Origin of the sequence: Mesorhizobium sp. B2-3-4 (genome assembly GCF_006442315.1) — a bacterium.
Lineage (GTDB): Bacteria > Pseudomonadota > Alphaproteobacteria > Rhizobiales > Rhizobiaceae > Mesorhizobium.
The window spans coordinates 1-55,377 of record NZ_VFVY01000010.1; the positions used below are offsets into that span (position 1 = coordinate 1).

Sequence of the window (55,377 nt, forward strand, 5' to 3'; positions counted from 1 at the left end):
TACAGGAACCAGCCCTTAAATCTACCAGCTCAATGAACCGTCCAACTTTCGGGGGTCAGTTCATCGAGCGGGCTTTTCTGGTTCTGACGGAGCTAGTTCTTTCTCGGCAGTTGCGGCACCAGGCTGCGCTTGCCGCCGTCCTTGCCCTTGGGCTCCGGCTTCTGCGCCACGGCCTTCTTTGCCGCGGGCTTCTTCGCCACGGCCTTGGGCTTAGGCGCGTCTTCCGGCTCTTCCTTCTTCGGCTGCACCGGCGCCTCGTCGGCGAGCGATTCGAGCTTCAGGCCGGTCTCGCCGGTTTCCTTCTTCTCGACGGTGACGCGCACCGTGCCGCCCTTCTTGAGCTTGCCGAACAGCACCTCGTCGGCCAGCGGCTTCTTGATGTGCTCCTGGATGACGCGGCCGAGCGGCCGTGCGCCCATGCGCTCGTCATAGCCCTTGTCAGCAAGCCAGGCGATCGCGTCCGGCGACAGGTCGAAGGTAACGCCACGCTCGGAAAGCTGGGCTTCCAGCTGCATGACGAACTTCTGCACCACCTGATGGATCACCGGCACCGGCAGCGAGCCGAACGGGATGATCGCGTCGAGACGGTTGCGGAACTCCGGCGTGAACAGACGGTTGATCGCCTCGACATCGTCGCCTTCGCGCTTGGTCGAACCGAAACCGATCGCCGCGCGCTGCGCATCGGATGCGCCCGCATTGGTGGTCATGATCAGGATGACATTGCGGAAATCGATCTGCTTGCCGTTGTGGTCGGTCAGCTTGCCGTGGTCCATCACCTGCAACAGGATGTTGAACAGGTCCGGATGCGCCTTCTCGACTTCGTCCAGCAACAGCACGCAATGCGGATGCTGATCGACGCCATCGGTCAAAAGGCCGCCCTGGTCGAAACCGACATAGCCGGGAGGCGCGCCGATCAGCCGCGATACGGTGTGGCGCTCCATGTATTCCGACATGTCGAAGCGGATCAGTTCGACGCCGAGCGAGGCCGCCAACTGCTTGGCCACTTCGGTCTTGCCGACGCCGGTCGGACCCGAGAACAGGTAGGAGCCGATCGGCTTTTCCGGTTCGCGCAGGCCGGCGCGTGCCAGCTTGATCGCAGAGGTCAGCGCGGTGATGGCCGTATCCTGGCCATAGACGACGCGCTTCAGCTCGACATCCAGACCCTGCAGCACCTTCTCGTCATCGGCCGAAACCGTCTTCGGCGGGATGCGGGCCATGGTGGCGATCGTGGCTTCGATCTCCTTGATGCCGATCGTCTTCTTCCGCTTGGCTTCCGGCACCAGCATCTGCGAGGCGCCGGTTTCGTCGATCACGTCGATCGCCTTGTCCGGCAGCTTGCGGTCGTTGATGTAGCGGGCCGACAGCTCCACCGAGGCCTTGATCGCCTCGTTGGTGAACTTCACCTTGTGGAATTCCTCATAATAGGGCTTGAGGCCCTTCATGATTTCGATGGCGTCCTCGATGGTCGGCTCGTTGACGTCGATCTTCTGGAAGCGCCGCACCAGCGCGCGGTCCTTCTCGAAGAACTGGCGGAACTCCTTGTAGGTGGTCGAGCCGATGCAGCGGATCGCGCCCGACGACAGAGCCGGCTTCAACAGGTTCGACGCGTCCATCGCACCGCCCGACGTCGCGCCGGCGCCGATCACCGTATGGATCTCGTCGATGAACAGCACGGCGCCCGGATAGTCCTCGAGTTCCTTGACGACCTGCTTCAGCCGTTCCTCGAAGTCGCCGCGATAGCGCGTGCCGGCCAGAAGCGTGCCCATGTCGAGCGCGAAGATGGTGGCATTCTGCAGCACTTCCGGCACGTCGCCCTCGACGATGCGCTTGGCCAGCCCCTCGGCGATCGCCGTCTTGCCGACGCCGGGATCACCGACATAGAGCGGATTGTTCTTGGAGCGGCGGCACAGCACCTGGATGGTGCGGTTGATTTCCGACTCACGGCCGATCAGCGGATCGATCTTGCCGGCCTTGGCCTTGTTGTTGAGGTTGACGCAGTAAGCCGTCAGCGCATCCTGCTGCTGCTTCTTCTTGCCGCCTTCCTCTTGCGGCTCGGCGCCGTTCTGGCCGTTCTGCTCGTCGTCGGCGCCGCGCGGGGTGCGGCTCTCCGACGCGCCGGGACGCTTGGCGATGCCGTGCGAGATGTAGTTGACCGCGTCGTAGCGGGTCATCTGCTGTTCCTGCAGGAAATAGGCGGCATGGCTCTCGCGCTCGGCGAAGATGGCGACGAGCACGTTGGCCCCCGACACTTCCTCGCGGCCGGACGACTGCACATGGATCACCGCGCGCTGGATGACGCGCTGGAAGCCGGCGGTCGGCTTGGAATCCTCGTCATAGCCGGTGACCAGATTGTCGAGCTCGGTGTCGATATAGGTCAGAACAGTGTGCTTCAGCTCGTCGAGATCGACATTGCAGGCGCGCATGACGGCGGCCGCCTCGGTGTCGTCGATGAGGGCGAGCAGCAGGTGTTCAAGGGTTGCGTATTCATGGTGCCGCTCATTGGCGAGCGTCAGCGCTTGGTGAAGCGCCTTTTCCAGGCCTTGGGAGAAAGCCGGCATGTTACCTCACTTCTTCTCCATCACGCATTGCAGCGGATGCTGATTCTGTCGGGCGAAATCCATGACCTGGGACACTTTGGTCTCGGCCACCTCGAATGTATAGACCCCGCACTCGCCCACTCCATGATTGTGAACATGAAGCATGATGCGTGTGGCGGCTTCGCGGTCCTTCTGGAAAAAACGCTCCAGCACGTGAACCACGAACTCCATCGGAGTGTAGTCGTCGTTGAGGATGAGGACCCTGTAGAGGCTGGGCTTCTTGGTCTTGGTTTTGGTGCGCGTGATGACGGCCGTCCCGCGGCCGGCTTCATTGCCGTCGCCGCCGCCGTTCTGCATCCGCACCACGCATCTCGTGGCAGTCAAACCTGAAGTCACGTAATCCTGCCTCTTCGAATCCTCATGCGAGTTCGACATGTAGGTGTTCGATGGACGATTTTAAGCCCTTCTGGTTAGCTGACAATATGGCTAGGTGACCAACTTCGCTGATTTTCTTGGCGGATTTTCGCAATCGTGAAGCGCTATGCGGAAGCGGATCTGAAATCGGCATAAAAAAACCCGGTCGCGTTTCCGCGACCGGGTTTTGTTCCGCGCCCAACGGGCCGGATCTGAAAATTGTCAGGCGAAAATCACTTCGCCTTGGCAACGATCGATTCGAACGGCTTGTAGGCCTCCTTGGCGAGCTCGGCATAGAGGTCGCTGATCTTGGTGGCCTCGGCGACGAACGCCTCGTAGGACTGCTTAGCATAGTCGGACTGAATCTCGATCGCCTTGTCCAGCGACTTGGCCGAGAACAGCTTCTCGAACGCGGCGCTGCCGGCTTCGAGGCTCTTCTTGGTGTACTCGCCGGCCTCGGTGGCGATCGCCTGCGCGCCCTTGGACAAAGAGGCGAAGCTCTTCAATCCGGTGTCGGCGAACTCCTTGCCGTATTTCGAGAAGTCCTCATAGGTCTGGGTCATTTCGTACTCTCCCTGGACGTTGAAGCGCCCGGTTGGAGCGCCCTTGTGCAATGCACGAAATATATTGTGCGCCGCACAAAAGTCAAGAATTCCCTGGCCTGCGGCGCCGCCGCCACCGGCAATGTCTAAAATTCGAATAAAGGAAGGCTCAAACCGCCAGAAAATGGTGAACGCGGTGGTTACCATAAACGGATTGGTAACGCTGCCCCGCTAGCTTGGCCAGACGTGAGGCAGGATCCCTTTGCCGCCTCCAACGCAACGAGAAATCCAAAGGAACTACCAGTGCGTCAGGCGTTGTCGGGCATCGTTTCCAAATCTGCGTCCCCTCTCAAAACGATCATGATCATCGCCATGGCGATGACGTTCGTCGTTGCGGACGCCGCCTCGTCGCTCGCGGCGAAATCGGCAGCCATCGTGGTCGACGCCAAGACCGGCAAGGTGCTGTATTCGGCTAACGCCGATGGCCGGCGTTATCCCGCATCGCTGACCAAGATGATGACGCTCTATCTGACCTTCGAAGCGATGGCGAAGGGCAAGATCAGCAGAAATTCGCCAGTCGTGTTTTCGGCCCACGCATCCGCCGAGGCGCCGACCAAGCTCGGTGTGAAGCCAGGCGGGTCGGTGACGGTCGAGACCGCGATCCTGTCGATCGTCACCAAGTCGGCCAACGATTCGGCGACGGCGCTCGGTGAAATGATCGGCGGCAACGAAACCAACTTCGCCCGCATGATGACGGCCAAGGCGCGGCAGCTCGGCATGAACGGCACCGTCTTCCGCAACGCCAACGGCCTGCCGGATCCGGGACAGTTCACCACCGCGCGCGACATGGCCACGCTCGGCATCGCGCTGCGGGAGCATTATCCGCAGTACTACGGTTATTTCTCGCAGCGGTCCTTTCTCTATGGTCGCCAGCGCATCAACGGCCACAACCGCCTGCTCGGGCGCATCAAGGGCGTCGACGGCATCAAGACCGGCTATACCCGCGCTTCCGGCTTCAATCTCGTTTCGTCCGTGAACGATGGCAATCGCCGCCTCGTCGCCGTCGTCATGGGCGGCACGTCGGGCGGCAGCCGCGACAACCAGATGGCTGGCCTGATCAATACCTACATGCCGAGGGCCTCGACCCGCGGCGGCGGCGACCTGGTCGCCAAGGCCGACAGCAATCCCATCAAGGCACTTGCGAAGGTTCTCCTGCCCAAGCATGACGCGCCGACCCCCGACGAAAAGCCGGTCACCGTGGCCGAGGACGATACGGCCGTTGCCGACGACGCGACCGTTGCCCAGGGCGACAGCGACGACGAGGACACGGCTGAGGCCGAAACGCCGAAACTGGTTGTCCCGGCAAAGAAAGTGAAGACGGTCATCGTCGCCGCCCCCAAGGTCGCCACCGCGCAGGTCGTGGCCGCCTATGCCGAGCCAACCCCGGCCGTCGATCCGGTCAACACGGCGTCGGTTCCCTCGGGCTGGGCGATCCAGGTCGCCTCCTCGCCCAAGCAGTCCGAGGCCCAGGCGTTCCTCGACAAGACCGTCAAGCAGGCTCCGAAGGTACTGGCCGACGCCTCCGGCTTCACCGTCGCCTTCGACAAGGACGGCGTCACCTACTACCGCGCGCGCTTCGGCGGGTTCGGTTCGAAGACCGCGGCCTGGAAGGCCTGCACCGCTTTGAAGAAGAAGAGCATCGAGTGCTACGCCGTCCAGCAATAGGGACAGCGTGGATCAAATCTCCCGGAAAAATACTGCGTCGAAGGAGACTAGTTGTGATTGGAGAGCAAGACGTCCTTGGCTTCGTTAATCCGCGCCGCCAGGAAAGACGTGCCGCCGATATCGGGGTGCAGGCGCTGCATCAGGCGGCGGTGCGCCTTGCGGACATCCGCCGCGGCGGCCCCCGCTTCAAGACCAAGGACCTTGTAGGCCTCCTCCTTAGTCATGGTGCCCGGACCTGGCGTAACACCCAGCCCTTCGCCACCGTTCGTCTCAGCGTGTTTGCGCCAGACGGGAAATCTGCCGTCAAGATACGTCTCTAGCAATTGCCGGCTCTCCGGATCACCGGAGAGCTCGCGGTAGAGATGCTGCAATTCGGCAAGCGTCATCGAGCCGAGCATCTTGCCATCGTGGCGGCCAGCCAGAACCAGCCCTTCGAGGCCGCCCGTATTGTGATCGAGTTCCATCTCGAGTGCTGCTGTCCGCACGGTTGAGCGTTTTCCCGGAGCCGGCCCGGTGTTCGGCCGGCTGGGACGCGTGGCGGCGTACCAGGCGATTGCCGCGAACAGCATGATGCCGCCGATGCCTTGACGCCCGACCAGAAGCACGGCGCCGCCCGCCAGCGCCAGCAGGACCGGCCCCAATTTTCTCGTCCCGCCCGCCAGTTGCGCCGGATCCGCGCGAACAAAGGCCGTGGCTACCCCCAGGAGCACCAGCAGCAACGCGACCACAGCGATAATTGCGCCTAACATATCCTATCACCCCGCAGATACCCTGCCCGCCCGGACAGCCGCGTGATGCCCTTCAACACCTGTTCTGCGCCGGAATGATGGCCTTCGCCGCGACAGAAGGGACAGGCACGCAAGCCGGTTCGGCCAGCGTCACCGCTTCCGTCACTTGGGCAGCTCTTCATCGCGCATGATTTCAAGATGTGGCGTTGTCGTGCCGCTTGCAAGTCCAGTGCGAAGCAAGATGCAGGGCCAGAAAGAGCCTGGCACCGAAATCGGCAGCGCGTCGGCGCGAAAGCCTAGAGCAACCCCAGATCGGCAAGCTCGCGCCTGAGTTTGGGCGGCATCTCGACCAGCCCGGCCTTGCCCTTGCCGAGATCGAGCGGCGCGTCGGCCGGCTTCAGATAACGCCAGCCCTGGAAGGCACGGCGTGGTTGCCAGTCGGTGCGCACCACCTCCGGATCGAGCATCAGATGGCAGCGGCCGATGCCATCATCATCGGTGAACGGCCGAATTTCCGTGATCAACTGGCGGCATTGCACGCTGCCCTTGATCACCCAGTAGAGCGAGCCGCCATCCGTGACCTCGTCGCCACGTGTCGGCACCATGCGCGTGGTGTGCCAGTGTTCGGCCGGTTCGCCGGCACGGCGCCGCTCATCGAGGCGGAACTCGATCCATTCTTCGAGATCCTCGACGCTGTCGCAGCCGACGCAAAGCTTTAGGAGGTTGAGAGCCATGCACTAAGGTTTAGTCCGGAGTGCCGGCACGTCAACGGCCTGAACGAGTTCTCCACAGTGCCAGAGAGGCGCCGGAGGCTCACCCATCAACACTCCACGACATTGACCGCCAGGCCGCCGAGGCTGGTTTCCTTGTACTTCTCGTTCATGTCGAGGCCGGTCTGGCGCATGGTCTCGATCGCCGCGTCGAGTGGCACGAAATGGACGCCGTCGCCCTTGATGGCCAATGACGCGGCCGTCACCGCCTTGACCGCACCCAGCGCGTTGCGCTCGATGCAAGGCACCTGCACCAGCCCGCCGACCGGGTCGCAGGTCATGCCGAGATGATGTTCGAGCGCGATCTCGGCGGCATTCTCGACCTGTTCGGGCGTGCCGCCCATGACGGCGCACAGGCCTGCCGCGGCCATCGCCGAGGCCGAACCTACCTCGCCCTGGCAGCCGACCTCGGCGCCGGAAATGGACGCATTGGACTTGATGATGCCGCCGACGGCCGCCGCCGTCAGCAGGAAGTCGCGAATACTAGGCTGGTCGGCCTCGGGATGGAAATGCAGCCAATAGCGCAGCACCGCCGGCAGCGTGCCGGCCGCGCCATTGGTCGGCGCGGTGACCACGCGCCCACCCGCCGCATTCTCCTCGTTGACGGCCATGGCGTAAATCGACAGCCAGTCATTGGCGAGCAGCGGATTGGGGCGGTTCTGCTGCCACTGTTCCTGCAACTTGTCGTGCAACTGCCGGGCTCGGCGGCGCACTTTCAAGCCGCCCGGCATGATGCCGTCCTGCGACAGGCCGCGGTCGATGCAGCCTTTCATGGCGCCCCAGATGGCGTCGAGGCCGGCGTCGAGCTCTTCGCGCGACATCTGGGTTTCCTCGTTGGTGCGCTTCATCTCGGCGATGGAAAGGCCGCTCCTGGCCGCCATCTTCAGCATCTCGACCGCGTTCTTGAAGGGATACGGCACTCGTCTGCCCTCGGTCGTGACCGAGCCCTTGGCCTTCATCCGCTGTAGTTCCTCTTCCGAAACGACAAAGCCGCCGCCGATCGAATAATAGATCCGCTTGAGCAGCAGCCGGCCGCCGGCGTCATAGGCATAGAACGCCATGCCGTTGGCGTGACCGCTGAGCGGCGTCTTGCGGTCGAGCACCAGATCTGCGGCCGGGTCGAAATGGTAGGATGGATGACCGGGCGGAGAGATCTGCTTGTCCGCGGCAATGCGAGCAACGATGGCATCGGCCTGGTCGGGGTCGACCGTCTGGGGCGTCTGACCGGCAAGGCCGAGGATGACGGCGCGGTCGCTGCCGTGGCCGATGCCGGTATAGGCGAGCGAGCCATGCAGGCTGGCGCCGATACGGGCGACCTTGGCGCCGGGCGGACGCGGCCAGTCATCGCCCGCTATCTCGTCGAGGAACCGCCGCGCAGCCGTCATCGGGCCCATCGTGTGCGAGCTCGAAGGACCGATGCCGATCTTGAACAGGTCGAAAACCGAAAGGAACACGTTGTCTCCTGGGTCGTGCGTCGAGGACTACATATAGGAATTCCCGCGATGTTTCCGCTCTTTTGATAATCCCGGCGCAACGCCTGCCGACCTTGTTTGCTCCCGCAGCGACATTGGTTGCCCGGCCATCGGGGCACCGCTATTCTGCCGACACGCACAAGGGGGACACCATGCCAGTCTTGAATGCCAGGCCGCAGCCGGTGGCCATCGACGCCGCCCGGACAGCCATGGTCGTCGTCGATATGCAGAACGCCTTTGCCTCGATGGGTGGCATGTTCGATTTGGCGGGGATCGACATTTCAGGCGCGACCCCGGCGATAGAAGCCAACAAGCGACTTCTTGCGGCCGCGCGCAAGAGCGGGGTGACGGTAGTCTATCTGCAGATGTCGTATCGGGCCGACCTCAGCGATGGCGGAGACACCTCCTCCCCGAACCATCACAAGGAACTGGGGCTGGTTATGATGCGCGAGCGTCCCGAACTCCGCGGCAAGCTGCTGATCGACGGCAGCTGGGACTGGCAGATCGTCGACGCGTTGAAACCGGCGCCAGGCGATCATGTCATTCGCAAGTCGCGTTATAGCGGCTTTTGCAATACCGGCCTGGAAGCGTTTTTGCGCGCCCGAAGCATCCGTCATCTCCTGTTCACCGGCGTGGCGACGAACATCTGCGTCGACGCGACCGCGCGGGACGCCTATTCGCGAGAGTTTTGGCCGATCCTCGTCGAGGATGCGATGAACCATTCGGGTCCGGACTTCAACCGCCAGTCGACATTGTGGAATTTCGAGAACGCCTTGGGATGGGTCACCAGCACGGACATGGTCGTGGACGCGTTGCGGATCGAGGTCGCCGAAACCTTGCCAACATAGCCGGATAGAAACAAAGCATGGGCGATTCCTCCTATCTGTCGGCGGCCGATATCGCGGCGCTGGGCTTTTTCCTGCTGGCATGGGTGCTGCACACCCTCGCCTCCGACGGCAGGCTGATCAGCCGCATCTCGTTGACGACCGCGATGAATGCGCAGCGTGAAGCCTGGATGCGCACCATGGCCGAGCGCGAGATCCGCATCGTCGACACCGCCATCATGAGCGGCCTGCAGCAGGGAACCGCCTTTTTCGCCTCCAGTTCACTCATTGCGCTGGGCGGCTGCTTCGCCCTGCTCGGCGCGTCCGACCGTGTCATCGAAGTGCTGAGCGACCTGCCGCTCGGCGGTGTGCCGTCACGCTCGGCCTTTCAGATCAAGGTGCTGGGGCTGGTGCTGATCCTCGCCTTTTCCTTCTTCAAGTTCGGCTGGGCCTATCGGCTGTTCAACTATTGCACGATCCTGATCGGGGCGGTTCCGATCCCGCATGGCGAAGCCTCGCGCAATCCGGTCTCCGAGACGGCGGTCTGGCGCGCGACGCAGATGAACATGCTGGCCGGCAAGCATTTCAACTCGGGCCTGCGCGGCGTGTTCTTCTCCATCGGCTATCTCGGCTGGTTCGTCGACCCGGTGGTGTTCGTGCTGTCGACGCTCCTGCTGCTGGCCGTGCTGGTGCGGCGCCAGTTCTTCTCGGCGGCGCGGCGCGCCGTCATCGGTCAGCCGCCCGGCGCCGGAAACGGCCGATCGATCCGGCCGGAAAGCCAATAGGCGAAAAGCCCGATCCACTCACGGATCGCCATCGTCGTGTTCTGCATCGAATCAGCGGCGTTGTCGCGAAACAGGCCGACACCCTCCTTGCCCGAGGTGCGATAGTCGACCGGCCATGCGACGGTTGGAAACCCGGCCTTGTCGAACAGCGCCTTGGCGCGCGGCATGTGGAAGGCCGATGTCACCAGGAGCCAGGTCTCACCCGGCTTCGGCTTGACGAGTTCGTGGCTGAAGACGGCATTCTCGTAGGTGTTTCGGGACTTGTCCTCGAGGACGAGACGATCGGCCGAAACGCCCAGCGCGCCGAGCAGGCGGGGCGCTGTATCGGCGTCGCCCTCGCCGTCGAGGAAAAGCGAGCCATTGCCGCCCGACACGACGACCTTGGCCAGTGGGAAGCGCCGGGCCAGGATTGCGGTCTCGACCATGCGATCGCCGCTGCTGTTCAATTCATAGCCGCCGCGCGCCAAATTGATGGCGCCCTCGAAGCCGCCACCGAGCACGACGATACCGTCGACCTTTTCGGGCAATGCCGGCTTGGGAAAGCGTTCCTCCAGCGGAGTGAGCATCATCGCGCCGAGCGAGGTCCAGGCCGATAGCGCAAGGATGAGGAAAGCCAGAGTGCTGCCCGTGACGGCAAGTCGCCGCCGGCCGACCATACCCGCGATCAGCCCCGCCAGAAGCAGGAAGATCGTCAGGTTGAGCGGTTGGATGAAGAACCAGAAGATCTTGGAAAGATAGTAGAACATCGCTTCCTCACTACAGCGCCGCCAGGACGCTGCAATGCCTTGGTTTTGCGCATGGCCCCGAAAATCGCGAGCGATTTTCGGGGCCATGCGTCAGACGGGCGACATCCTTACCACCACTTTTCCGGCTGAAATGTGCCGGCCGCCTGTTCGATCACGGCGGCGGTCTGGAAAAGCGTTTCTTCCTCGAACGGCCTGCCGATCAGCTGCAGTCCAAGCGGCAATCCCTTGGGGTCGAGACCGGCGGGCACGGCGATGCCCGGCAGCCCGGCCATGTTCACGGTGACCGTGAAAATGTCGTTGAGGTACATCTTGACCGGATCGGCGGCCATGTCCTCGTCAGCGATGCCGAAGGCGGCCGACGGTGTCGCCGGTGTCAGGATGACGTCGACGCCGGCGGCGAAGACATTTTCGAAGTCGCGTTTGATCAGATTGCGCACCTTCTGCGCCTGCAGATAATAGGCGTCGTAATAGCCGGCGGACAGCACATAGGTGCCGATCATGATCCGGCGCTTGACCTCGCGGCCGAAGCCGGCGGCACGGGTCTTCTCGTACATCTCGACAATGTCCTTGCCCGGAACGCGCAGGCCGTAACGGACGCCGTCATAGCGCGCGAGGTTGGACGAAGCTTCCGCCGGCGCCACGATGTAATAGGCCGGCAGCGCGTATTTGGTGTGCGGCAGCGAGATGTCGACGATTTCGGCGCCCGCGTCCTTCAGCCAGGCTATGCCCTTCTGCCACAGCGCCTCGATTTCTTCCGGCATGCCCTCGACGCGGTATTCCTTGGGAATGCCGACCTTCATGCCCTTGATCGGCTTGCCGATCGCCGCCTCGTAATCCGGCACCGGCCGGTCGACCGAGGTGGTGTCTTTCGGATCGACCGATGCCATGGATTTGAGCAGGATCGCGGCGTCGCGCACGTCGCGTGCGATCGGCCCGGCCTGGTCGAGCGACGAGGCGAAGGCGACGATGCCCCAGCGCGAGCAGCGCCCATAGGTCGGCTTGATGCCGACCGTGCCGGTGAAGGCGGCCGGCTGGCGGATCGAGCCGCCGGTGTCGGTCGCCGTCGCGCCGGCGCACAGGAAGGCGGAGACGGCGGTCGCCGAGCCGCCGGAAGAACCGCCGGGCACCAGTTGCGCATTGTCCAGGCTACGCTGCGTCTTGGTGCCGCCGGCCGAGACGAAACCGCCGTCGCCCTGATGCGTCGTCGGCATCACCACCGTGTCGAGGCGCGAACGCCGCCAGGGGTTGATGACCGGGCCGTAATAGGATGTTTCGTTGGACGAACCCATGGCGAATTCGTCCATGTTGAGCTTGCCAAGCATGACGGCGCCGTCGGCCCACAGATTGGATGTGACGGTCGATTCATAGCGCGGCTTGAAGCCGTCGAGCACGTGGCTGCAGGCCTGGGTATGGACACCTTCGGTGCCGAACAGGTCCTTGATGCCAAGCGGAATGCCTTCCAGCGCACCGCCCTCGCCCTTGACCAGCCTGGCGTCCGATATCTTGGCCATGTCGCGCGCCTTGTCGCCGGTGACCGCGACATAGGCATTGAGCGCGGGATTGGCGCGATCGATCGCCGAGAGATAGGCCTCGGTGATCTCGGTGGCGGTGATTTCCTTGCCGTGCAGCTTGGCGCGGGCCTGCGAAATCGTCAGTCGGGTCAGGTCGCTCATCAAAGGCTCTTTTCGTAAAACACCGACCACTCGGAATCGGGATAATCCAGCACCGGGCCGCAGCGCGAGAACCCGGCGCGTTCATAGACGGTCCAGGCCGCGGGATGGCGGTCGCCGGTTTCCAGCACCAGCCGCTTCAACCCTTCATCGCGCGCCAGCGCCTCGACCCGCTCGACGATCCCGGCACCGATCTTGCGGCCCCGATGCGTGGGCCGCGTATACATGCGCTTGACTTCGCCGATCCCGGCACCGTGGCGCTTCAGCGCCCCACAGCCGATGGCGATGCCATTGTCACGGGCGATGAAAACGGTGGTGTCCTGGCCCGCCATCTGCTCGACCGTGAGGTGATAGCAATGCTCCGGCGGCGTCAGTTCCAGCAAGGTCGCGTTGAGTTCCTCGACCAGGCCGCGCACATCGTCCTGCAGCGGCGTCTCGATGGCGATCTCGATTGCCATTGGCGTGCTACTCCACGACCTTCGGCACGAGGAAGAAGTTCTCGTCGGTCGCCGGCGCATTGGCGACGATGTCGGCCGCCTTGTTGCCGTCGGTGACGACGTCAATGCGCTTCTTCATCTCCATCGGCGTCACCGACGTCATCGGCTCGACGCCGGAAACATCGACTTCGTTCAACTGCTCGACGAAGCCCAGAATGGCATTCAATTCGCCGGTCATGCGCTCGGCATCGTCCTCGCTCACCGCTATGCGGGCGAGATGCGCGACGCGCTTTACTGTCTTGACATCAACGGACATGTATTTGCCTCGGGGAAAACCAGTTCGGGCTATAGCGGCGCCGCGCGCGCCGCGCAACATGCATCGTGCGCAGCCTAGGCGGAGGCGCCGACCCGGTCCTTGGGACGGCGCAAGGGATTGGGCAATTCGAAAAAGCGCTGCGTTGCCGGGCACATGCCGCAGGCATCCTCGTCCTCCAGCGCCGCGAATGCCCTCAGCTCGGCATCGGAGCACCCCGGCTCGAGCGGCTGGTAGGCAAGATAAGGGTCCCATTTCTCGGACAGCCGGTATTTTGCCTTCTGCATCGGCAGGTAAGCCAGCGGCGCGCATTTCCAGATCTGACCGTCATGAAGTTGCTTGCAATGGCGAGCCGGGCATATTTTCCAACTGGCACGGGGATCGCCATCCTCGAACGGCACCATGGCGCTGCCGAACCCTTCGTAGCGACGGGTCCAGTTCTTGTCCGACGGACGAAGTTCGATCAGGACCTTGTGGGCCTGCCGCCATTCATCCAGCAAGACGAACACCGGCTTCAATCTTTCCCGGTACTCCTCGGAATCGTGATGGACCGAGACGATCAATCGCGCGTCGGGATCGGCGGCAAGAACAGAAGGCAGGGTCGGATGGCGGTGCAGGAAGAAGCCGTTGCTGACGATCTCCAGGCTGGCGCGCGGCCAGTGACGCCGCACCAGCCCGACAAAGCCAGGCAGTTGCGGGTGAATGCTGGGCTCGCCTCCCAGCAACGTGAACCGCTTGACTGACACGCGATGGCTCCACAGCCCCATCCAGCGGTCCGCCTCTTCGAGCGAGACCGTGCCGGCATGGCCATGGTTGGAATAGTGCGAGCAGCTTTCGCACGACAGATTGCAGCCATGCGCCACATGCAGTTCCAGCCGCCTGAGAGCGGGCCGGTCACCGCGAAGAAGCGACTTGACGCGGTTCAGCATCGTCATGGCAGGGCCATGCCCTCGCACAGATAGTAGCTGCCGCTGTTGCCGCTCGCCTCGCTTTCATCGTCGATCGGCCGAACCGATACGAGATCGATCTGCGTCGGGTTCATCTGCGTCACTGATAGGACATCGGGAAAGACATAGCCCGGCTCCTGGCAGATGGCCGTCACCGCCCAACTCGGCGAGCGTGTCGCCTTGCTGACCTGCACGAACTCGCAATTATACTCCACGCCTTGCAGGCCGTCCTTCGAAAGGACGATGTTGCCGGCATCGATCAACGTCTGCAGCGTATCCTTTTTGGCCTGCGCGCAGAGTTCCTCCGACTGGAGGTAAACGCCTTCAATGAAGTCATCCGCGGCGATAGCGGGCGACGCCGCGACAAACATCGAAACACAAAGAGATCGCCCCAACGCCATGGATTTGTTCCGCTTTATCTGTTTCTAGATGGTAATCGTTCGACCGATATCAGGCAATGCGACCTTGACGCCGGATCCCTCCATGCCGGCTTCGAACTTCTCGGGCGTCGCATCGATCATCGGAAACGTGCCGAAGTGGCAAGGAACGACGGTGTCGAATTTGAAGAAGCGGCGGCAGGCAAGGGCCGCCACGGCGCCGCCCATGGTGAAACGATCGCCGATCGGCACGATGCCGATCTTCGGCTCGTGCAATTCATTGATCAGGGCCATGTCGGAGAAGATGTCGGTATCGCCCATATGATAGAGCGTCCTGTCCTCCGGGAAATGCAGGACCAATCCGCCCGGATTGCCGAGATAGACATTCCTGCCGCCCTCTTCGCCAAACGAGGAGGAGTGCTGCGCCTGGACGAAGGTGGTGGTGAAGCCGCCGCAATCGACGGTACCGCCGATGTTGCCGGGGTTGATCTTGTCGCCGCTGACACCCTTGCCAACCAGATACATGCAGATCTCGAAATTGGCGACCAGTTGGGCGCCGCTCTTGCCGAGCACTTCCAGCGCGCCGCTGATGTGGTCGCTATGCCCATGCGTCAAGAGAACATGCGTGATCCCTTCGGCCGGCCCTTCCCAGCCATCCGTCCAGGATGGGTTGCCAATCAGATAGGGGTCGATGAGGATCTTCGCGGCACCGGTTTCGATGCGGAAGGCCGAATGGCCGTACCAGGTCAGTTTCATGAATGCATTTCCTCGATTTTTGCCTTGCCGCAGGATAGAACGCCGACAGCCCAGAGATCAAAGGTTACAGTGTTCGCCACGCATCCGGAAGAACGCTCGCCGCTGAAAAAGGCAAGGGAAAACCGTTGGCTATCATCACGATTGAGCAATTGCCCGAACGTCTCGCCGAAGGCAGGACGCTGGCGGGGCTCGATCTCGGCGACAAGACGATCGGCGTCGCCGTTTCCGACCGCGGTTTTTCCTTTGCTCACCCCCGGCCGGTCATTCTTAGAAAGAAATTCTCGCTCGACGCCGCCGCCCTCTTGGCGATGCTGGCGAAGGAGAACGTCGGTGCGGTGGCAATCGGGCTGCCGATCAACATGGACGGGTCCGAAGGCCCGCGCGCACAGAAATCGCGGGCTTTCGTACGCAATATGGCGCCGTTGAGCGACCTGCCCTTCGTGTTCTGGGATGAGCGGCTGTCGACGGTCGCCGCCGAACGGACACTGATCGAAATGGACTTCTCGCGCGCCAAACGCGCCGGCAAGATCGATTCGGCGGCGGCCGCCTTTATTCTGCAGGGAGTTTTGGATCGGCTTCAGTCGCTCGATGCAGCCGCTCGAACGGAATCGGGCCCGTCCACCGCTGCCTGACCCAGCCCGCAATCTCGCGACGCCGGCGAAACGCCCATATCGCCACGAGCAGCAAGCCGTCGAACACGCATGCCTTCGCCACCATGCCCGGAATGGTTGCCGGGTCGATACCGAGCATCTGTCCATAGAGCTGGAAGACAAAATCGTGCAGTTGCCGGCTGAGCATCACATAGCCGAAATTCATGTCGTTGAGCGACAGGTAGAACCAGCCCCAGAACAAGGCCATCGGGGCGGCCCACAATGCGAAGATGTAGCGCATCAGCGGCCTCCCTTGCCGCTTGGGCCGGGCCGGCCCGATATCAGGGAGAGCAATGAACTGTGCGCCGCGGCCTTGGCCATGCTGTGTGCCGTGGCGCGGAAGTCGCTCTCGTCCGATGCGGCCACTGAGCGCCGTTCGGCGAGCATCGCGACATAGGAGGCCAGCAGTGCGGCCAATTGCACCGCCACCACCATGAACAGGCCATTGATACCCTGCGCCGCGCCGCCGATCAGGATCATCGACAAGACACCGGAGGCGCTGATGAAGGCGATGCGAACCACGCTGTCGGCGCCGGGATTGGACCCGTCGTTCATCAGCGTGTCGACAAAAGCCCAGAAAAACAACACCGCCACCACCAGCAATGCGGTCGCCAACGGAGCGACCACGGCAATGCTATCGAGGTTGGCGACGCGCGCGCTCTCAACGGTCACGCCCAGCACACCAAGTGCCGCCGCCACGCCGCGATTTCCGTCGATGCAGATCAGCGCGAGAAGAGCGAAGACGATCGCCCAGTGCACGGACAAAAACGAGGTCAATACGTGTCGCATCGTGATTCCTGCTTCGACAGGAATGACAGTGGGCTTTGCGGTTCGTCGCCGCAATGGAAACCATTTGTTAAGGTTAACGGCGCTGATCGAGCCGGTGAATATCCCGGCAACGCTGCTTGAAATGAATGGCAATGCCCGTCAGTTCACCGGCGGATAAAGCGTATCGATGATCATGCGCGCGTCGTGACGGGCATCGAGCATACCATAGGTATTGCGCCATTGGCCCGCGAGCCGCGTTTCGACGAAGGCATCGGCGATCCGCCCTGCCCCCAGCCTGCGCAACTCGGCGGCCGCGGCCGACAGAGCCAGTTGCTCGGTGAGCAGCCGCGCAGAGCCCTCGTCCGTCGAAGCCACCTGCATGGCCGCCTTCAGAACGCCGATCGTGCCGCGTCCGCCGGCGCCAAGATCACGGTCAATGCCGGCCAGCACCTCTTCGAAGAGGCCCGGCGCGCGGCCAAGCACGCGCAGCACATCGAGCGCCATGACGTTGCCGGATCCCTCCCAGATCGCGTTGACGGGCGCTTCGCGGTAATAACGCGCAAGCGGCGCTTCCTCGACATAGCCATTGCCGCCGAGGCACTCCATCGCCTCGTAAAGCAGCGGCGGCGCGATCTTGCACACCCAGTACTTCACCACCGGCGTCATGGCGCGGGCGAAGGCCGCCTCGCCGCGGTCGCTGGCCGCTTCGTCGAAGGAACGGGCCAACCGGAACGACAGCGCGGTTGCCGCGGCGACATCGAGCGCCATGTCAGCCAGCACGCGCTGCATCAAAGGTTGCTCGATCAGGTTGGTCCCGAACACCTGGCGGTGGCGGGCATGATGGATCGCTTCGGCGAGCCCCGCCCGCATGATCGCCGAGGACGCCACCGCGCAGTCGAGTCGGGTCAAGGTCACCATGTCCATGATCGTCTTCACGCCGGCGCCGGGCTCGCCGACCATCTCGCCGATGGCATTGACGAACTCGACCTCGGAAGAGGCGTTGGAACGGTTGCCCAGCTTGTCCTTCAGCCGCTGGAAGCGGAAGCCATTGCCCGACCCGTCGCCAAGCACGCGCGGCACCAGGAAACAGGACAATCCCTCCGGCGCTTGCGCCAGAACCAGGAACGCGTCGGACATCGGCGCCGACATGAACCATTTGTGCCCCGTCAGCCGATAGAACCCGCTGCCGGCGCGCTCCGCCTTTGTGACATTGGCCCGCACATCGGTGCCGCCTTGCTTCTCGGTCATGCCCATGCCGAGCGTCAGTCCGGTCTTTTCGACCGGCGGCTTCTGGCTCTGGTCGTATTTGCGGGTAGTCACCCGCGGCGCCCATTCGCGGAACAGCTTTGGGCTGGCCATCAGTGCCGCCAGCGAGGCGCTGGTCATGGTGATGGGACAAAGGTGCCCGGTCTCGAGCTCGGCGGTCAAATAGAAGCGCGCGGCCCGCACCTGGTGGCGGCGGCCGATTTCGGCTTCGCCATTTTCCCAGACCGAAGAGTGCAGCCCATTGGCCACCGAACGGCGCATCAGGGCGTGGTAGGCAGGATGGAATTCGACCAGATCGATACGCCGTCCCTGGCGATCATGCGTCCTGAGCTTCGGCGTCTCGACATTTGAAAGGCGCGCCAGTTCCTGCGCTTCCTGGGTGAGCACGAAACGGCCAAGACCGTCGAGATCCTTGCGCACCGGATCCGAAAAGCGCTCGGCAAGCTGGATCAGCAACGGATCGCCTCGCCAGGCGTTGCCGCCCGTCAGCGGCGGCGGCTGGTTCGTTACGTCGTCGGTCACGCCCAATCCTTCTGTCGGTAGAAAGGCCTTATCGTCCGAAAGCCACGAATCCGAGGCCGTCGGCTAGATATAGCCAAGCGTTGCCGCGCGCGCGATCAAAATACCGGCCGATTTGATCGACTGTCTCCACGAAAAAAATGAGGAGAACGGCCCCAATCCAAAGCAGGCGCTTGCGGGCGCAAAATCCGCACCCTATAGCAGCCCCTTGAGATGACCGACGCTTCGTCCCTGCCACTCTACCCTCACCGCCATCTTCTGGGCATCAGCGACCTTTCGCCTGCCGACATCGAGCTGTTGCTCGACCGGGCGGACCGGGCGGTCGCGATCTCGCGGCAGTCCGAGAAAAAAACCTCGACGCTGCGCGGACGCACGCAGATCAACCTCTTCTACGAAGCCTCGACCCGCACGCAATCCTCGTTCGAGCTGGCCGGAAAGCGGCTCGGCGCCGATGTCATGAACATGTCGGTGGCGAGTTCATCGGTAAAGAAGGGCGAGACGCTCATCGATACGGCCATGACGCTCAACGCCATGCGGCCCGATATCTTGATTATCCGGCATCAGTCGGCGGGAGCGGCAGCCCTGCTGGCGCAGAAGGTCGGCTGCTCGGTCGTCAATGCCGGCGACGGCGCGCACGAACATCCCACACAGGCGCTGCTCGACGCGCTCACCATCCGCCGTGCCAAGGGTCCGCTGTCGAAGCTGATCGTGGCGATCTGCGGCGATATCCTGCATTCGCGCGTGGCGCGCTCCAACATCATGCTGCTCAATGCGCTCGGCGCACAAATACGGGTCGTCGCGCCCTCGACGCTTTTGCCTTCGGGCATCGACAGGATGGGCGTGATCGTCTGCCGCACGATGGCGGAAGGCCTGAAGGACGCGGATGTGGTGATGATGCTGCGCCTGCAGCGCGAGCGCATGGAAGGCGCCTTCGTGCCGTCGGTTCGCGAATATTTCCGCTATTTCGGCCTCGATGCCGAGAAGCTGAAGGCGGCCAAGGACGATGCGCTGGTGATGCATCCCGGCCCGATGAACCGGGGCGTCGAGATCGCCTCCGAAATCGCCGACGGGCCGCAAAGCGTCATCCAGGAACAGGTGGAAATGGGCGTCGCCGTGCGCATGGCGGTGATGGAAGCGCTGCTGGATCCGCGTCGTAATCAAGAGGGTCGCGGCGCATGAGCATCACGGTCTTCGAACGCGCCCGCATCGTCGACCCTTCGCGCGGCATCGACGAAGTCGGCTCCGTCATCGTCGATGGCAAGAAAATCGTTGCCGCCGGCAAGGCGGCGCTGAACCAGGGCGTCCCCGACGGGGCCACGGCAATCGACTGCGCCGGCAAGGCGGTCGTGCCAGGTCTGATCGATGGCCGCGTCTTTATCGGCGAGCCGGGCGGCGAGCATCGCGAGACCATCGCTTCGGCCAGCATCGCCGCGGCGGCCGGCGGGGTGACGTCGATCGTCATGATGCCCGACACCGATCCGGTGATCGACAATGTGGCGCTTGTCGAGTTCGTGCTGCGCACCGCCAAGGACACGGCTGTCGTCAACATTTTTCCGGCCGCCGCCATCACCAAGGGCCTCCACGGGCGCGAGATGACGGAGTTCGGTCTGCTGCGCGAGGCAGGTGCGGTCGCCTTCACCGATGGCCGGCACACCATAGCCAGCGCCCTGGTGATGCGTCGCGCCCTGACCTATGCGCGCGATTTCGGCGCCACCATCGTCCATGAGACGCAGGATGCCGACCTTGGATCGTCGGGCGTGATGAATGAAGGCCTGTACGCCAGTTGGCTTGGCCTTTCCGGTATTCCGCGCGAAGCCGAATCCATTCCGCTCGAGCGTGACCTCGCGCTGGCGCGGCTGACGCGCGGCTCCTATCACGCGGCGAAAATCTCGACCGCCATGGCGACAAGCGCCGTGGCGCGCGCGAAGGCCGACGGCGCGGCGGTGACGTCGGGCGTCTCGATCCACAATCTGTCGCTCAACGAAAACGACGTCGGAGAATACCGCACCTTCTTCCGCCTGACGCCGCCGCTGCGCGCCGAGGAAGACCGGCTGGCGATGATCGAAGCCGTGAAGGACGGAACCATCGATGTCATCGTCTCCTCGCACGACCCGCAGGATGTCGATACCAAGCGCCTGCCTTTCGCCGATTCCGCGGCCGGTGCGATCGGTCTCGAAACCTTGCTGGGCGCGGCCTTGCGGCTCTACCATAATGGCGACGTGCCTTTGCCCAGGCTGATCGAAACCCTGTCCACGGCTCCGGCGAGGCTGTTTGGATTGCCTGGCGGCACGCTGAAGCCGGGGGCGGTGGCCGATCTCGCGCTTGTCGATCTCGACGAACCCTGGATCGTCAGCGAAAGCGGCATTCGCTCGCGTTCGAAAAACACCTGCTTCGAAGGCGCGCGGCTGCAGGGCAAGGTCTTGCAAACGCTGGTGGCGGGCCGCAGAGTGTTTTCCGCCTGAGCCGGCATAGGCATAACCATGCGACATAAAGCATGGTCAGGGGAAATGCGGGGGAAACAATGACTTATGGCCTGATCCTGGCGCTGGTGTTCGGCTATCTCCTGGGTTCAATTCCGTTCGGCCTGCTGCTCACCCGCGCGGCTGGCCTTGGCGACGTGCGCAAAATCGGCTCCGGCAATATCGGCGCCACCAATGTGCTGCGTACCGGCAACAAGGGGCTTGCCGCCGCGACACTGCTGCTCGATGCGCTGAAAGGCACGGCAGCCGTGCTGATAGCAGGCCATTTCGCGCCTGAAACTGCGGTCTGGGCCGGCCTCGGCGCCTTTCTTGGCCATTTGTTCCCGGCATGGCTGGGGTTCAAAGGAGGCAAGGGCGTCGCGACCTATCTCGGTGTGCTGATCGGCCTCGCCTGGCAGGTGGCGCTGATCTTCGCCGTCGTCTGGCTGGTGATGGCTTTTGTGTTTCGCTTCTCCTCGCTGGCGGCGCTGACGGCGGCCGTCATTGTCCCGATTGCCCTCTATTTCATGAGCACGCCGCAGATCGCGGTGCTGTTCGTGGTGATGAGCATCATCGTCTTCATCAAGCATAGGGCCAATATTTCGCGGCTGATGGCCGGTACGGAAGGCAAAATCGGAGCCAAGGGGTGAGCGAACACGCCGCCGCGGCGAGCGAACCGGCCGCCGGGCCGCGTCTCAGCGATCGCCAGCGGCTGAGCTGGCTGCGGCTGATCCGCACCCAGAATGTCGGACCTGCCTCCTTCCGTGACTTGATCAACCGCTTCGGCTCGGCCGAGGTCGCGCTGGAAATGCTGCCGGAGCTGATGATTTCCGGCGGCGCCAACCGGATCGTGCGCATCCCGTCCCTTGCCGAAGCAGAGGCCGAGATGGAGGCCGCCCGACGGCTTGGCGCGCGTTTTGTCGGCATTGGCGAGGCGGATTACCCACCGCTGTTGCGCAGCATGGACAATCCGCCGCCGCTGCTGGCGCTCAGGGGCAATGCCGCGGTGTTCCGCTTGCCGGGGGTCGCGATCGTCGGCGCCCGCAACGCATCGCTCGCCGGCATCAAGATGGCGCGCATGCTGGCGACGGAACTTGGCGGTGAAGGTTACGGCATCATTTCCGGCCTGGCACGCGGCATCGACACGGCAGCGCATCGGGGCAGTCTCCTGACCGGCACGGTAGGCGTTCTCGCCGGCGGCCTCGACCTGCCCTATCCGCCCGAAAATGCCGGCCTCTGCGACGAGATTGCCGAACGCGGCGCAGTCATCTCCGAAATGCCATTCGGCTGGCAACCGCGTGCCCAGGATTTCCCGCGCCGCAACCGCCTTGTCGCGGGCGCAGCCCTCGGATTGGTGGTGGTGGAGGCAGCGCAGCGCTCAGGCTCGCTGATCAGCGCCAGGCTTGCCGGCGAGATGGGACGGCTGGTCTTTGCCGTGCCCGGCTCCCCGCTCGATCCGCGCGCCGCCGGCACCAATGGGCTCCTCAAGGACGGCGCCACGCTGGTCACCGAAGCTTCCGACATTTCCAGGGCCATCCTTCCGCTGACCGGCATGCGGGCGCCGGATCTTCCGCCGTTTGAGGATCCTCCTGATTTTTCGGCCACACCGCCGCCAGGCGAGAGCGACCGAGCCAGGGTGATCGAGGCGCTCGGCCCGACGCCGGTGCCGATCGACGAGATCATCCGCCACACCGGACTGCACCCGGCCCAGGTCTTCATGGTGTTGCTGGAACTGGATCTGGCCGGCCGCCTCGAGCGTCACCCCGCCGGCAATGTTTCGCTGGTTTTCGGGGAAGGCTGACCCGCCATCAGTGGCGGCTGGCCATTTTATCCCCGGTCTGCGCATAGTCCTGCGTGTTGGCGCCAAACAGGTTCTTTTCGACAATCTGGCGCCAGATATCGTCTGCGTCCCGCGGGCGTAACGATGCCAAGTCCGGCTCACTCTCATTGGAATCATGGACCGACCGCCGGCACAGCCAACTGGGCATGATCTCCTGGACGAGGCTGGTGAATTGGGTCATCGCCGGCTCCTTCGCTTCATCGGGGGACCAAAGCTGCCGGCCCGGCCCCATTGCGCTCGCTCACCGTACCCAGCCACGCCAAGACTTCGCCAACGCCGGCAAGCGCATGGCGCGCCGTGGTCGGCCCGCGCGGTTTGATGCGGATCGAGACGCCCTCCATCTCATTGACGGCGTCAAAACCGTTTTCATCCGAAGTATCGTCTCCCAGGAAAACCGGTCTGCGGCCTGCGAAAGCCGGTTGCTGCATGAAACGGCGTATGGCCGCACCCTTAACGGCGTCCAGCGGCATCAGTTCGACGCCGGCATTGCCGGCCAGCACCCGATACCCCGTGGGCAACCTGCTCAGCGCCTGTTCGACGAGTTGCGTCGCGCGCTTGAGCAAATGGGGCGCCGCACGCGTATGGATGGCCAGGATCGGACCCTTGCGCTCGATATAGACGTCGGCACTGGCCAGTTCCGCTTCGATTTCCCCGGCAAGCGCGGCGATGTCGGCCGGCTCGTCCGCCGCCTCGACCCGACCATCGCGTGTGAGCCTGTGCTCAAGACCATAGAGCCCGGCAGCGCGCAGCCTGAGAGGCTGGAAGAGATGGTCAACGGCCGCGATCGAGCGTCCCGTGATGAATGCCAGAGCTCCGTCCAATTGAAGGTCCAGCCCCGCCAACAGGGTGCGCAACTCGTCGCCGACGACCACCGCATCGGGATGTGCCGCATGTTCGAGAAGCGTGCCGTCAATGTCCAGGAACAACGCCCAAGGCGCTTGCGGGGTCTGGGGCTCGGGCAAGTTTGACAATGTCGACATCACAGCGCCGCCACCCGTTTGCGGTCGAGCAGCGATATGACATTGCCCGGAGCCGCCGGGGCGGCGCTGACCGCGCGATCGACCGCGTCGCGTTTGCGCAGGCGCGCCGCATCGAACAGCATGCTGCCGGCCCATCGATAGACATTGTTTTCACGCACGACCTCGCGCATGCGCCGCATGCGCTGACGTTGTTCTTCCGCCGACATGGTCAGCGCCTGCAGCAAGGCGTCGCCCATCATCGCCGCGTCGTAGGGATTGACGATCAGCGCCTCGAGCAGCTCTTTCGACGCGCCGGCGAACATGCTGAGCAGCAGCACGCCTTGTTCGTCCTCGCGCGCCGCGACAAACTCCTTTGCAACCAGGTTCATGCCATCGTGAAGGCTGGTGACCATGCAGACGTCGGCGGCCCGATAGATCTCATAGACCTGCGCTTGCGAGTGGTGCTCTGTCACCAGCACGACGGGGGTATAGCCTTCACGCCCGTGGCGGCGGTTGATATCCTCGGCGTGGGAAAGGCACTCCTCGTACAATTGCTGATAGGCAGGCAAGGTGCCGCGACTGGGGGCGGCTACCTGCAGGAACGAAACCTTGCCGATCCATTCCGGATGCAGTTGCAGCAGTTCGTCCAGTGCATTGAGGCGATCGACGATACCCTTGGTGTAGTCGAGGCGTTCGACGCCCACGCACAGCTTGACGTTTTCCGACAGGCCGAATTTCTCGCGAACAAGTCGACGGCATTCGGCAACGGCTGGCAGCTTGCTCAGATGCGGCGGCTCCCATTCGATTGAAATCGGATAAGCGTGGACAAGGCTGATCTGGCCGCCATAGGAGATGGCGGAGTCCTCGCGCTCGATCCTGCTCTCCAGGAAGCGGTCGACGCTGTCGATGAAATTGTTGCAGTGGAACTGGGTGTGGAAGCCGACGATTGAACTGCCCAGCAATCCCTCCAGAATCCTCTCGCGCCATGGGCAGATGCTGAACACCTCGGAATTCGGCCACGGAATATGCCAGAAGGTGATGATGATCGCTTCCGGCAGGCGCTCGCGGATCATCCGCGGCAACAGCGCGAAATGATAGTCCTGGACCAGCACGATCGGCCGCTCGTTGCGGGCCTCGGCGACGACGGTGTCGGCGAATTTCCGATTGACCGCCTCGTAAGCTTCCCAGTCCGAGGCGCGAAAAATCGGCCGGGTAAAGGCTATGTGGCACAGTGGCCAGAGCCCTTCATTGGCAAAGCCGAGATAATAGCCCTGCTGTTCTTCCTCGCTCAGCCAGACGCGGCGCAACGTGTAGGACGGATTTTCCGGAGGCACCTCGACGCGGCCGTTCTCGTCGACCACCAGGTCATCGGCCGAACCGCCGCCATAGGCGATCCATGTGCCCGCGCAGGCACGCGTAATCGGCTCAAGCGCGGAGACCAGCCCGCTGGCCGGCACGACCAGTTGAATATCGTCGCCCTTGCGGTTGTGGATGTAGGGTTCGCGATTCGAAACCACGATCACCTGCGCGTCGGGAAGTTCGTTGGCCAATATGTGACGCAACGTTTCCGGCGACCATTGAACAAGCGCGGCCGTCGCGGACTGCCCGTTCTTTTCAAACTCCGGCAACGGACCGCGAGCGGGTTGCGGTTCGGCACTGGCCGGCATCGCGGTTCTGCCCCGATATGCCCGCGACAGCATTACCGCGAGCGCCATGCATGAGATACCAAGGGCTACGACGAGGATAAACCACAACGCGGCCGAGGGAACGACCAGGTACGAACTGTTGTCGGGCATTTTGGAATTGATTACCTTTCAATGGGATAGCGCGGCAGGCCCACCGACCGAACCTCCGGCACCCATGGCGTGATGGTCCAACGCGTCCCACGCTCGATGGTTCCGACTTTTCAACTCCTGACCACGAGCGGCACGAGCCCCTCATGCGCATCCGCCAGGAAGGCACCGACACGATCCCCGACGCGCTGAAACGTCAGATCCACCGCCACATGTCCCACCGAGAGATGGCGTAAGACGAGATTGTCGATACCGATAGGCAGGCGCGGCCGGGTCACGTGAATCTCGTTCGTCCAGCCGTCGATCTGGAGGCCGAGACAGGCTTGCATCAGCATGAAGGCGGAGCCGGCCGACCAGGCCTGCGGCAGGCAGGCCACCGGATAGGCGATCGGCGCTTCGCCGGCCGCACGCGTGAACCCGCAGAACAATTCGGGCAACCGCATGTTGAAATGAACCGCGGATTCGAAGGTTCCGCTCATCAGCCGCACCACGCTGTCGCGAATGCCGTATCGCGCCAGCCCGGCGGCGCAGATCGCGGTGTCGTGCGGCCAGATGGACCCATTGTGATAGGACATCGGATTGAAGAAGATCGCGTCGTCCGCCAGCGTTCTCAGCCCCCAGCCCGACTGGAACGAAGCCGACAAAAGCTGGTCGGCGACCATGCGTGCACGATCCGGTTCGGGAAGGCCGACATAGAGCAAATGACCGGCATTGGACGTGCGCACCTTGCACGGCTTCCCGTCGCCATCGATCGCCAGCGCGTAGTAACCAAGCTCCTCGACCCAGAAGCGGTGTTCCACCTGCTGGCGAATGGTATCGGCGCGCAATTCCCAACCTTCTGCCCGTTCAGTCTCGCCGCGCAGCCGTGCCAGTTTCGCCAATCCCTGGAACGCGGCAAAGACATAGCCCTGCACCTCGACCAGCGCGATCGGCCCCTTCGGAATGCGGCCGTCGGCATGGAAGACGGAATCGAAACTGTCCTTCCATCCCTGGTTGGCAAGACCGGACTCGGCGGCGCGCTGGTAGGTGAGGAATCCCGTGGACCGGCTCGCTGTTTCGATCCATTCGGCGGCGGCGCACAGCGACGGCCACAGGCCATCGATGAAAGCCGTGTCTCCCGTGCGGTCCGCATAGGCGCAGGCGAGGTGGATATAGAGCGGCGTCGTATCGACACCGCCATAGTAGCGCCCGAACGGCAACTCGCTGAGCGCCGCCATTTCGCCCTTGCGCGTCTCGTGCATGATCTTGCCGGGTTCGGAATCGCTGAAGGGAGAGGTCTCGGTTGCCTGGTGCTGGGCGAGAAACGCTAGAACGCCTCGCGCCAGGCCGGGATTGAGCCAAAGCATCTGCAAGGCCGAAATCACGCCATCCCGGCCAAAGGCCGTGGAGAACCAGGGAATGCCGGCATAGGGGTAAGGACCGGTTGCCAGTTCCGTCGTAAGCAACGCGACATCGGCGCGGGCACGCTCCATCCAATCGTTGAAGACGCGGCCCGAACTGTGCAGCGTCGCGCCATGCCGGCGCTTGGCGCGCATGCCGAAACGGGCGCGGGCGGCAGCGGCTCGAAACCGGCTGCTTTCGGGGCGGTCGGTCGTTTCGCCGCCCACTTCCACATAAAGCGTCTGGCTGCTGCGCTTGGTGATCGCCACGGAGAAATCCGCCCGCTCGGCGGTCAATTGATCGGGCGTCTGCGAAAACGATATCGCCGACGTGCGCACCACCTTGTCCAGGCCTTCGTAACGCAGCACGACCGCGTTGCGGTCAATCTCGGCCGTATGGGCAATTCCGCGCCTGGGGCGTGTCGAGCCCCTCACCTCGAACATGTCGCGGAAATCCACCCCGAAGCGCAGCGACAAGAGGATGGTCGAATGCTCCCGGCTGTAGTTGGAGAGCGTTATGCGTTCATAGAGCCTTTCCTGCCACAAAAGCCTGACGCGCTCGATATGAATGGCACCTTGCGGAATCTGGCGGCCGGCGGCGCTCTCGATCGGCAGATTGGTCAGATTGCTCGTGAACAGGACGTTGTCCTGGCTGAGCGAGGCGCCGAGCAATGAGGTGGAGCGCCCGCCCACGGTCAGGCGGAATTCGGACAGCACACGCGTGTCGTCGCGGAAGAAACCGTCCCCCACGCCACGTATGTCGCCATAGCCGTCGGCGACAGCAAAGCAGTCGCCGTGCTTGAGGGCGAAAAGCCGGTGCGGCTCCCTTGGAGCGGTGTCGTCGAGCGACGCCAGCGCAATGGCCGGGTCGAGTTTGCGTTCATCAAGTGGGCTGATGGTCAATGGGCATGTCCCTGTTATTGCGCAAGGCAGCTCTGCTACGAGGCTTTGACGTGGCCGTCGCTGTCGACCAGTTCAGAATAGGCGGCGACGTAATCCTGAGCCATTCTGCGCGCTGAAAAGCGCCGCTCGAAAACCGCCCGAACCCCGCGCCTGTCGAGTTGCAGCAGCGCCGGGATCGAGGCAACCGCATCCTCCATGGTTTCGACGACGAAACCGGTCACGCCGTGCTCGATGATCTCCGGCATGGCGCCGCAACTCCAGGCCATGACGGGTGTCCCGCAGGCCATGGCCTCGATCACGGCAAGGCCGAACGGCTCGGGCCAGTCGATCGGGAAAAGCAGCGCGGCGGCGTTTCCCAGAAACGATGCCTTTTGTTGTTCGTTGATTTCGCCGACATATTCGACCTGTTCGCCATCGATCATCGGCTCGACGACTTCCTCGAAATAGGCGCGATCGCCATCGCCGATCTTGGCGGCGAGCTTGAGTTTCAGGCCGGTGCGGCGCGCGATTTCGATCGCCCGGTCCGGTCGCTTGTCGCGCGACATCCTGCCGAGGAAAGCAAGATAGCCGTGATCCGCGTCCGTCTCGAAATCGGGTTCATAGAGCTCTGTCGGCAGCCCGTGATGGATCGTTGCCAGCCAGTTCGCCGAGGCAAACCGCGCCCGCTGGCTGCGGGATATGGAAATCAGGGGAAAGCGCGGGAACCGGTCGTAGGCCTGTGCGAGGTCCGCGTAGTCCAGCCTGCCATGCGGCGTCGTCACCGTCCGCAGCGGCATGTGCTGGAAAAACGGGAAATGCAGGAAATGGCTGAGATGGAAATGAATGAGGTCGAAATCGTCGGCCCGCTTCCTGACCTCGTCGAGCATAGACAAATGCGCCGCGATCTCGGACTTCAGCGGCCGAGGGTCGAGACGAAGCGCGCGTTCGCGGCAAGGCACGAGGCTGGCGGAGGTCTTGGCATCACCGCTGGCGAACAAGGTCACTTCGTGACCAAGGCCGACCAGGGCTTCGGTAAGGTAGGAGATGATACGCTCGGTTCCGCCATAGAGCCGGGGCGGCACGGATTCGTAAAGCGGCGCGACATGGGCAATTTTCATCGCCCGGCATTCCCTCAACAAGCTGGTCATGGAGCGAGAATGCATCAGCGGCGGGATCGTTCCTGCCTTATTGGCGGATGCGGCGAAAAGGTCGATGCCCCCCGGTTTGATGTTCCATCAGGCCGCCCTATTTCCTCTGCTGCCGCCATTCGCACTGACGACGGCGCGAGGAGATTCCATTGCAAGAACCGAAGGACGTTGCGGCCCGGCGTCTGAGCATGATCATCGAACAATATGTCGAGGCCAGAAAACACCGCTTTGGCTTTGTGTCGACGGACCAGGCCGCGCGAGTGATCCGCAGAACCCTGAAACCCGGCCCTTCGGAGCCAGCGCTTTCCGATCACGACCTCGACGACATGGTCGCCGCCCTCGCCGTCAAGAACGGTCTCGCCGTCATCTTCGACCGTGGCGTGCGAGGACCGGCCGACAGCGCCGAGGCCGACCTGAACAGAAAGGAGGCGACCATGCGAGCACCGACGGAGACCCCGGACGTTGCCAGGGCGGTGGATACGATTCTCGGCGGCCAGACTGCCCTGCGTCCCCAGACTGCGCAGATGTCAATGAGCGCGGTGATTTCGCTGCTGCGCGAACGGACCGGCACCAAGCGATCCGACGCGGATCTGGAAGGCTTGATCGCCAAGAAAGCCGCCGTCCTGAACGTGCATTTGTCATAGAACGGCTGAATGCCGGCTGTCTTACGCCGTCAGGCTTCCTGGACAACGGGATGCGCCTGGCAGACAATTCGACAATGGTGAGCGCAACAGCGTCGGCGCCAGTTCCGGCGTAATGATATCGGGGCCGCTCTTCAAGCCGGCCGGTACGGTTTGCCGCTGCGGGAGAGCCGCTCACCCGGCCACAGCGAAAACAACCGGCTCATCATTAACACGGCTTCAGTGTTACCGCTGCCGATAGCGCAATCCCAAAGGGTCCGGGAGCATCCCCCTGCCTATTTCCGCCTCCATATAATATTCATGCGAAAATAATAAAATACTCACCGACTATCAAAGCCATTTATATTTATCAAAATCATAGTACGCGAACACCGGCCTCGTATGCAGACCGCACAGTGCATCAAACATGCTTCCGAGATCGATTGCGATGGCCCCATGCTGCTTTGCAACATGGCAGTATATCTTGCCAAATAATCCCGCGCCTACCAAAACCACGCAACCAGACAAGTCTGTCGAGAGCTGGTTACAAACCTCATTGAATCTCGTCGCGTAGTGTGTTTGTTCGAAGTCATCAGGCCTATAGCCCTGAACTGGTACGTCGATGAATGCACTAAGTCGACCTCCTAACCGACTCGCAAATCCTTCGCGCAGCTCACTTCGCCCGGTGATGATGATTGTGCTTTTGCCGAGCGCAAGCAGGTCGTCGAGCCGGCTGATAATGTCCAGATGAATCCACGCTGACGTTATTATTTTTTGACACAATGCCTTTGCTCGCAATCTTCCAACAAAATATTCACGGGAGTATATCAGACCTAACGCGGCATATGTGTCTCCGTTGGCGATGGATCGGTCAATGAATTCATTTTCATCAAAACGAAAGCATCTCACGCCAATCATATCAGCGTCATCAAGGGCATCTATAATTTTTTTGCAAAAATTAATTCCAGATACCTCATCAATAATATGATAATTCTGACTACCGAATTCCGCGCAGAATGTCTCATATATAGATTTATGCGTTAATGGCTTAGTCATGCCAAAAGCATTTCCCTCGCCATTTCCTATCCTGACAAGGGAGAAGGATTTATTATCAGAGATCTTTTTCTCAACTATCGATATTAGACTATCAACTGAAAGAGGGGGATCATAAAGCAAGCCTCCAGAGGTGTGCTCGGCAAGTTTTCGTAATTCGGGGTTCGTTATAAATTCTTTCTTATGCTCCGAAACGCAGAACGCAAACGTGTCTCGATCCATTTCATTTCCACTCAGGAGCAGTTTTAACCACTGAGTTTAACGGCTCAGAGGCATCATCTCAACGCTGTTTTGGCAGTTTGTCGCGATGTGGTGAGCGCGATGGGATTCGAACCCATGACCTACTGATTAAAAGTCAGTTGCTCTACCGGCTGAGCTACGCGCTCCCGCGGGCTTGAAAGGGCCGCCCTCGAAATTGCGCGGAACATAGGGAGAGTGCTTCCGCCGGTCAACCGGAAAACGTGCCGGCATTCCAGACTTTTCAAGCCTGCCGCCGTGCCTGACAAACCACATCGATCAAGGGAGGTTCGCATCTGACGAAATGATGTTTCGTCCTCCGATCGAGATTCCTGACAGGGTGGAGACGTTACAAATCAGTAACTTGGTGGTTCATGAGGAACCATAGGCATGATCGCTCGTTACCTCGCCACAAGGGACGTCAATCACCCTTTCCAAGGAGAAGACCATGAACAAGATCACAACGGGTATACTGGCGGCCACCCTGTCAGTTTCGTTCGCGGCGGCGGCCGCCATGCCGGCCAATGCGGCCCAGATGTTCGTGCCACAAGCGTCGGCCAATTCGTCGGACATCGTGAATGTCGAGTCTCGTGGCAATGAGTGGCGCCATGGCAATCGCCACTTCAATCGCAACTTCGGCAATCGCCACTTCGGCAACCGTAATTTTGCGCGAAACTATGATGGCGGAAGCTACTGGAACGGTCATCGCGGCTATCGCGAATACCATCGCGGCTATCGCCGCCACGGCGACTATTGGTTCCCGCTGGCCGCTTTCGCGACTGGCGCGCTGATCACCGGCGCGATCGTCAACAGTGGGAACAATCGTGTCTATGAAGGCAATTCGCACGTCCAGTGGTGCTACGATCGATACAAGAGCTACCGTGCGTCGGACAACACCTTCCAGCCCTACAATGGGCCGCGCCAGGAGTGCCGTTCGCCCTATTGATTGAGCACAGGTAACTTAGAGCATACCCGAGACAGAATCTGGCTCGGGTATGCTCAACGATTCATCGAGCATGATTGGCTAGCCAGCCTCAGCTTGGCCATCCGATGGTCTTGACGATATAATAACGAGCATTGCCGCCTCCATCCGGCGAGCGATACGCTCCAAGGGCGTTGCAAAGTCGGACCGCCACGGCGGTCAGTTCCCAACCAAGCACTTCGGGGTCATTGTCTTCATCCAACACATAAGACTGGGCCAGTTCATCGATGTTGTTCGTCTCGCCGAAGGACCGGACCAACTTTGCGTCGATCATGACGTCGTCTGGCCAATTTGCATTTACCCAAGCCCAGAACCACCCTGTGACTTGGCGCTCGTATAGCCGGCAATCTGGACCTCCGCCGTCACTTTAATTTCTCCGTCTTCGGAAAACAGAAGCCGTCTCGTGTCTACGTCATAGTCGTAGCGAGACCAGTGACCGACCCGAAAGTCTTTCTCCAAGCGGTCATTCTTGACGTTCAGCTGCCTGATGGCTTCGTCGCGCCAAGCATTATACCAGTCCGGCCTCATTTCGCTCTTCCCCCCCGAACCTTGATAATTTGATTATTGCACGCTCAACGTCCTGCGCACAGCGTCGCGCCAGCCTGCGAGCTTGATCGACCGTGTCGAGCTGTCCATCTCCGGCTTGAAACGCCGCTCCAACGCCCAGCTCTTGGCGAATTCCTTCGCCTTTGGCCATACGCCCGCTTTCGAACCGGCGAGCCAGGCCGCACCCAGCGCGGTCGTCTCAAGAATGGTCGGGCGGTCGACCGGTGCGTCCAGAATGTCGGCAAGTCGCTGCATGGTCCAATCCGACGCCACCATGCCGCCATCGACTCTCAGCACGGTCTTCGCCGAGGCGCCCTTCCAGTCCTTGCGCATGGCATCGAGCAGATCGCGGGTTTGATAGGCGACGGATTCCAGAGCAGCACGCGCGAACTCCGCCGGGCCGGAATTGCGGGTCAGGCCGAAAATCGCCCCCCTCGCCTCGGCGTCCCAGTGCGGCGCGCCGAGGCCGACGAAGGCCGGCACCAGATAGACGTTCTGCGTCGGATCGGCTTCAGCGGCCAGCTTGCCGCTCTGCTCGGCCTTGCCGATCACCTTGATGCCGTCGCGGAGCCATTGCACGGCGGCGCCCGCAATGAAGATCGAGCCCTCCAGCGCGTACGTAGTCTTGCCGTTCAATCGATAGGCGATGGTCGTCAGAAGCCGGTTCTTCGAACGCACCAGATCGGTGCCGGTGTTGAGCAGCGCAAAACAGCCGGTGCCGTATGTCGACTTCATCATCCCCGGCTCAAAACAGGCCTGGCCGATGGTCGCGGCATGCTGGTCGCCGGCCACGCCGAGAATCCTGACCTCGGCGCCGAACAGATTTTTCTCCGTCGTTCCATAGTCATCGGCACAATCCTTCACTTCAGGCAGCATCACCGCCGGAATGCGCAGGATGGACAGCAACTCGTCGTCCCAACTATTCTCGGCGATGTTATAGACCAGCGTACGCGAGGCGTTGGTGGCGTCCGTGGCATGCACCTTGCCGCCCGTCAGTCGCCAGATCAGGAAACTGTCTATGGTCCCGGCGAGCAATTCGCCTTTTTCGGCGCGCTTCCTGGCCCCCTTCACCTTGTCCAGCATCCAGGCGATCTTGGTGCCCGAGAAATAGGGATCAAGCAGCAGGCCGGTCTTGCGCGTGAATTTCTTTTCCAGCCCCAGCTTCTTCAGCTTCTGGCACAGCGGCGCGGTGCGGCGATCCTGCCAGACAATGGCGTTGTGGATCGGCTTGCCGGTCGCCTTGTCCCAGATGACGACGGTTTCGCGCTGGTTGGTGATGCCGATGGCAGCGATTTCGGAGGCGGTGCGGCCGGCTTTTTTCAGAGCTGCCTTCACTGTCGCCACGACGCTTGCCCAGATTTCTTCCGGGTCGTGTTCGACCCAGCCCGAGGCCGGATAGCGCTGGGTGAATTCCTTCTGCCCGCTGCCGACCACCTTCATCCGGCCGTCAAACAGGATCGCCCGGGTCGATGTCGTGCCCTGGTCGATCGCCAGCACAAAACCGCTCATTCCCTTCCTCCGCCTTGATACAAAGAGGGAGACGGCAGCGCGCCGTCTCCCTCAATTTCACACGGGCGCGAGCGCCCGCATAGACAGTCTTACTTCTGCCAGCTCTTGACCAGTTCGTCGTAGTTGATGGTCTGCGGCTTTTCCTTCTCGTTCTCGATCTTCAGCTGCGGAGCGAGATTGCCGGCCTTGACCGCGTCGGCGTTCCAGTAGGCGAGATCATGCTCTTCCGCCAGCTTCGGCCCGATGTCGCCCTGGACACCGGACTTCTCGATGCGGCCCATAACCTTCTCTTGCTCGGCGCACAGCGAATCCATGGCCTCCTGTGCCGACTTGGCGCCGGAAGAAGCGTCGCCGATCGCCTGCCACCAGAGCTGTGCGAGCTTCGGATAGTCAGGCACGTTGGTGCCCGTCGGCGACCACTGCACGCGAGCCGGCGAGCGGTAGAACTCGATCAGGCCGCCAAGCTTCGGCGCACGGTCGGTGAAGCTCTTGTCGTGGATGGTGGAGTCGCGGATGAAGGTGAGGCCGACATGGCTCTTCTTCACGTCGACCGTCTTCGAGGTGACGAACTGCGCGTAGAGCCAGGCCGCCTTGGCGCGGTCCTCGGGCGTCGACTTCATCAGCGTCCAGGAACCGACGTCCTGGTAGCCGAGCTTCATGCCGTCCTTCCAGTAGACGCCATGCGGCGACGGGGCCATGCGCCACTTCGGCGTGCCGTCGTCGTTCATGACCGGCAGGCCGGGCTTGACCATGTCGGCGGTAAAGGCAGTGTACCAGAAGATCTGCTGGGCGATGTTGCCCTGCGCCGGCACCGGACCCGATTCAGAGAAAGTCATGCCCTGCGCTTCCTGCGGAGCATAGGCCTTCAGCCAGTCGAGGTATTTCTGGATCGAATAGACCGCCGCCGGGCCATTGGTATCGCCGCCGCGCGCCGTGCAGGAGCCGACCGGCTGCGACTTTTCATTGACCTTGATGCCCCATTCGTCGACCGGCAGGCCGTTCGGGATGCCCTTGTCGCCATTGCCGGCCATCGACAGCCAGGCGTCGGTGAAGCGCCAGCCGAGCGACGGATCCTTCTTGCCGTAGTCCATGTGGCCATAGACCTTCTTGCCGTCGACATCGCGGCCGGTGAAGAACTCGGCGATGTCCTCATAGGCCGACCAGTTGACCGGAACGCCGAGGTCGTAGCCGTATTTGGCCTTGAAGTCGGCCTTGTTCTTCTCGTCGTTGAACCAGTCGTAGCGGAACCAGTAGAGGTTGGCGAACTGCTGGTCGGGAAGCTGGTAGAGCTTCTTGTCCGGCGCCGTGGTGAAGGAGGAACCGATGAAGTCCTTCAGGTCGAGGCCCGGATTGGTGACGTCCTTGCCTTCATTGGCCATCCAGTCGGTGAGGTTGCGCACCTGCTGGTAGCGCCAATGGGTGCCGATCAGGTCGGAATCGTTGACCCAGCCGTCATAGAGGTTCTGCCCGGTCTGCATCTGGGTCTGGATTTTCTCGACGACGTCGCCTTCCTGGATGACGTCATGCGTGACCTTGATGCCGGTGATGGCGGTAAAGGCCGGTGCCAGTGTCTGGGACTCGTACTGGTGCGTGGTCAGGGTTTCCGAGACCACCTTGATCTCCATGCCGGCAAACGGCTTGGCGGCGTCGATAAACCACTGCATCTCTTTTTCTTGATCGGCGCGTGATAGGGTCGAAAGGTCACCTATCTCCTTGTCCAGAAAGGCTTTTGCCTCGTCCATGCCAGCATAGGCATGTCCCGCCCCAAGCAATAGTACGAGGGCGGTGGTTGATGTTAGAAGTTGCCGTCGCATTAGTTTCCTCCACAGTTTAAGGTTTCAAGTGCGATCTGGAGCGGTCGCCGGCACGCGGCCGCTCCAACAGTTTCCCCCTCTATACGTAGCGGAACACGCCGATGGCGTAGACCACGGAGAGAGCGAGAGCCCACCAGAGGTTGGATCCGACAAGACCCAGCCAAGCGAGATGGATGAAGGCGCTGCCAAGCAGCGAAACGAAGAGACGGTCGCCGCGCGTCGTCTCGAAGCGCAGCACGCCGACGCGCGGATTGCCGCCCGGCGAGGCATATTCCCAGACGCCCATGCCGAACAGGAGCAGCGCGATCACGGTGAAGAAGGCGGCCGTCGGCCAGGTCCACGCCATCCAGGAGAAGTCGAGGTTCATGGATCAAACCCTTCCCAGGGCGAAGCCCTTGGCGATGTAGTTTCTGACGAACCAGATTACGAGCGCGCCGGGGATCAGCGTCAGCACGCCGGCGGCGGCGAGCAGCCCCCAGTCCATGCCCGACGCCGAAACGGTGCGGGTCATGGTCGCGGCGATCGGTTTGGCGTCCGTCGTGGTCAGCGTGCGCGCGATCAGGAGTTCGACCCACGAGAACATGAAGCAGAAGAAGCAGGCGACGCCGATGCCGCTTGCGATCAATGGCATGAAGATCTTGATGAAGAAGCGCGGGAACGAATAGCCGTCGATATAGGCGGTCTCGTCGATTTCCTTCGGCACGCCCGACATGAACCCTTCGAGAATCCACACCGCCAGCGGCACGTTGAACAGGCAATGCGCCAGCGCCACCGCTATGTGCGTGTCGATGAGGCCGAATGCCGAGTAAAGCTGGAAGAACGGCAGGGCGAATACCGCCGGCGGCGCCATGCGGTTGGTCAACAGCCAAAAGAACAGATGCTTGTCGCCAAGGAAGCGATAGCGCGAGAAAGCGTAAGCCGCCGGCAGCGCCACCGATACCGAAATCACCATGTTCATAACCACATAGGTGATCGAGTTGATGTAACCGGAATACCAGGCCGACTGCGTGAAGATCGTATAGTAATTGTGCAGCGTCGGCGCATGCGGGTAGAGCGTCAGCGAGTTGACGATCTCGGCATTGGTCTTGAAGCTCATGTTGATGAGCCAGTAGATCGGCAGCAACAGCACGAAGATGTAGAGCGTCGGCACGATCCACCACCAGCGCGATTCCTCGCCTCGGCGCCGCATACGCCTGTCGAGCTCGCTGTGCGACAGCGAACTGGCGAGCGCCCCCGAGGCGGCGGTACCGTTCATGGCGTTGCGCTCAGTGCGTTCATTGGCGCCGGCCATCTCAACGCTCCGCGTCGTAATTGGTCATCACGGTGTAGAACACCCACGACAACAACAGGACAATCAGGAAGTAGACCAGCGACATTGCAGCCGCCGGTCCAAGGTCGAACTGGCCGAGCGCCGTCTTGACGAGATCGATCGACAGGAAGGTCGTCGAATTGCCCGGTCCGCCGCCGGTGACGACGAAGGGCTCGGTGTAGATCATGAACGAGTCCATGAAGCGCAGCAGCACGGCGATCAGAAGCACGCGCTGCATCTTCGGCAGCTGGATGTAGCGGAAGACAGCCCAGCGCGAGGCGCCGTCGATCTTGGCCGCCTGGTAGAAGGCGTCGGGGATCGAGACCAGCCCGGCATAGCAGAGCAGCACGACAAGGCTGGTCCAGTGCCAGACATCCATGACGATGATCGTGACCCAGGCGTCGAACGGGTCCTGCACATAGTTGTAGTCGATGCCGACCGCGTTGACGTAGTAGCCGAGCAGGCCGATGTCGTTGCGCCCGAACACCTGCCAGATGGTGCCCACGACGTTCCACGGGATCAGCAGCGGCAGCGCCATCAGCACCAGGCAGACCGGCACGCCCCAGCCCTTCTTCGGCATGTTCAGCGCTATGAAGATGCCGAGCGGCACCTCGATGGCCAGGATGATGAAGGAGAAGATCAGGTTGCGGGTCATCGCCTCCCAGAAGCGGTCGGAATGCAGCAGTTCCTCGAACCATTCCGTTCCGGCCCAGAAGAAGACGTTGTTGCCGAACGTGTCCTGCACCGAATAGTTGACGACGGTCATCAGCGGAATGACCGCCGAAAACGCCACCAGCACCAGCACTGGCAGCACCAGGAACCAGGCCTTGTTATTCCAGGTCTTTTCCATCTAGGCCCCCATCTCGACGCGCGCCATCTCAACCAGCCAGGAATCGGCATAGATGTTGATGCCGGCCGGATCGAACCGCACCTTCGGCTCGGCCGGAACAGCCTCGTCCTCGCCGATGACGGCTGCGATGTCGCGGCCTTCGAGCTTGGCACGCACCACCTTGTGGCGGCCGAGATCCTCCACTTTGCTGACCTGTACGGTCATGCCGTCGCGGCCCAGCCGGACATATTCAGGCCGAATGCCGAGTTCGATCGCGCCGCTGCCAGCCTTGGGCGCGCCCGGCAACTCGATGCGTTGCGAGCCGAGCGTCGCGGTTTTGCCGTCGATCGCCACCGGCATGACGTTCATGCCGGGCGAGCCGATGAAATAGCCGACGAAGGTGTGACGGGGCCGCTCGAACAATTCCGCCGGCGTGCCGATCTGGACGATGCCGCCATCATACATGACCACCACCTGATCGGCGAAGGTCAGCGCCTCGGTCTGGTCGTGCGTGACATAGACCATGGTGTAGCCGAAGCGGCGGTGAAGCTGCTTCAATTGCGAGCGCAGCACCCACTTCATGTGCGGGTCGATGACCGTCAGCGGTTCGTCGAACAGGATGGCGTTGACGTCGGAGCGGACCAGCCCGCGGCCGAGCGATATCTTCTGTTTCTGGTCGGCGGTCAGGCCCCTCGCCTTCTTCTTCGCCCACGACGCCAGGTCGATCATGTCGAGCGTCTCGCGCACCTTGCGGTCGACGTCGGCCTCCGGCACGCCGCGATTGCGCAGCGGAAAAGCCAGATTGTCGTAGACGGTCATGGTGTCGTAGATGACCGGGAACTGGAACACCTGCGCGATGTTGCGTTCCTGCGTCGACAGATTGGTGACGTCCCTGCCGTTGAACAGCAGCTGGCCGTGAGAGGGATGCAGCAGCCCCGAAATGATGTTGAGCAGCGTGGTCTTGCCGCAGCCGGAAGGCCCAAGCAGCGCATAGGCGCCGCCATCCTCGAATGTGTGGTGCACCTCCCTGAGCGCGAAATCGGCATCCTTCTGCGGGTTCGGCAGGTAGGAATGCCTGACATGGTTGACGTCGATGCGTGCCATATCGCCCTCCTCAAGCCGCCAGCTTCGCCGCGGTCACGGCGCGGCCGTGCTCGTCGAAGACCATGATGTGACGCGGATCGATGAAGACATCGACCACCTGATCGGTCTCGAAATCCCTGATGCCGTGGGTCAGCATGACCCAACGCGCATCCGCGAAATCGAGATGGACGAAGCTCTCGGACCCGGTGATTTCGGTGATAGTGACCTTGGCCCGCACCGGCACGGCCAAGTCATTGGGCCGCTCGAGCGACAAATGGTGCGGCTGGAAGCCGATCGTGTAATTGCCATCGGCGATGGAGACGAGCTCCGCCGGCACCGGCAGCTTGACGCCGCCTTCGAGCAGGAAGTCCGGGCCCTTCTTGGCGAGCACGATGGTGTTGAGAGGCGGATCGGCGAAGGTCCTTGCCGTCACCAGGTCGACCGGCTTGCGGAACACGTCGATGGTCGGGCCGAACTGGGTGATGCGGCCTTCCGACAGTGTCGCCGTGTTGCCGCCGAGCAGCAGCGCCTCGTGCGGTTCGGTGGTGGCGTAGACGAAGATGGTGCCGGCGGCGGCGAAGATCCTCGGCAGTTCGGCACGCAACTCCTCGCGCAATTTGTAGTCGAGATTGGCCAGCGGCTCGTCGAGCAGCACCAGGCTGGCATTCTTGACGATGGCGCGCGCCAGCGCGGTGCGCTGCTGCTGGCCGCCTGACAGATTGAGCGGCGTGCGGTCGAGATAGGGCGTCAGCTTGAGCAGTGCCGCCGCTTCACGCACCTGGCTGTCGATCTTGGCCTGCTCGACACCGGCCACGCGCAAGGGCGAGGCGATGTTCTCATAGACGGTCATCGCCGGATAGTTGATGAACTGCTGGTAGACCATGGCGATCTTGCGCTTCTGCACCGGCGTGCCGGTGACGTCATGGCCGTCGAACCAGACCGAACCGGAGGTCGGCACGTCGAGACCCGCCATCAGCCGCATCAGGCTGGTCTTGCCGGAAAGGGTCGGTCCGAGCAGGACGTTGAGCGATCCATGCTGCAGCGTCAGCGATACGTCGCGGATGTGCTCGACCGCGCCGACCGCCTTGGTGACGTTCCTCAATTCCAGCATGACGCCTCCTCCCAGGCTTTCCGCATCAGCTCGAGCCCCTCTTCATTCCGCGGCCGCGACATGCTGGCGGCTGATGCCGCGCATGAATTCATCGAGTGCCGCGACCTGCTCGCGGCTGAGATGCAAGCCGCGCTTGGTCCGCCGCCACAGCACGTCTTCGGCCGTGACCGCCCATTCGTGTTCGGCGAGATAGCGCACCTCGGCCTCGTGGAGATCGCCACCAAAATTGCGGCCTAGGTCGCCGATCGACTTGGCAAGACCGAGCAGCACCTGGGCGCGCGTCCCGTAAAGCCGCGTCAGCCGGCGAGCCAGGCGCTGGTCAAGGAAGGGGTAGACACCCTTGAGTTTGGCGACCTGCGCATCGAAACCGGTGGCCGGAAAATCGCCGCCAGGCAGCGGCGCATTGGATGTCCACGGCTTGCCACGCTTGCCAAGGAAACCCTCGATCTTCTCCAGCATCGATTCGGACAACCGGCGATAGGTGGTGATCTTGCCGCCGAAGGCATTGACGATCGGCGCCCCACCCTCGCCGCCATCGGCCTTCAGCACGTAGTCGCGGGTTGCTTCCTGCGCCTTCGAAGCGCCGTCATCATAGAGCGGGCGCACGGCCGAATAGGTCCAGACGATGTCCGAACGCTTGACGGGAACCGCGAAATATTCGCTGGCCGCGGCGCAGAGATAATCGATCTCGGTCTCGCTGATCTTCACGTCATGCGGATCGCCGGGATAATCCTGATCCGTGGTGCCGATCAGCGTGAACTCGTCCTCGTAGGGAATGGCGAAGATGATGCGGCCATCCCTGTTCTGGAAGAAATAGGCGCGCGGGTCGTCGAATTTCTTGGCGATGACGATATGGCTGCCCTGCACCAGGCGCACATTGTGCACGTCGTTGAGCCCGACGACGCCGGACAGCACATGGTCGACCCATGGTCCGGCGGCATTGACCAGCAGCCGCGCCTTGACCTCCTCGGTCTCGCCGGTCCGCACGTCTTCGATCTTGATTGTCCAGAGGCCGTTTTCGCGGCGGGCGCCGACCACCTTGGTACGGGTGCGGATGGTTGCGCCGCGGTCGGCGGCATCGCGCGCGTTGAGCGCCACCAGCCGCGCGTCATTGACCCAGCCATCGGAATATTCGAAGGCCTTTTTGAACAAGGGTTTCAGAGGCTTGCCGGCCGGATCGCGCGTCATGTCGAGCGTCCTGGTCGCCGGCAGCAATTTGCGGCCGCCAATGTGATCGTAGAGGAACAGGCCGAGCCGGATCAGCCAGGCCGGGCGCAGACCCTTGGCATAGGGCAGCACGAAGCGCATCGGCCAGATGATGTGCGGCGCGTTCTGCCACAGCACCTCACGTTCCATCAGCGCCTCGCGCACCAGGCGGAACTCGTAGAATTCGAGATAGCGCAGGCCGCCATGGATGAGCTTGGTCGAGCCCGACGATGTCCCGCTGGCGAGATCATTCATCTCAGCCAGGAAAACCGAAAACCCGCGGCCGACGGCGTCGCGGGCAATGCCGCAGCCGTTGATGCCACCGCCTATGACGAAAATGTCACGGATCGAAGATGCGTCCACCAGTTCCTCCACGATTTCGCATTGCACCATTTTGGGTCTTTTGCGAAACCGTGGCGGAATTATTTCGAACTGATAACGAATGTCAAACGAAATATCACAAGCCCGTGAAACGGCCGTGAATGCCTTAGCCGAGCGACGTTTCGATGAGTTGAACCTCGGCTTCCTGGCAGATCCTGCGCACCGAGGGGATGTCGCAACGGTCGGTGATGAAGGTGTTGACCTGCGACAGATGGCCGATCCGCACCGGCGCGGTACGCTCGAATTTGGTCTGGTCGGACACCAGGATGACATGCCTTGCATTGGCAATGATCGCTTGCGCCACCTTCACCTCGCGAAAATCGAAATCGAGCAGCGCCCCGTCATGGTCGATGGCGGAGGCTCCGATGACGGCATAGTCGACCTTGAACTGCTTGATGAAATCGACCGCCGCCTCACCGACGACGCCGCCGTCGGAGCCGCGCACCACGCCGCCCGCGATCACCACTTCGATCGAGGGATAGATGCGCATCCTGTTGGCAACATTGATGTTATTGGTGATGACCATGAGGCCGCTGTGATCGAGCAAAGCCTTGCTGACCGCTTCCGTCGTGGTGCCGATGTTGATGAACAGCGAAGCGTTGTCCGGGATAAGCCTGGCCGCCGCGCTGCCGATCGCCTCTTTCTCCTCGGCCGCGATCTTGCGCCTTGCCTCATACTCCATGTTCTCGATGCCGGATGGGAACAAGGCGCCGCCATGGATGCGCGAAAGCAGGCGCTGGTCGCACAGATCGTTGAGATCCTTGCGGATGGTCTGCGGCGTCACGTTGAAATGTGTCGCCAGATCGTCGACCAGCACCCGACCATTATCCTTGGCCATCTGGATGATTTCGGCATGGCGCGGCGACAGATACATTTCACAACCTCCCCTTTTCGTTTTTCTTGATTATAAACGAAAACGAAAATGATGAAAGGGTGTAAGCCGGCTAATGGAAATCAGATGATTGCAAAGGCAAACTTGGGCATAACTCCATGAGCCACGTTCAGGTCAGGCCGCGCGCGATTTCGGTGATGACGGCAAAGGCCGAATCGACATCGGCGGCGGTTGCCTCGAACTGGCCGACCTGGAAGCGGATGGCGACACGCCCGTTCACCCCTGTCTGCGTCAGGTAGATGCGGCCGTCATCATTGATGGCGTTGACCAGTCGAAGATTGTGCTTGTCGGTCTCCGTACCGGCCGGCGCGGCATGCCGGAATGAAAACAGCGACAGCATCGGCTCGGTGACGATCTCGAAATCCGGCTCGCCGGCCAGGCGCGCGGCAAGACCCTCGCTCCAGGCGACATGATTGCGGATCATCGTGCGCAGGCCTTCCAGCCCGTGCGCCCGCAGCAGGAACCACAGCTTCAGCGCACGGAAGCGCCGGCCGAGCGGCACCGACCATTCGGAATAGTTGACGACACCGTCATGGCCGTGGGTCTTGAGGTAGTCGGGCTTGATGGCCAGTGTCCTGACATGACTCGAGGGATCGCGCAGGAACTGGATCGAACAGTCGAATTGCGCCCCCAGCCATTTGTGCGGGTTGAAGACGATCGAATCCGCGCCTTCGACGCCCACCCAGAAGTGACGATATTCCGGGCAGATCATCGCCGAGCCGGCCCAGGCGGCATCGACATGCAGATAGAGCCCGTGCCGCCTGGCAATCTCGGCAACCGCCGCGATGTCGTCCGTGCCGCCCGTACTGGTACCGCCGACGCAGGCGATGATGCCCGCCGGCAGCATGCCGGCCTTCCTGTCGGCAACGATCGCGGCCTCCAGGGCTGCCGTATCCATGGCGCGAAAGCGTCCGGCGACCGGGATGCGCACGAGATTGTCCTCGCCGATACCCGATACCCAGATCGCCCGGTCGATCGACGTGTGCACCTGGTCGGAGGAATAGATGCGAAGCCGGGCCTGCCCGGCCAGGCCTTGTCTGTTGCCTTGCCAGTCGAGCGCGCGCTCACGCATGGTCAGAACCGCGTTCAATGTCGCCGACGAGGCCGAATCCTGGATCACGCCGGCAAAGCCTTCCGGCAGGCCAAGCGCCTGGCGCATCCAGTCGACGGTGCGGGTCTCGAGTTCTGTTGCCGCTGGCGATGTCTGCCAGAGCATGCACTGCGCGGCCATTGCCGACACCAGATACTCTGCCACGACAGAAACCGGCGCGGCATTTGCCGGGAAATAGGCGAAGAAGCGTGGATGCTGCCAATGCGTCATTCCAGGCACGATCTTGGCCTCGAAATCGGCGAAGATCCGGTCCATCGGTTCCGCTTGCTCGGGCGGCGATGTTTCGATGCTTCTGAAGATTTCGCCGGGGGCAACCGCCGGACGAACCGGCAGATCACGCAGCGTGGCGCGGTAATCCGCGCCCCAGTCGGCGGCGCGCCGCGACCAGTCCCGAAACTCGTCGTTGTTCATACATCCTCCCGGACCGCGCATGGCATTGCGGTCAAAATAGCGTTGTCATTTCATTAACACGTTAATTATATCGCGACAACAGCCATGTCCGACGGACGAGCCACCCTACCCCGGAAAGTCCGGCAGGCTGGCAAAGGCAGTCTTCAATGCGTTCGACCAGCCCTCGGAAATGGCGCGGTAATAGGCGTCGTCCTGCCCGATCCGTTTCCTCAGCCCGACCTGGAAAGCATCCTGCTCCAGGAAGAGCAGGTCGAGCGGCAGGCCGACCGACAGGTTGGATTTCAGCGTGGAATCGAACGACACAAGCAGCAGCTTCACTGTCTCGGCGAGACTCATCGTGCGCTCATAGGCGCGGATGATGATCGGCTTGCCATATTTGGTCTCGCCGATCTGGAAGAACGGCGTGTCATCGGTCGATTCGATGAAATTGCCTTCGGGATAGATCATGAACAGGCGGGGCGCGCTGCCCTTGATCTGCCCGCCCAGGATGAAGGAGGCGTTGAAATAGGAATCAGCCTTTTCACCGGCGGGCGACGATTGCGCGATCACCTCTTTCACAGTGTCGCCGACCAGCCGCACCGTCTGGTACATGGATGGCGTTTCGAGCAGCTTCTCGTGGCGATCGGTCACCGCCTTGGTGCGCTCGTCGAGCAGGCTGACCACGGCCTGCGTCGTCGCCAGATTGCCGGCCGACATCAAGACGATGACGCGTTCGCCGGGCTGTTCCCAGACGTGCATCTTCTTGAATGTCGAGATCGAATCCATGCCGGCATTGGTGCGAGTGTCCGACATGAAGACGAGCCCGCGATCGATCTTGAGCCCGACGCAATAAGTCATGATTGCCTTTCCGGCGGTGAGATTCGGATTTCAGGTCTGTTCGACCGGAAATCAACCGGCACTGGCCGATTACTGCTCGACCCTGACCGTCACCGCAAGCTTCTCCTGCGCTTGCCCGAGCAGAATTCCCGAAACGGGCGACGCGTCGCGATAATCGCGCCCGATCGCTATTTTCACGTAGCGCTCGTCGGGAGAGATACCGTTGGCGGGATCGAAGGCAACCCAGCCGAGGCCCGGAACATGGGCTTCAGCCCAGGCATGGCTCGCCGCCTGCTCGACGGCGGCATCCATCATCAGATAGCCGCTGACATAGCGAGCCGGAAAACCCATGGCGCGCGCGGCGGCGGCGAAGATGTGGCTATGGTCCTGGCAGACACCTGACTTGAGCGCCAGGGCCTCTTCAGCCGGCGTCGCCGCACTGGTGGTGCCGGGCGTATAGGCGACACGCTCGCCGATGACCGCCATGAGCCGGTGCAGTCTTTCGATGTCGGTCCCTTTGCCGACCGCCTCCGCGAGGCCACGAACGCCGTCGCCGGCCGTCGTCAACGGCGTTTCCTGCGCGAACAGCCATAGCGGTGCAAAGCCTTGATGCGGCCCGCAGACGCCCGATGTATCGCGCGTCAGCACCTCGCCCGATGCCTCGACGGTCACCGTATTGTGGCCGCCCTCGATGCTCACCAGCCTCGTGTCGTTGCCAAAATGATCGGCAAAACGCACTTCCTCGCGTGCGCCGTCGATCTTGATCGCCCAGGACGACACGGTCTGCGTCGGCCCGCTCTGCGGCAACAGGCGCAGCCGCTGCAGCAAATACTGCAACGGCGCGTCATAGCTGTATTCGGTGCTGTGGGTGATCTTGAGCCGCATGGCTATCTTCCGTTTGTGAGCACCCGCTTTTCGGGATCATGCTCAATAGAACCTGTAGTCCTGCGCGATCTCGTCGCCGAGCCTGGTGTTGTCGCGAATGAAGCCGGCCAGGAACTCATGCAGGCCCGCGTCGAATATGTCCTTGATCGATCCCGCGCGCAGCATCGTCTGCGTCTTCTCCGCCGTCGCATGGCAGGCATGGCGCTCGCCATAGTCGTCGCCGAGGAACTTCAGATGCTCGGCCAGGAAGCGGTAGCAGAAGGTCAGCGACCTCGGCATGCGCACGTTGAGGATCAGGTAGTCGGCAATGTTGGTCGGCTTGTAATCGGCGTCGTAGACCCAGCGATAGGAGCGATGCGCCGAAACCGAACGCAGGATCGATTCCCACTGATAGTTGTCCAGGCTCGATCCCACCCATGAGATCGACGGCAGCAGCACGTAGTATTTCACGTCGAGGATACGCGCCGTGTTGTCGGCGCGCTCGACATAGGTGCCGAGCTGCGAGAAATCGAAGATCTCGTTGCGCAGCATGGTGCCGTAGAACGAGCCGCGGATCAGTGCCGTCTCGCGCTTGATCGCGTCGAGCACGCTTGGCAGATCGCGCTCGTCGATCGGCCTCGCCAGCATGCGCTTCAGCGCCATCCAGGCCTCGTTGATGCTTTCCCAGGTCTCGCGCGTAAGCGCGGTGCGCACCATGCGGGCATTGTTGCGGGCGGTCTCGATCGAGGCCATCGTGCTCGACGGGTTAGATGTGTCGCGCAGCAGGAAGTCGGCGACGTTGGCGGCCGTATACTCCGAATATTTCTGTTTGAAGGCGACGTCGGAGCCGGCGCTGAGCAGCACCGAATTCCACTCTTCGGATGCGTTCTGGGTGCGGGTCAGCGCCATGCGCAGGCCAGCGTCGACCAGACGCGCCATGTTTTCAGCCCGCTCGATATAGCGGTTCATCCAGTAGAGCCCGTTGGCGGTGCGGCCGAGAAGCATGGGGAGGCCCTCGGGCTAGTGAGTAGGGAATAGGAAGTAGTGAGCAGGAAATAATTGAATCTCAACGGAATATGGCATGCGCTTCCCCTCTACAGTTCACTACTGACTACTCACCAATCCCTACTCACTCACTCAATCATCCAACACCCACGTATCCTTCGTCCCGCCGCCCTGGGACGAATTGACGACCAGCGAGCCTTCCTTGAGCGCGACGCGCGTCAGCCCGCCGGGAACAAGCTGGATACGATCGGAGACCAGCACGTAGGGTCGGAGATCGACATGGCGCGGCGCCAGGCCCTTCTCGGTCAGGATCGGGCAGGTCGACAGGGCCAGCGTCGGCTGCGCGATATAGTTCGAGGGTCTTGCCGCCAGCTTCTTGGCGAACGCCTCGCATTCCTTTTTGGTCGCCGCCGGGCCGACCAGCATGCCGTAGCCGCCCGAGCCGTGCACTTCCTTGATCACCAGTTCGTGGATGTGTTCGAGCACGTATTTGAGGCTGTCCGGTTCCGAACAGCGCCAGGTCGGGATGTTGCCGAGGATCGCCTTGCGGCCGGTGTAGAACTCGACGATCTCGGGCATGTAGGAGTAGATCGCCTTGTCGTCGGCAATGCCGGTGCCCGGCGCGTTGGCGATGGTGATGTTGCCGGCGCGGTAGACGTCCATGATGCCGGGCACGCCGAGTGCAGAATCCGGTCGGAAGGTCAGCGGATCGAGATAGGAATCGTCGACGCGGCGATAGAGCACATCGATCTGCTTGTAGCCCTCGGTCGTGCGCATCGCGACATGACCGTCGACGACGCGAAGATCCTGCCCTTCGACCAGCTGCACGCCCATCTGGTCGGCCAGGAAGGCATGCTCGAAATAGGCCGAATTGTAGCTGCCGGGGGTCAGCACGGCGATGGTCGGTGCGCCCTTGGTGCTCTGCGGGCGAACCGCCGCCAGCGACTGACGCAGCAGCTGCGGATAGTTCTCCACCGGACGGACCTTGATCTTCTGGAACAGCTCCGGAAAGAGTTGCATCATCGTCTCGCGGTTCTCCAGCATGTAGGAGACGCCGGAGGGTGTGCGGGCATTGTCCTCGAGCACGTAGAACTCGTCCTCGCTGATGCGCACGATATCGACGCCGATAATGTGGGTGTAGACGCCGGCCGGCGGCCGGACCCCGATCATCTCCGGCAGGAATGCCTCGTTTCTCGCAACAAGATCTCTCGGCACACGGCCGGCGCGCAGAATTTCCTGGCGGTGATAAATGTCGTCGAGAAAGGCGTTCAGCGCCTGCACGCGCTGTTCGATGCCTTGCGTCAGGCGCCGCCATTCCTGGCCCGAAATGATGCGCGGAACGATGTCGAAGGGAATGAGCCGCTCGGAGGCTTCCTGTTCGCCATAAACGGCGAAGGTGATGCCGGTCTTGCGGAACACACGTTCGGCATCCTGCATCTTCTCGGTAAGCCTGGCCGGATCCTGCTCCTTCAGCCAGCGATCGTAAGCCGAATACGGTCTTCTTAATCCGGAGACCTCCGGAAGCATTTCATCGAACGCTGCCAATCGCATACTCCCCTGTGACGCCATTTCACTGGCGTCGCCGAAGAAAATCAAGCGCAATCGGTGATTTGAGGGGTGCGGGCGTTCAGTATGTTGCAACTGCCTAAAATTGGAGCAGCTCAACCATAGGCCCGATCAGCCTTTGCCTCGCACCCGGGCACATGCCTCGCGCGGCTAGAACGCGCGAAAGGTGACGACCGTGAAGGTGTCCTTGATGCCGGGCAGAATCTGCACCTTCTCGTTGACGAAATGGCCGACGTCTTCCTCGTCATCGACATAGAATTTGGCGAGCAGGTCGTAATTACCGGCGGTGGAGTAGATTTCCGAGGCGATCTCGGCGTCGGCAAGCGCGCTGGCAACCTCGTAGGATTTGCCGAGCTCGCATTTGATCTGCACGAAAAACGCCTTCATGGCTTCGTCCCGCTAAACTTCCAGGTCCAAGCGGCCCTTCTGGCAGACTGGAGGCGGGCTTTCAAGCGCCGGAACCGTACTTAGCCGGCCCGGGCCGCTGCCACGGCATCCCGCAGCTCCGCCACCGGCATGCCGCGCTTGAACAGCTTGCCGCCAATCACCAGCGCCGGCGTACCCCGCAACTTGAAAGCTGCCGCCTGCGTGTCGTTGCGCGACAGCAGCGCGTCGATCCGCGGTTGGCGCGCCGCAAGCCCGGCCCGCGCCTGATCGACATCGACACCGACGGAGCCCAGAATATCGTTGGTGCGGTGCTCGGAGAGGCCGCGCTGGTTCGCCATCAGCGCATCGACGGCGGCCGCATAGTGCTCTCCGGACGAAAGCGCCATCCGCGCCGCGTCCCGCGACACCTCGCCGAAGATCGGCCAATCCTTCATCACCAGCCGGATGCCTTGATCCTCGGCCATCAGCGTCTTCAACTCGATAAAGACCAGCTTGCAGATCGGGCATTGATAATCGACGAATTCGGCGATGGTGACATCGCCCTTGGGATTGCCAAGAGCCGGTATCGCCGGATCGAAAGCCACTTCGTTGACCGTCGGCGCAATCCTTGCCCAGGCCGGCAGCGGAGCCAAGGCGGCAAATGAAGCAGCGCCTTTCAGCAAAAAACGCCGATCTACAGGCGGCGCGAACAGTGGTCGTCCCATTGTCTGCTCACTCTCTTCCCTCGCATTCACGATGAGCGCCCCGCCTTAAAGCAAGCTTAAGCCTGTGGAATGCGCCAAGGCGAGATGAATGTTCGCCGCCGATGAAACCGGGAAGCGCTCCTGTGCGTATGTTAGCATGCCCGCGGAACGGATTTCCAAAGGCAGCTTTGGAGAGACAACGGAGACGGGACATGCGCCGCACGCTTTTCGCACTCGCCTTGGTTCCGCTCATGCTGACTTCCTCGGCGTTTGCCGGCGATGCCGAGGTCAAGGCTGGTCAGGCCGTTATCGACGGCCAGTTGAAGGCCCTCATCGCCGATGACGGCGCCAAGGCCTACAGCTTCGCCGCCCCGAACGTGAAGCAAGTCTTCCCGACCGTCGACGCTTTCATGAACATGGTGACCAACGGCTATCCACCGGTGCGCAAGCCGCAATCCTATGCCTTCGGCAAGGTCGAGGAGACCGGCCCGGGCTCGATCGTCCAGCAAGTGCTGATCGTCGGCCCCGACGGCAAGGACTACGAGGCGGTCTACACGTTGCAGCAGCAGCCCGACGGCACGTTCCAGATCACCGGCTGCAGCTTGCGGGCGTCGAACTCGCTGAGCACCTGAAGGGCGGCGGCGTCTGGCGTCACAGGGCCGGGATATCGCCCCTCGCCCAGCCCTCTGATATCTCGGCCCCACGCGCCTCGAAGCTGCCTGTCTCGATCGCGGCGCGGATGTCCTGCATCAGCTTCTGGTAATAGGAAAGATTGTTCCAGGTCAGCAGCATGGCGCCGAGCGCCTCTTGCGATCGTACCAGATGGTGCAGATAGGCACGCGAATAGTCGCGCGCCGCGGGGCAGTCGCTCTCTTCGTCGAGCGGACGGTGGTCGTCGGCATGCCGGGCATTCCTGAAGTTGACCTTGCCGCGCCTTGTATAGGCGAGGCCATGCCGGCCGGCCCGCGTCGGCATCACGCAGTCGAACATATCGATACCGCGCGCCACGGATTTCAGGATATCGTCGGGTGTGCCGACGCCCATGAGATAGCGCGGTTTGTCCGCGGGCAGTTCCGGACAGGTGATGTCGAGCATGTCGAGCATCACCGCTTGCGGTTCGCCGACCGCAAGGCCGCCGACAGCATAGCCCTTGAGGTTCATGGCGCTCAGCGCTTGCGCCGAGCGCACCCTAAGTGCGGCGTTGTCGCCGCCTTGCACGATGCCGAACATCGCCTTGCCCGGTTGCTCACCGAACGCCGTCTTGCAGCGCTCGGCCCAGCGCAGCGACAACTCCATGGCGCGCTCGATCTCTTTCAGTTCGGCGGGCAGCGCCGTACATTCGTCGAGCTGCATCTGAATGTCGGAATCGAGCAGCCCCTGGATCTCGATCGACCGCTCCGGCGACATCTCGTAAGGCGCGCCGTCGATATGCGAGCGGAAGGTGACGCCTTTCTCGGTCAGTTTCCTGAGCTTGGACAACGACATCACCTGAAAGCCACCGCTGTCGGTCAGGATCGGCTGCGGCCAGCGTGCGAACTCATGCAGGCCGCCAAGCCGCGCCACGCGCTCGGCGCCAGGCCGCAGCATCAAGTGATAGGTATTGCCGAGGATGATGTCGGCGCCGACGCCGCGCACCTGGTCCATATACATGGCCTTGACAGTGCCGCCGGTACCGACCGGCATGAACGCCGGCGTCCGGATTTCGCCGCGCGGCATATCGATGAGGCCGCGCCGCGCCTTGCCGTCGGTCGCCAGCACCTTGAAGGTGAACGTCTCAGCCATTGAATTCCTTGTCGTGGACCGGCGCGTCGGGCGCCTGCCTGTCGAGCGACTGGCGGTATTGAACGCAGCCGCGCATGAATTTCGGCCACGGCGGCACGGCGATGGATGGTTCGGTCTTCTCAGGCAGCAGATCCCACAGATCGGGGTGATGCCAGCACAGGTCATGACCTGATGTGTCGCGATGCGCGCGGATGCCGGCGCGTAATTTTCTCACTTCCGCAATCAGCCTGTCACGATCGAAAGTCTGCAGATCATCGTCCATCGCGCTCTTCCCTGAACAGAAGACTGGCGTCTCCATAGGAATAGAACCTGTAACCGCCGTCGATGGCATGCGCATAGGCCGCGCGCATCGTGTCGAGGCCACTGAAAGCCGAGACCAGCATGAACAGGGTCGAGCGCGGCAGATGGAAATTGGTCATCAGCATGTCGGCGGTCCGAAAACGGTAGCCGGGCGTGATGAAAATATCGGTTGGGCCGGACCAGGCAGCCAGCGTGCCGTCCTCGCGTGCGGCACTCTCCAATAGCCGCAGCGATGTCGTGCCGACGGCGATGATGCGCCCGCCCCTCGCCCTGGCTGCATTGAGCGCATCGGCGGTGGCTTCGCTGACCGTACCGATCTCGGAATGCATCTTGTGATCTGCCGTATCGTCGGCCTTCACCGGCAAAAACGTACCCGCGCCGACATGCAGCGTGACGAAGCGCCGTTCGACACCCTTGGCGTCGAGCGCGGCAAACAGCTCCGGCGTGAAATGCAGGCCGGCGGTCGGCGCTGCCACGGCACCTTCTTCGCGGGCATAGATGGTCTGATAATCCGCCCGGTCGCGCTCGTCATCGTCGCGCTTCGAGGCGATGTAGGGCGGCAGCGGGATGTGGCCGACCGCGTGCAGCGCCTCGTCGAGAAACGGTCCCGACAGATCGAAGCCGAGCAGCGCCTCGCCGCCCTCGCCCTTTTCGATCACCGTGGCATCGAGTTGGCCAAGGAAACAGGAATTGCCGTCATGGCCGAAATGGATGCGGTCGCCGGCCGCGATACGCTTGCCCGGCCGCATGAAGGCGAGCCAGCGGTCAGACGCCATGCGCATATGCAATGTGGCCTCGACCTGCGCCGCCGCCTCGCCACGCCGCCTGATACCCTTGAGCTGCGCGGGAATGACCTTGGTATCGTTGAAGACCAGCACGTCGCCGGCCCGCAGCAAGGACGGTAGAGCGCCCACCGTCCGGTCTTCCAGCCCTGCGCCCGGTTCGACCACCAGCATACGGGCGTTGTCGCGCGGTTCGGCCGGGCGAAGCGCGATGCGCTCCTCCGGCAGGTCGAAGTCGAAGAGGTCGACGCGCATCAGTAGAGCCGGACGAGCAGCGCTCCGGCCAGAAGCAGCACCGCGCCGGCGATGCGGCCGAGCGAGATTTCACGCACCGCGACGCCGAGGAAGCCGACGCGGTCGATGAGCATGCCGGCAAGCAATTGACCGGCCACCAGGAACGCCATCAGGGCGGCGGCGCCGATACGTGGCGTCAGGATGGTGGAGAGCGTGACATAGAAGCCGCCGAGCATGCCGCCGGCCACGAACAGCCACGGCGCCGGCGCCTTCCAGTCGAGCGAGATGCCTTGCAACTTCACCACCGCGATGGAGATGATGCCCAGCACGACCGCGCCCGACAGGAACGAGAACGCCGCGGCGGCGACGGGGAGACCGAGGCCGCGCGCCAATTGCGCATTGATCGGCGCCTGAATGGCGATGAAGGCGCCGGACAGGATACCGAGCAGGGACCAGACAACGCCCATCATCGTCTTTTCGCCTTACTTGACGTCCGCCGCGACCTTGAGCGACACGATCTTGTCGGGATCCTGCACCGGCTCGCCGCGCTTGATCTTGTCGACATTGTCCATGCCTTCGATGACCTGGCCCCAGACCGTGTACTGGCGGTTGAGGAACGCCGCATCGTCGAAGCAGATGAAGAACTGCGAATTGGCAGAGTTCGGGTTCTGGGCGCGCGCCATCGAGCAGGTGCCGCGGCCATGGTTGGCGTTGGAGAACTCGGCCTTCAGGTCCGGCTTGTCGGAACCGCCCATGCCCGCGCGCGACGGCGCGAAGGTCGGCTTCGAGGAATTGCCGAACTTGACGTCGCCGGTCTGGGCCATGAAGCCCTCGATGACGCGGTGGAAGACGACACCGTCATAGGCGCCTTCCCTGGCCAGTTCCTTGATGCGGGCGACATGGCCAGGAGCCAAATCGGGGAACAGTTCGATGACGACCTTGCCCTTGGTCGTTTCCATGATGAGCGCGTTTTCGCGGTCCTTGATCTCGGCCATGTCAGATATCCTTTTGTCCAAAAACGAAATTATTCGCCAATTTTCATTTGTCTGCGGCGATGCGCACCTTGATCATCCGGTCGGGATCGGTGACCGTGCCATTGTCCGCCTCGTCGCCCTTCTTGATCTTGTCCACCAGGTTCATGCCGCTGACGACATTGCCGACGATGGTGTACTGGCCGTCGAGCGGCGGCGCCGGCGCGAACATGATGAAGAACTGCGAATTGGCGGAATTCGGATCCTGCGAGCGGGCCATGCCGACCACGCCGCGCTTGTAGTGCTCGTTCTGCGAGAATTCGGCCGGCAGGTCGGGCAGGTCCGAGCCGCCCGTGCCGACGGCCTGGGCATTGAAGCCCTTCTCCATATTGCCGAACTTGACGTCGCCGGTCTGCGCCATGAAGCCGTCGATGACGCGATGAAACGCGACATTGTCATAGGCGTGGTCCCGCACCAGCTTCTTGATCTGCGCGACATGCTTGGGCGCCAGATCGGGGCGCAGCGCGATGGTGACGTCGCCGTCCTTGAGCGTGATGATCATGGTGTTTTCCGGATCGGCGGCTTGGGCGGAAACGGACGCGGTCAGGAGACCGGCGAGCACGACAAAGAACGAGGCGAGCCTTTTGAGCTGCATGAGGATTTTCTCCGGGCTTATTTCGCGAATTTTGCGGTGAGCGCACCGGCCACGGCCGCCGGCACGAAGGGACGGATGTCGCCGCCCATCGAGGCTATCTGGCGCACAAGTGTGGCGGTAATGGTTCGCACCGACGGGCTGGCGGGCAGGAAAACCGTCTGCAGCTCCGGCGCCATGGTTTCGTTCATGCCCGCCATCTGCATCTCGTAGTCGAGGTCGGTGCCGTCGCGCAAACCACGGATCATGATCGAGGCGCCTTCTCTCCTGGCGGCATCGATCACCAGCCCGTCGAAGGCAACGACCTTGATGCGGGCGCCGTCGCGGCCGAATTCGGCCTTGGTCGCGGCCTCGATCAGCGCCACGCGCTCCTCGAAGGAAAACAGCGGCTTCTTGCCCGGATGAATGCCGATCGCGGCATAGACGATATCGGCCACGGCCAGCGATGCTTTGAGCACATCGAGGTGGCCGTTGGTCAACGGATCGAAGGAGCCGGCATAAAGGGCGGTGCGTTCGGTCATGCCGCAGCTTCTAGCGAGCCTCTCTCACAAAGGCAAATCCGATCGGCGTGCCCGCCGTGAACCTTTTCGGGCACATGAACGACAGATGAACACGCTGATCACGAAGCCTTCACGCAGCGTTCACTAGGTTGCACCTTAATAAGATGAAACCAAAATCCCATCTATCCGTTGTAAGGCGCAGGAGAACACGCATATGCTGATCTACATGCTCGCCACCGCAATGACCGTCGCCATGCTGATCGCCACAGTATTCGGGCTGCATCAGGAGGCACAGCGCATCCGCGTCAAGGCAACCACCAAGCGCTTGGAAGGCTTCGGCCCGCGCAAGCCGTACCGTCACTACTAGAACCAGCTTCGTCTGGACTTGCTGCCACGCCGGCCGATTGGCCGGCGTTGTTATGTCGAAACCAGGTCCACGCCTTATCAGGCGCTATCGGAACCGGCATCCGTGGTGGCCGTGGTGTCAGTGCCGGCCTCGCCATTGTCTTCGCTTTCCTCGTCCGATTGCGGCTCCGAGATGCGCTCGACCGAGACAACCTTTTCACCTTCAGCGGTATTGAAGATGGTGACGCCCTTGGTGGCGCGGCTGGCGAAACGGATGCCGTTGACCGGCACCCGGATGACCGTGCCGCCGTCGGACACCAGCATGATCTGGTCGTCGTTGCCGACCGGGAAAGTCGCCACCAGACGGCCGATTTCGGCCGTCTTGGAGACGTCGGTGGCGCGGATGCCCTTGCCGCCGCGCCCGGTCAGGCGGAAGTCGTAGGACGAAGAGCGCTTGCCGTAGCCATATTCGGTGACCGTCAGAACGTACTGCTCATGCGCCTTGAGGAACTCGTAGCGCTCGTCGGACAGCTCCGTCTCCTCGCCAACCTCCTCATTGGTCAGCGCGATCTCTTCCTCTTCGCCGGCCGCGATGCCCGCGGCAAGCCGCCGTTCGGCGGCGGCGCGCTTCAGATAGGCGGCGCGTTCGGCCGGCGGTGCATCGACATTCTCGATGACGGACATGGAGAT

At 62.3% G+C, this 55,377-nt stretch carries 59 protein-coding genes and 1 tRNA gene (1 of these 60 only partly in view); 12 read left to right on the forward strand and 48 right to left on the reverse strand.

What is annotated here, in order from left to right:
• Positions 1-92 precede the first annotated feature (92 nt).
• From clpA to FJ967_RS16415, 3 genes are all read right to left on the reverse strand, one after another.
• Positions 93-2,558, reverse strand: a complete 2,466-nt coding sequence (gene clpA / locus FJ967_RS16405; RefSeq protein ID WP_140732871.1) for an ATP-dependent Clp protease ATP-binding subunit ClpA — start codon at positions 2,556-2,558, stop codon at positions 93-95.
• 6 nt (positions 2,559-2,564) lie between these two features.
• The gene (gene clpS / locus FJ967_RS16410; RefSeq protein ID WP_010909565.1) at positions 2,565-2,894 is read right to left on the reverse strand and encodes an ATP-dependent Clp protease adapter ClpS; all 330 of its coding nucleotides are present in this window, start codon (positions 2,892-2,894) and stop codon (positions 2,565-2,567) included.
• A 290-nt stretch (positions 2,895-3,184) separates the two neighbouring features.
• Positions 3,185-3,514: a phasin family protein gene (locus tag FJ967_RS16415; protein WP_140732872.1), complete on the reverse strand. Its 330-nt coding sequence runs from the start codon at positions 3,512-3,514 to the stop codon at positions 3,185-3,187.
• 282 nt (positions 3,515-3,796) lie between these two features.
• Here FJ967_RS16415 and FJ967_RS16420 point away from each other — a divergent pair, with 282 nt between their 5' ends.
• Entirely contained in the window at positions 3,797-5,218 is a 1,422-nt protein-coding gene (locus tag FJ967_RS16420; protein ID WP_140732873.1) for a D-alanyl-D-alanine carboxypeptidase family protein, read from the forward strand.
• A gap of 47 nt (positions 5,219-5,265) precedes the next feature.
• On the opposite strand, the gene FJ967_RS16425 is transcribed toward FJ967_RS16420, so the two are convergent.
• From FJ967_RS16425 to FJ967_RS16435, 3 genes are all read right to left on the reverse strand, one after another.
• Positions 5,266-5,967, reverse strand: coding sequence for a DnaJ domain-containing protein (locus FJ967_RS16425; RefSeq protein ID WP_140732874.1), 702 nt, complete (start codon positions 5,965-5,967; stop codon positions 5,266-5,268).
• 275 nt (positions 5,968-6,242) lie between these two features.
• Positions 6,243-6,680, reverse strand: a complete 438-nt coding sequence (locus tag FJ967_RS16430; protein ID WP_140732875.1) for a DUF1489 family protein — start codon at positions 6,678-6,680, stop codon at positions 6,243-6,245.
• Between the two features lie 86 nt (positions 6,681-6,766).
• Positions 6,767-8,170, reverse strand: a complete 1,404-nt coding sequence (locus FJ967_RS16435) for an L-serine ammonia-lyase (RefSeq protein ID WP_140732876.1) — start codon at positions 8,168-8,170, stop codon at positions 6,767-6,769.
• 200 nt (positions 8,171-8,370) lie between these two features.
• On the opposite strand from FJ967_RS16435, the gene FJ967_RS16440 reads away from it, so the two are divergent.
• Positions 8,371-9,036 carry an isochorismatase family cysteine hydrolase gene (locus tag FJ967_RS16440; protein WP_246675288.1) on the forward strand — a complete coding sequence of 222 codons (666 nt, stop codon included), beginning with the start codon at positions 8,371-8,373 and terminating at the stop codon, positions 9,034-9,036.
• A 17-nt stretch (positions 9,037-9,053) separates the two neighbouring features.
• Positions 9,054-9,797, forward strand: coding sequence for a DUF599 domain-containing protein (locus FJ967_RS16445; RefSeq protein WP_140732877.1), 744 nt, complete (start codon positions 9,054-9,056; stop codon positions 9,795-9,797).
• On the opposite strand, the gene FJ967_RS16450 is transcribed toward FJ967_RS16445, so the two are convergent.
• From FJ967_RS16450 to FJ967_RS16480, 7 genes are all read right to left on the reverse strand, one after another.
• Positions 9,746-10,543 (reverse strand): YdcF family protein, encoded by a 798-nt coding sequence (locus FJ967_RS16450; RefSeq protein ID WP_140732878.1) that lies wholly within the window; start codon positions 10,541-10,543, stop codon positions 9,746-9,748. The two genes, FJ967_RS16445 and FJ967_RS16450, sit on opposite strands and share 52 nt — an antisense overlap.
• 107 nt (positions 10,544-10,650) lie before the next feature.
• Complete coding sequence (locus FJ967_RS16455) at positions 10,651-12,216, reverse strand: amidase family protein (protein WP_140732879.1); 1,566 nt, start codon at positions 12,214-12,216, stop codon at positions 10,651-10,653.
• Positions 12,216-12,671 carry a GNAT family N-acetyltransferase gene (locus tag FJ967_RS16460; RefSeq protein WP_140732880.1) on the reverse strand — a complete coding sequence of 152 codons (456 nt, stop codon included), beginning with the start codon at positions 12,669-12,671 and terminating at the stop codon, positions 12,216-12,218. Before FJ967_RS16460 ends, FJ967_RS16455 begins: the two co-directional genes overlap by 1 nt.
• Positions 12,672-12,678: 7 nt before the next feature.
• Positions 12,679-12,966, reverse strand: a complete 288-nt coding sequence (gene gatC, locus FJ967_RS16465; protein ID WP_140732881.1) for an Asp-tRNA(Asn)/Glu-tRNA(Gln) amidotransferase subunit GatC — start codon at positions 12,964-12,966, stop codon at positions 12,679-12,681.
• 74 nt (positions 12,967-13,040) lie between these two features.
• Positions 13,041-13,898, reverse strand: a complete 858-nt coding sequence (locus FJ967_RS16470; protein WP_246675289.1) for a radical SAM protein — start codon at positions 13,896-13,898, stop codon at positions 13,041-13,043.
• Positions 13,895-14,311, reverse strand: coding sequence for a hypothetical protein (locus FJ967_RS16475; protein ID WP_140732882.1), 417 nt, complete (start codon positions 14,309-14,311; stop codon positions 13,895-13,897). Before FJ967_RS16475 ends, FJ967_RS16470 begins: the two co-directional genes overlap by 4 nt.
• Positions 14,312-14,335: 24 nt before the next feature.
• Positions 14,336-15,043 (reverse strand): metal-dependent hydrolase, encoded by a 708-nt coding sequence (locus tag FJ967_RS16480; RefSeq protein ID WP_140732883.1) that lies wholly within the window; start codon positions 15,041-15,043, stop codon positions 14,336-14,338.
• A gap of 125 nt (positions 15,044-15,168) precedes the next feature.
• Here FJ967_RS16480 and ruvX point away from each other — a divergent pair, with 125 nt between their 5' ends.
• On the forward strand, positions 15,169-15,675 hold the full coding sequence (gene ruvX / locus FJ967_RS16485) for a Holliday junction resolvase RuvX (protein WP_140732884.1): 507 nt from the start codon (positions 15,169-15,171) through the stop codon (positions 15,673-15,675).
• Here the strand turns inward: ruvX and FJ967_RS16490 are convergent.
• The 3 genes from FJ967_RS16490 to FJ967_RS16500 form a co-directional block, all read right to left on the reverse strand.
• Entirely contained in the window at positions 15,593-15,934 is a 342-nt protein-coding gene (locus tag FJ967_RS16490) for a DUF6105 family protein (protein ID WP_140732885.1), read from the reverse strand. The two genes, ruvX and FJ967_RS16490, sit on opposite strands and share 83 nt — an antisense overlap.
• A complete protein-coding gene (locus FJ967_RS16495; RefSeq protein ID WP_140732886.1) occupies positions 15,934-16,482 on the reverse strand; it encodes a hypothetical protein in 549 nt (182 codons plus the stop codon). Before FJ967_RS16495 ends, FJ967_RS16490 begins: the two co-directional genes overlap by 1 nt.
• 138 nt (positions 16,483-16,620) lie before the next feature.
• Positions 16,621-18,249, reverse strand: a complete 1,629-nt coding sequence (locus tag FJ967_RS16500; protein WP_140732887.1) for a DNA alkylation response protein — start codon at positions 18,247-18,249, stop codon at positions 16,621-16,623.
• Between the two features lie 210 nt (positions 18,250-18,459).
• On the opposite strand from FJ967_RS16500, the gene FJ967_RS16505 reads away from it, so the two are divergent.
• Genes FJ967_RS16505 through dprA form a run of 4 tightly spaced genes read left to right on the forward strand, consistent with a single transcriptional unit; the run spans position 18,460 to position 22,506 of the window.
• Positions 18,460-19,425, forward strand: a complete 966-nt coding sequence (locus tag FJ967_RS16505) for an aspartate carbamoyltransferase catalytic subunit (protein WP_140732888.1) — start codon at positions 18,460-18,462, stop codon at positions 19,423-19,425.
• Positions 19,422-20,708, forward strand: coding sequence for a dihydroorotase (locus tag FJ967_RS16510; RefSeq protein ID WP_140732889.1), 1,287 nt, complete (start codon positions 19,422-19,424; stop codon positions 20,706-20,708). The genes FJ967_RS16505 and FJ967_RS16510 overlap by 4 nt, the downstream gene beginning before the upstream one ends.
• A gap of 59 nt (positions 20,709-20,767) precedes the next feature.
• Positions 20,768-21,355 carry a glycerol-3-phosphate 1-O-acyltransferase PlsY gene (plsY, locus tag FJ967_RS16515; RefSeq protein WP_140732890.1) on the forward strand — a complete coding sequence of 196 codons (588 nt, stop codon included), beginning with the start codon at positions 20,768-20,770 and terminating at the stop codon, positions 21,353-21,355.
• Entirely contained in the window at positions 21,352-22,506 is a 1,155-nt protein-coding gene (gene dprA, locus FJ967_RS16520; protein ID WP_140732891.1) for a DNA-processing protein DprA, read from the forward strand. Before plsY ends, dprA begins: the two co-directional genes overlap by 4 nt.
• 7 nt (positions 22,507-22,513) lie before the next feature.
• On the opposite strand, the gene FJ967_RS16525 is transcribed toward dprA, so the two are convergent.
• From FJ967_RS16525 to FJ967_RS16545, 5 genes are all read right to left on the reverse strand, one after another.
• Positions 22,514-22,726 (reverse strand): hypothetical protein, encoded by a 213-nt coding sequence (locus tag FJ967_RS16525; protein ID WP_140732892.1) that lies wholly within the window; start codon positions 22,724-22,726, stop codon positions 22,514-22,516.
• A 16-nt stretch (positions 22,727-22,742) separates the two neighbouring features.
• Positions 22,743-23,525: a trehalose-phosphatase gene (gene otsB / locus FJ967_RS16530; RefSeq protein ID WP_140733063.1), complete on the reverse strand. Its 783-nt coding sequence runs from the start codon at positions 23,523-23,525 to the stop codon at positions 22,743-22,745.
• The gene (locus tag FJ967_RS16535) at positions 23,525-25,300 is read right to left on the reverse strand and encodes a trehalose-6-phosphate synthase (protein ID WP_140732893.1); all 1,776 of its coding nucleotides are present in this window, start codon (positions 25,298-25,300) and stop codon (positions 23,525-23,527) included. The genes otsB and FJ967_RS16535 overlap by 1 nt, the downstream gene beginning before the upstream one ends.
• A gap of 110 nt (positions 25,301-25,410) precedes the next feature.
• The gene (locus tag FJ967_RS16540) at positions 25,411-27,573 is read right to left on the reverse strand and encodes an amylo-alpha-1,6-glucosidase (RefSeq protein WP_140733064.1); all 2,163 of its coding nucleotides are present in this window, start codon (positions 27,571-27,573) and stop codon (positions 25,411-25,413) included.
• Positions 27,574-27,614: 41 nt separating this feature from the next.
• Positions 27,615-28,676 carry a glycosyltransferase family 4 protein gene (locus tag FJ967_RS16545; protein WP_140732894.1) on the reverse strand — a complete coding sequence of 354 codons (1,062 nt, stop codon included), beginning with the start codon at positions 28,674-28,676 and terminating at the stop codon, positions 27,615-27,617.
• A gap of 179 nt (positions 28,677-28,855) precedes the next feature.
• Here FJ967_RS16545 and FJ967_RS16550 point away from each other — a divergent pair, with 179 nt between their 5' ends.
• A complete protein-coding gene (locus FJ967_RS16550) occupies positions 28,856-29,350 on the forward strand; it encodes a hypothetical protein (RefSeq protein WP_140732895.1) in 495 nt (164 codons plus the stop codon).
• A gap of 327 nt (positions 29,351-29,677) precedes the next feature.
• Here FJ967_RS16550 and FJ967_RS16555 read toward each other — a convergent pair whose 3' ends face one another.
• Positions 29,678-30,601, reverse strand: a complete 924-nt coding sequence (locus tag FJ967_RS16555) for a hypothetical protein (protein ID WP_140732896.1) — start codon at positions 30,599-30,601, stop codon at positions 29,678-29,680.
• 88 nt (positions 30,602-30,689) lie between these two features.
• Positions 30,690-30,765 (reverse strand) — tRNA-Lys (locus FJ967_RS16560).
• A gap of 299 nt (positions 30,766-31,064) precedes the next feature.
• Between FJ967_RS16560 and FJ967_RS16565 the strand changes: the two genes are divergently transcribed.
• Positions 31,065-31,562, forward strand: a complete 498-nt coding sequence (locus tag FJ967_RS16565; RefSeq protein WP_140732897.1) for a BA14K family protein — start codon at positions 31,065-31,067, stop codon at positions 31,560-31,562.
• Positions 31,563-31,650: 88 nt separating this feature from the next.
• Here FJ967_RS16565 and FJ967_RS33740 read toward each other — a convergent pair whose 3' ends face one another.
• The 17 genes from FJ967_RS33740 to FJ967_RS16650 all read right to left on the reverse strand — a co-directional run bounded on the left by FJ967_RS33740 (position 31,651) and on the right by FJ967_RS16650 (position 49,142).
• Positions 31,651-31,872, reverse strand: a complete 222-nt coding sequence (locus FJ967_RS33740; protein WP_246675290.1) for a DUF6882 domain-containing protein — start codon at positions 31,870-31,872, stop codon at positions 31,651-31,653.
• 287 nt (positions 31,873-32,159) lie between these two features.
• A complete protein-coding gene (gene glpK / locus FJ967_RS16575; RefSeq protein WP_140732898.1) occupies positions 32,160-33,653 on the reverse strand; it encodes a glycerol kinase GlpK in 1,494 nt (497 codons plus the stop codon).
• 89 nt (positions 33,654-33,742) lie between these two features.
• Positions 33,743-35,467 carry an ABC transporter substrate-binding protein gene (locus FJ967_RS16580; protein ID WP_140732899.1) on the reverse strand — a complete coding sequence of 575 codons (1,725 nt, stop codon included), beginning with the start codon at positions 35,465-35,467 and terminating at the stop codon, positions 33,743-33,745.
• 79 nt (positions 35,468-35,546) lie between these two features.
• Positions 35,547-35,834, reverse strand: a complete 288-nt coding sequence (locus FJ967_RS16585; RefSeq protein WP_140732900.1) for a DUF2160 domain-containing protein — start codon at positions 35,832-35,834, stop codon at positions 35,547-35,549.
• Positions 35,835-35,837: 3 nt separating this feature from the next.
• Entirely contained in the window at positions 35,838-36,758 is a 921-nt protein-coding gene (locus FJ967_RS16590; protein ID WP_140732901.1) for a carbohydrate ABC transporter permease, read from the reverse strand.
• A gap of 1 nt (position 36,759) precedes the next feature.
• On the reverse strand, positions 36,760-37,626 hold the full coding sequence (locus FJ967_RS16595) for a sugar ABC transporter permease (RefSeq protein ID WP_140732902.1): 867 nt from the start codon (positions 37,624-37,626) through the stop codon (positions 36,760-36,762).
• Positions 37,627-38,709, reverse strand: coding sequence for an ABC transporter ATP-binding protein (locus tag FJ967_RS16600; RefSeq protein WP_140732903.1), 1,083 nt, complete (start codon positions 38,707-38,709; stop codon positions 37,627-37,629).
• Positions 38,710-38,719: 10 nt separating this feature from the next.
• Positions 38,720-39,799 (reverse strand): ABC transporter ATP-binding protein, encoded by a 1,080-nt coding sequence (locus FJ967_RS16605; RefSeq protein WP_140732904.1) that lies wholly within the window; start codon positions 39,797-39,799, stop codon positions 38,720-38,722.
• A 42-nt stretch (positions 39,800-39,841) separates the two neighbouring features.
• A complete protein-coding gene (gene glpD, locus FJ967_RS16610) occupies positions 39,842-41,368 on the reverse strand; it encodes a glycerol-3-phosphate dehydrogenase (RefSeq protein WP_140732905.1) in 1,527 nt (508 codons plus the stop codon).
• A 124-nt stretch (positions 41,369-41,492) separates the two neighbouring features.
• Positions 41,493-42,260, reverse strand: coding sequence for a DeoR/GlpR family DNA-binding transcription regulator (locus FJ967_RS16615; RefSeq protein WP_140732906.1), 768 nt, complete (start codon positions 42,258-42,260; stop codon positions 41,493-41,495).
• Positions 42,261-42,387: 127 nt separating this feature from the next.
• Positions 42,388-43,800, reverse strand: a complete 1,413-nt coding sequence (locus FJ967_RS16620; RefSeq protein ID WP_140732907.1) for an aspartate aminotransferase family protein — start codon at positions 43,798-43,800, stop codon at positions 42,388-42,390.
• A 105-nt stretch (positions 43,801-43,905) separates the two neighbouring features.
• Positions 43,906-44,637: a peptidase gene (locus FJ967_RS16625; protein ID WP_140732908.1), complete on the reverse strand. Its 732-nt coding sequence runs from the start codon at positions 44,635-44,637 to the stop codon at positions 43,906-43,908.
• Positions 44,638-44,706: 69 nt separating this feature from the next.
• Positions 44,707-45,501 (reverse strand): transglutaminase family protein, encoded by a 795-nt coding sequence (locus FJ967_RS16630; RefSeq protein WP_140732909.1) that lies wholly within the window; start codon positions 45,499-45,501, stop codon positions 44,707-44,709.
• Positions 45,502-45,543: 42 nt separating this feature from the next.
• Positions 45,544-46,485 carry an alpha-E domain-containing protein gene (locus FJ967_RS16635; RefSeq protein WP_140732910.1) on the reverse strand — a complete coding sequence of 314 codons (942 nt, stop codon included), beginning with the start codon at positions 46,483-46,485 and terminating at the stop codon, positions 45,544-45,546.
• Positions 46,486-46,617: 132 nt separating this feature from the next.
• Entirely contained in the window at positions 46,618-48,030 is a 1,413-nt protein-coding gene (locus FJ967_RS16640; protein ID WP_181175929.1) for a circularly permuted type 2 ATP-grasp protein, read from the reverse strand.
• A 171-nt stretch (positions 48,031-48,201) separates the two neighbouring features.
• Positions 48,202-48,438 (reverse strand): Lrp/AsnC family transcriptional regulator, encoded by a 237-nt coding sequence (locus FJ967_RS16645; protein WP_010909609.1) that lies wholly within the window; start codon positions 48,436-48,438, stop codon positions 48,202-48,204.
• An 80-nt stretch (positions 48,439-48,518) separates the two neighbouring features.
• Positions 48,519-49,142, reverse strand: a complete 624-nt coding sequence (locus FJ967_RS16650) for a DsbA family protein (RefSeq protein ID WP_140732912.1) — start codon at positions 49,140-49,142, stop codon at positions 48,519-48,521.
• A gap of 191 nt (positions 49,143-49,333) precedes the next feature.
• Between FJ967_RS16650 and FJ967_RS16655 the strand changes: the two genes are divergently transcribed.
• Positions 49,334-49,753, forward strand: a complete 420-nt coding sequence (locus FJ967_RS16655; RefSeq protein ID WP_140732913.1) for a DUF4864 domain-containing protein — start codon at positions 49,334-49,336, stop codon at positions 49,751-49,753.
• A gap of 19 nt (positions 49,754-49,772) precedes the next feature.
• Here the strand turns inward: FJ967_RS16655 and tgt are convergent, their stop codons facing one another.
• The 7 genes from tgt to coaD are packed head-to-tail and all read right to left on the reverse strand — an operon-like array spanning position 49,773 to position 54,363.
• Positions 49,773-50,903 carry a tRNA guanosine(34) transglycosylase Tgt gene (tgt, locus tag FJ967_RS16660; protein ID WP_140732914.1) on the reverse strand — a complete coding sequence of 377 codons (1,131 nt, stop codon included), beginning with the start codon at positions 50,901-50,903 and terminating at the stop codon, positions 49,773-49,775.
• Positions 50,896-51,165 carry a hypothetical protein gene (locus FJ967_RS16665; protein ID WP_140732915.1) on the reverse strand — a complete coding sequence of 90 codons (270 nt, stop codon included), beginning with the start codon at positions 51,163-51,165 and terminating at the stop codon, positions 50,896-50,898. The genes tgt and FJ967_RS16665 overlap by 8 nt, the downstream gene beginning before the upstream one ends.
• Positions 51,155-52,240 carry a tRNA preQ1(34) S-adenosylmethionine ribosyltransferase-isomerase QueA gene (gene queA / locus FJ967_RS16670; RefSeq protein WP_140732916.1) on the reverse strand — a complete coding sequence of 362 codons (1,086 nt, stop codon included), beginning with the start codon at positions 52,238-52,240 and terminating at the stop codon, positions 51,155-51,157. The genes FJ967_RS16665 and queA overlap by 11 nt, the downstream gene beginning before the upstream one ends.
• Positions 52,240-52,689: a DMT family transporter gene (locus FJ967_RS16675; RefSeq protein WP_140732917.1), complete on the reverse strand. Its 450-nt coding sequence runs from the start codon at positions 52,687-52,689 to the stop codon at positions 52,240-52,242. Before FJ967_RS16675 ends, queA begins: the two co-directional genes overlap by 1 nt.
• A gap of 12 nt (positions 52,690-52,701) precedes the next feature.
• Positions 52,702-53,214: a peptidylprolyl isomerase gene (locus FJ967_RS16680; RefSeq protein WP_140732918.1), complete on the reverse strand. Its 513-nt coding sequence runs from the start codon at positions 53,212-53,214 to the stop codon at positions 52,702-52,704.
• Between the two features lie 43 nt (positions 53,215-53,257).
• Complete coding sequence (locus tag FJ967_RS16685) at positions 53,258-53,845, reverse strand: peptidylprolyl isomerase (RefSeq protein WP_140732919.1); 588 nt, start codon at positions 53,843-53,845, stop codon at positions 53,258-53,260.
• A gap of 17 nt (positions 53,846-53,862) precedes the next feature.
• Positions 53,863-54,363, reverse strand: coding sequence for a pantetheine-phosphate adenylyltransferase (gene coaD, locus FJ967_RS16690; RefSeq protein WP_140732920.1), 501 nt, complete (start codon positions 54,361-54,363; stop codon positions 53,863-53,865).
• A 193-nt stretch (positions 54,364-54,556) separates the two neighbouring features.
• Here coaD and FJ967_RS16695 point away from each other — a divergent pair, with 193 nt between their 5' ends.
• Entirely contained in the window at positions 54,557-54,709 is a 153-nt protein-coding gene (locus FJ967_RS16695; protein ID WP_140732921.1) for a hypothetical protein, read from the forward strand.
• A gap of 77 nt (positions 54,710-54,786) precedes the next feature.
• Here FJ967_RS16695 and gyrA read toward each other — a convergent pair whose 3' ends face one another.
• Positions 54,787-55,377, reverse strand: the end of a protein-coding gene (gyrA, locus tag FJ967_RS16700; protein ID WP_140732922.1) for a DNA gyrase subunit A. It continues 2,211 nt past the right edge of the window; 591 of the gene's 2,802 nt are visible here — the last part of the coding sequence; the start codon falls outside the window, past its right edge; the stop codon is at positions 54,787-54,789.

Coding starts and splice junctions, on each gene's coding strand:
- clpA (WP_140732871.1), bottom strand. CDS start 2,558: ATGCCGGCTTTCTCCCAAGGCCTGGAAAAGGCGCTTCACCAAGCGCTG.
- clpS (WP_010909565.1), bottom strand. CDS start 2,894: ATGCAGAACGGCGGCGGCGACGGCAATGAAGCCGGCCGCGGGACGGCC.
- FJ967_RS16415 (WP_140732872.1), bottom strand. CDS start 3,514: ATGACCCAGACCTATGAGGACTTCTCGAAATACGGCAAGGAGTTCGCC.
- FJ967_RS16425 (WP_140732874.1), bottom strand. CDS start 5,967: ATGTTAGGCGCAATTATCGCTGTGGTCGCGTTGCTGCTGGTGCTCCTG.
- FJ967_RS16430 (WP_140732875.1), bottom strand. CDS start 6,680: ATGGCTCTCAACCTCCTAAAGCTTTGCGTCGGCTGCGACAGCGTCGAG.
- FJ967_RS16445 (WP_140732877.1), top strand. CDS start 9,054: ATGGGCGATTCCTCCTATCTGTCGGCGGCCGATATCGCGGCGCTGGGC.
- FJ967_RS16450 (WP_140732878.1), bottom strand. CDS start 10,543: ATGTTCTACTATCTTTCCAAGATCTTCTGGTTCTTCATCCAACCGCTC.
- FJ967_RS16455 (WP_140732879.1), bottom strand. CDS start 12,216: ATGAGCGACCTGACCCGACTGACGATTTCGCAGGCCCGCGCCAAGCTG.
- FJ967_RS16460 (WP_140732880.1), bottom strand. CDS start 12,671: ATGGCAATCGAGATCGCCATCGAGACGCCGCTGCAGGACGATGTGCGC.
- gatC (WP_140732881.1), bottom strand. CDS start 12,966: ATGTCCGTTGATGTCAAGACAGTAAAGCGCGTCGCGCATCTCGCCCGC.
- FJ967_RS16470 (WP_246675289.1), bottom strand. CDS start 13,898: ATGACGATGCTGAACCGCGTCAAGTCGCTTCTTCGCGGTGACCGGCCC.
- FJ967_RS16475 (WP_140732882.1), bottom strand. CDS start 14,311: ATGGCGTTGGGGCGATCTCTTTGTGTTTCGATGTTTGTCGCGGCGTCG.
- FJ967_RS16480 (WP_140732883.1), bottom strand. CDS start 15,043: ATGAAACTGACCTGGTACGGCCATTCGGCCTTCCGCATCGAAACCGGT.
- FJ967_RS16490 (WP_140732885.1), bottom strand. CDS start 15,934: ATGCGCTACATCTTCGCATTGTGGGCCGCCCCGATGGCCTTGTTCTGG.
- FJ967_RS16495 (WP_140732886.1), bottom strand. CDS start 16,482: ATGCGACACGTATTGACCTCGTTTTTGTCCGTGCACTGGGCGATCGTC.
- FJ967_RS16505 (WP_140732888.1), top strand. CDS start 18,460: ATGACCGACGCTTCGTCCCTGCCACTCTACCCTCACCGCCATCTTCTG.
- FJ967_RS16510 (WP_140732889.1), top strand. CDS start 19,422: ATGAGCATCACGGTCTTCGAACGCGCCCGCATCGTCGACCCTTCGCGC.
- plsY (WP_140732890.1), top strand. CDS start 20,768: ATGACTTATGGCCTGATCCTGGCGCTGGTGTTCGGCTATCTCCTGGGT.
- FJ967_RS16525 (WP_140732892.1), bottom strand. CDS start 22,726: ATGACCCAATTCACCAGCCTCGTCCAGGAGATCATGCCCAGTTGGCTG.
- otsB (WP_140733063.1), bottom strand. CDS start 23,525: ATGTCGACATTGTCAAACTTGCCCGAGCCCCAGACCCCGCAAGCGCCT.
- FJ967_RS16535 (WP_140732893.1), bottom strand. CDS start 25,300: ATGCCCGACAACAGTTCGTACCTGGTCGTTCCCTCGGCCGCGTTGTGG.
- FJ967_RS16545 (WP_140732894.1), bottom strand. CDS start 28,676: ATGAAAATTGCCCATGTCGCGCCGCTTTACGAATCCGTGCCGCCCCGG.
- FJ967_RS16555 (WP_140732896.1), bottom strand. CDS start 30,601: ATGGATCGAGACACGTTTGCGTTCTGCGTTTCGGAGCATAAGAAAGAA.
- FJ967_RS16565 (WP_140732897.1), top strand. CDS start 31,065: ATGAACAAGATCACAACGGGTATACTGGCGGCCACCCTGTCAGTTTCG.
- FJ967_RS33740 (WP_246675290.1), bottom strand. CDS start 31,872: ATGATCGACGCAAAGTTGGTCCGGTCCTTCGGCGAGACGAACAACATC.
- glpK (WP_140732898.1), bottom strand. CDS start 33,653: ATGAGCGGTTTTGTGCTGGCGATCGACCAGGGCACGACATCGACCCGG.
- FJ967_RS16580 (WP_140732899.1), bottom strand. CDS start 35,467: ATGCGACGGCAACTTCTAACATCAACCACCGCCCTCGTACTATTGCTT.
- FJ967_RS16585 (WP_140732900.1), bottom strand. CDS start 35,834: ATGAACCTCGACTTCTCCTGGATGGCGTGGACCTGGCCGACGGCCGCC.
- FJ967_RS16590 (WP_140732901.1), bottom strand. CDS start 36,758: ATGGCCGGCGCCAATGAACGCACTGAGCGCAACGCCATGAACGGTACC.
- FJ967_RS16595 (WP_140732902.1), bottom strand. CDS start 37,626: ATGGAAAAGACCTGGAATAACAAGGCCTGGTTCCTGGTGCTGCCAGTG.
- FJ967_RS16600 (WP_140732903.1), bottom strand. CDS start 38,709: ATGGCACGCATCGACGTCAACCATGTCAGGCATTCCTACCTGCCGAAC.
- FJ967_RS16605 (WP_140732904.1), bottom strand. CDS start 39,799: ATGCTGGAATTGAGGAACGTCACCAAGGCGGTCGGCGCGGTCGAGCAC.
- FJ967_RS16615 (WP_140732906.1), bottom strand. CDS start 42,260: ATGTATCTGTCGCCGCGCCATGCCGAAATCATCCAGATGGCCAAGGAT.
- FJ967_RS16620 (WP_140732907.1), bottom strand. CDS start 43,800: ATGAACAACGACGAGTTTCGGGACTGGTCGCGGCGCGCCGCCGACTGG.
- FJ967_RS16625 (WP_140732908.1), bottom strand. CDS start 44,637: ATGACTTATTGCGTCGGGCTCAAGATCGATCGCGGGCTCGTCTTCATG.
- FJ967_RS16630 (WP_140732909.1), bottom strand. CDS start 45,501: ATGCGGCTCAAGATCACCCACAGCACCGAATACAGCTATGACGCGCCG.
- FJ967_RS16635 (WP_140732910.1), bottom strand. CDS start 46,485: ATGCTTCTCGGCCGCACCGCCAACGGGCTCTACTGGATGAACCGCTAT.
- FJ967_RS16645 (WP_010909609.1), bottom strand. CDS start 48,438: ATGAAGGCGTTTTTCGTGCAGATCAAATGCGAGCTCGGCAAATCCTAC.
- FJ967_RS16650 (WP_140732912.1), bottom strand. CDS start 49,142: ATGGGACGACCACTGTTCGCGCCGCCTGTAGATCGGCGTTTTTTGCTG.
- FJ967_RS16655 (WP_140732913.1), top strand. CDS start 49,334: ATGCGCCGCACGCTTTTCGCACTCGCCTTGGTTCCGCTCATGCTGACT.
- tgt (WP_140732914.1), bottom strand. CDS start 50,903: ATGGCTGAGACGTTCACCTTCAAGGTGCTGGCGACCGACGGCAAGGCG.
- FJ967_RS16665 (WP_140732915.1), bottom strand. CDS start 51,165: ATGGACGATGATCTGCAGACTTTCGATCGTGACAGGCTGATTGCGGAA.
- queA (WP_140732916.1), bottom strand. CDS start 52,240: ATGCGCGTCGACCTCTTCGACTTCGACCTGCCGGAGGAGCGCATCGCG.
- FJ967_RS16675 (WP_140732917.1), bottom strand. CDS start 52,689: ATGATGGGCGTTGTCTGGTCCCTGCTCGGTATCCTGTCCGGCGCCTTC.
- FJ967_RS16680 (WP_140732918.1), bottom strand. CDS start 53,214: ATGGCCGAGATCAAGGACCGCGAAAACGCGCTCATCATGGAAACGACC.
- FJ967_RS16685 (WP_140732919.1), bottom strand. CDS start 53,845: ATGCAGCTCAAAAGGCTCGCCTCGTTCTTTGTCGTGCTCGCCGGTCTC.
- coaD (WP_140732920.1), bottom strand. CDS start 54,363: ATGACCGAACGCACCGCCCTTTATGCCGGCTCCTTCGATCCGTTGACC.
- FJ967_RS16695 (WP_140732921.1), top strand. CDS start 54,557: ATGCTGATCTACATGCTCGCCACCGCAATGACCGTCGCCATGCTGATC.